This is a genomic window from Crenobacter oryzisoli (assembly GCF_030385785.1).
GTDB classification, from domain to species: domain Bacteria; phylum Pseudomonadota; class Gammaproteobacteria; order Burkholderiales; family Chromobacteriaceae; genus Crenobacter_A; species Crenobacter_A oryzisoli.
The window spans coordinates 110,790-153,196 of sequence record NZ_JAUEDK010000007.1 but is presented as its reverse complement, the minus strand read 5'-3'; the positions used below and the strand labels follow the sequence as shown (position 1 = coordinate 153,196).

46 protein-coding genes (1 of these 46 only partly in view) are annotated in these 42,407 nt (G+C 66.0%); 24 read left to right on the top strand and 22 right to left on the bottom strand.

What is annotated here, in order from left to right; translation table 11 throughout:
• Positions 1-583, bottom strand: a 583-nt coding sequence (locus QU481_RS06235; RefSeq protein ID WP_289829065.1) for a transposase domain-containing protein, incomplete at its 3' end; no start/stop codon positions are given.
• A 172-nt stretch (positions 584-755) separates the two neighbouring features.
• On the opposite strand from QU481_RS06235, the gene QU481_RS06230 reads away from it, so the two are divergent.
• Positions 756-1,421 (top strand): glutathione S-transferase family protein, encoded by a 666-nt coding sequence (locus tag QU481_RS06230; protein ID WP_289829064.1) that lies wholly within the window; start codon positions 756-758, stop codon positions 1,419-1,421.
• 64 nt (positions 1,422-1,485) lie between these two features.
• Here the strand turns inward: QU481_RS06230 and ppc are convergent, their stop codons facing one another.
• Positions 1,486-4,197 (bottom strand): phosphoenolpyruvate carboxylase, encoded by a 2,712-nt coding sequence (gene ppc, locus QU481_RS06225; protein WP_289829063.1) that lies wholly within the window; start codon positions 4,195-4,197, stop codon positions 1,486-1,488.
• Between the two features lie 270 nt (positions 4,198-4,467).
• On the opposite strand from ppc, the gene hemC reads away from it, so the two are divergent.
• From hemC to QU481_RS06205, 4 genes are read left to right on the top strand one after another with little or no spacing between them, the layout of a single operon-like run.
• The gene (gene hemC, locus QU481_RS06220; protein ID WP_289829062.1) at positions 4,468-5,400 is read left to right on the top strand and encodes a hydroxymethylbilane synthase; all 933 of its coding nucleotides are present in this window, start codon (positions 4,468-4,470) and stop codon (positions 5,398-5,400) included.
• A 2-nt stretch (positions 5,401-5,402) separates the two neighbouring features.
• Entirely contained in the window at positions 5,403-6,155 is a 753-nt protein-coding gene (locus QU481_RS06215; protein ID WP_289829061.1) for a uroporphyrinogen-III synthase, read from the top strand.
• Positions 6,152-7,189, top strand: coding sequence for a uroporphyrinogen-III C-methyltransferase (locus QU481_RS06210; RefSeq protein ID WP_289829060.1), 1,038 nt, complete (start codon positions 6,152-6,154; stop codon positions 7,187-7,189). The genes QU481_RS06215 and QU481_RS06210 overlap by 4 nt, the downstream gene beginning before the upstream one ends.
• The gene (locus QU481_RS06205) at positions 7,186-8,394 is read left to right on the top strand and encodes a heme biosynthesis HemY N-terminal domain-containing protein (RefSeq protein WP_289829059.1); all 1,209 of its coding nucleotides are present in this window, start codon (positions 7,186-7,188) and stop codon (positions 8,392-8,394) included. The genes QU481_RS06210 and QU481_RS06205 overlap by 4 nt, the downstream gene beginning before the upstream one ends.
• Before the next feature lie 60 nt (positions 8,395-8,454).
• On the opposite strand, the gene QU481_RS06200 is transcribed toward QU481_RS06205, so the two are convergent.
• Entirely contained in the window at positions 8,455-9,162 is a 708-nt protein-coding gene (locus QU481_RS06200; RefSeq protein WP_289829058.1) for a pseudouridine synthase, read from the bottom strand.
• A 29-nt stretch (positions 9,163-9,191) separates the two neighbouring features.
• A complete protein-coding gene (locus tag QU481_RS06195) occupies positions 9,192-11,153 on the bottom strand; it encodes a sensor domain-containing diguanylate cyclase (RefSeq protein WP_289829057.1) in 1,962 nt (653 codons plus the stop codon).
• 661 nt (positions 11,154-11,814) lie between these two features.
• Here QU481_RS06195 and QU481_RS06190 point away from each other — a divergent pair.
• Positions 11,815-12,309, top strand: a complete 495-nt coding sequence (locus QU481_RS06190; protein ID WP_289829056.1) for a GNAT family N-acetyltransferase — start codon at positions 11,815-11,817, stop codon at positions 12,307-12,309.
• 140 nt (positions 12,310-12,449) lie between these two features.
• Positions 12,450-13,883 (top strand): glycosyltransferase family A protein, encoded by a 1,434-nt coding sequence (locus QU481_RS06185; protein ID WP_289829055.1) that lies wholly within the window; start codon positions 12,450-12,452, stop codon positions 13,881-13,883.
• Here QU481_RS06185 and QU481_RS06180 read toward each other — a convergent pair.
• Both QU481_RS06180 and thpR read right to left on the bottom strand, forming a co-directional pair.
• On the bottom strand, positions 13,873-14,709 hold the full coding sequence (locus QU481_RS06180) for a DUF429 domain-containing protein (RefSeq protein ID WP_289829054.1): 837 nt from the start codon (positions 14,707-14,709) through the stop codon (positions 13,873-13,875). The two genes, QU481_RS06185 and QU481_RS06180, sit on opposite strands and share 11 nt — an antisense overlap.
• Positions 14,706-15,230 carry an RNA 2',3'-cyclic phosphodiesterase gene (gene thpR, locus QU481_RS06175; protein ID WP_289829053.1) on the bottom strand — a complete coding sequence of 175 codons (525 nt, stop codon included), beginning with the start codon at positions 15,228-15,230 and terminating at the stop codon, positions 14,706-14,708. The genes QU481_RS06180 and thpR overlap by 4 nt, the downstream gene beginning before the upstream one ends.
• Positions 15,231-15,511: 281 nt before the next feature.
• Between thpR and QU481_RS06170 the strand changes: the two genes are divergently transcribed.
• On the top strand, positions 15,512-16,141 hold the full coding sequence (locus QU481_RS06170; RefSeq protein WP_289829052.1) for a LysE family translocator: 630 nt from the start codon (positions 15,512-15,514) through the stop codon (positions 16,139-16,141).
• A 73-nt stretch (positions 16,142-16,214) separates the two neighbouring features.
• Here QU481_RS06170 and arsC read toward each other — a convergent pair whose 3' ends face one another.
• Positions 16,215-16,565, bottom strand: coding sequence for an arsenate reductase (glutaredoxin) (arsC, locus tag QU481_RS06165; RefSeq protein ID WP_289829051.1), 351 nt, complete (start codon positions 16,563-16,565; stop codon positions 16,215-16,217).
• 139 nt (positions 16,566-16,704) lie between these two features.
• Between arsC and QU481_RS06160 the strand changes: the two genes are divergently transcribed.
• Positions 16,705-17,037: a DMT family transporter gene (locus tag QU481_RS06160; RefSeq protein WP_289829050.1), complete on the top strand. Its 333-nt coding sequence runs from the start codon at positions 16,705-16,707 to the stop codon at positions 17,035-17,037.
• Positions 17,038-17,343: 306 nt separating this feature from the next.
• Here QU481_RS06160 and QU481_RS06155 read toward each other — a convergent pair whose 3' ends face one another.
• Together QU481_RS06155 and QU481_RS06150 are read right to left on the bottom strand one after the other, a co-directional pair.
• Positions 17,344-17,589, bottom strand: coding sequence for a DUF2164 domain-containing protein (locus QU481_RS06155; RefSeq protein ID WP_289829049.1), 246 nt, complete (start codon positions 17,587-17,589; stop codon positions 17,344-17,346).
• 75 nt (positions 17,590-17,664) lie between these two features.
• Positions 17,665-19,329, bottom strand: coding sequence for a DEAD/DEAH box helicase (locus tag QU481_RS06150; RefSeq protein WP_289829048.1), 1,665 nt, complete (start codon positions 19,327-19,329; stop codon positions 17,665-17,667).
• Positions 19,330-19,846: 517 nt separating this feature from the next.
• On the opposite strand from QU481_RS06150, the gene QU481_RS06145 reads away from it, so the two are divergent.
• Complete coding sequence (locus QU481_RS06145; protein WP_289829047.1) at positions 19,847-20,395, top strand: YaeQ family protein; 549 nt, start codon at positions 19,847-19,849, stop codon at positions 20,393-20,395.
• Positions 20,396-20,577: 182 nt separating this feature from the next.
• On the opposite strand, the gene QU481_RS06140 is transcribed toward QU481_RS06145, so the two are convergent.
• The 4 genes from QU481_RS06140 to QU481_RS06125 all read right to left on the bottom strand — a co-directional run bounded on the left by QU481_RS06140 (position 20,578) and on the right by QU481_RS06125 (position 22,744).
• A complete protein-coding gene (locus QU481_RS06140) occupies positions 20,578-21,069 on the bottom strand; it encodes a hypothetical protein (protein ID WP_289829046.1) in 492 nt (163 codons plus the stop codon).
• A complete protein-coding gene (locus QU481_RS06135; RefSeq protein WP_289829045.1) occupies positions 21,066-21,275 on the bottom strand; it encodes a hypothetical protein in 210 nt (69 codons plus the stop codon). Before QU481_RS06135 ends, QU481_RS06140 begins: the two co-directional genes overlap by 4 nt.
• A 204-nt stretch (positions 21,276-21,479) precedes the next feature.
• A complete protein-coding gene (locus tag QU481_RS06130; RefSeq protein ID WP_289829044.1) occupies positions 21,480-22,253 on the bottom strand; it encodes a DODA-type extradiol aromatic ring-opening family dioxygenase in 774 nt (257 codons plus the stop codon).
• Positions 22,254-22,333: 80 nt separating this feature from the next.
• Positions 22,334-22,744 (bottom strand): DoxX family protein, encoded by a 411-nt coding sequence (locus QU481_RS06125; RefSeq protein WP_289829043.1) that lies wholly within the window; start codon positions 22,742-22,744, stop codon positions 22,334-22,336.
• 129 nt (positions 22,745-22,873) lie between these two features.
• Between QU481_RS06125 and QU481_RS06120 the strand changes: the two genes are divergently transcribed.
• Both QU481_RS06120 and ccoG read left to right on the top strand, forming a co-directional pair.
• On the top strand, positions 22,874-23,761 hold the full coding sequence (locus tag QU481_RS06120; protein ID WP_289829042.1) for a LysR family transcriptional regulator: 888 nt from the start codon (positions 22,874-22,876) through the stop codon (positions 23,759-23,761).
• A 155-nt stretch (positions 23,762-23,916) separates the two neighbouring features.
• Positions 23,917-25,278 carry a cytochrome c oxidase accessory protein CcoG gene (gene ccoG / locus QU481_RS06115; RefSeq protein ID WP_289829041.1) on the top strand — a complete coding sequence of 454 codons (1,362 nt, stop codon included), beginning with the start codon at positions 23,917-23,919 and terminating at the stop codon, positions 25,276-25,278.
• Here the strand turns inward: ccoG and QU481_RS06110 are convergent.
• The gene (locus QU481_RS06110; RefSeq protein WP_289829040.1) at positions 25,245-26,612 is read right to left on the bottom strand and encodes an aminotransferase-like domain-containing protein; all 1,368 of its coding nucleotides are present in this window, start codon (positions 26,610-26,612) and stop codon (positions 25,245-25,247) included. The two genes, ccoG and QU481_RS06110, sit on opposite strands and share 34 nt — an antisense overlap.
• A 116-nt stretch (positions 26,613-26,728) precedes the next feature.
• Between QU481_RS06110 and QU481_RS06105 the strand changes: the two genes are divergently transcribed.
• Positions 26,729-27,202 (top strand): hypothetical protein, encoded by a 474-nt coding sequence (locus QU481_RS06105; RefSeq protein ID WP_289829039.1) that lies wholly within the window; start codon positions 26,729-26,731, stop codon positions 27,200-27,202.
• Here the strand turns inward: QU481_RS06105 and QU481_RS06100 are convergent.
• Together QU481_RS06100 and QU481_RS06095 are read right to left on the bottom strand one after the other, a co-directional pair.
• Entirely contained in the window at positions 27,194-28,372 is a 1,179-nt protein-coding gene (locus tag QU481_RS06100) for a GGDEF domain-containing protein (RefSeq protein WP_289829038.1), read from the bottom strand. The two genes, QU481_RS06105 and QU481_RS06100, sit on opposite strands and share 9 nt — an antisense overlap.
• An 81-nt stretch (positions 28,373-28,453) precedes the next feature.
• Positions 28,454-29,692, bottom strand: a complete 1,239-nt coding sequence (locus QU481_RS06095) for an MFS transporter (protein ID WP_289829037.1) — start codon at positions 29,690-29,692, stop codon at positions 28,454-28,456.
• A 121-nt stretch (positions 29,693-29,813) separates the two neighbouring features.
• On the opposite strand from QU481_RS06095, the gene QU481_RS06090 reads away from it, so the two are divergent.
• The gene (locus QU481_RS06090; protein ID WP_289829035.1) at positions 29,814-30,803 is read left to right on the top strand and encodes a serine/threonine protein kinase; all 990 of its coding nucleotides are present in this window, start codon (positions 29,814-29,816) and stop codon (positions 30,801-30,803) included.
• 64 nt (positions 30,804-30,867) lie between these two features.
• Positions 30,868-31,263 carry a LysR substrate-binding domain-containing protein gene (locus tag QU481_RS06085; protein ID WP_289829034.1) on the top strand — a complete coding sequence of 132 codons (396 nt, stop codon included), beginning with the start codon at positions 30,868-30,870 and terminating at the stop codon, positions 31,261-31,263.
• Positions 31,264-31,269: 6 nt separating this feature from the next.
• Here the strand turns inward: QU481_RS06085 and QU481_RS06080 are convergent, their stop codons facing one another.
• The 3 genes from QU481_RS06080 to QU481_RS06070 all read right to left on the bottom strand — a co-directional run bounded on the left by QU481_RS06080 (position 31,270) and on the right by QU481_RS06070 (position 33,109).
• Positions 31,270-31,806 carry an acyloxyacyl hydrolase gene (locus QU481_RS06080; RefSeq protein WP_289829033.1) on the bottom strand — a complete coding sequence of 179 codons (537 nt, stop codon included), beginning with the start codon at positions 31,804-31,806 and terminating at the stop codon, positions 31,270-31,272.
• A gap of 177 nt (positions 31,807-31,983) precedes the next feature.
• Positions 31,984-32,361: an oxidoreductase gene (locus tag QU481_RS06075; protein WP_289829032.1), complete on the bottom strand. Its 378-nt coding sequence runs from the start codon at positions 32,359-32,361 to the stop codon at positions 31,984-31,986.
• Positions 32,362-32,488: 127 nt separating this feature from the next.
• Positions 32,489-33,109, bottom strand: coding sequence for a LysE family transporter (locus tag QU481_RS06070; RefSeq protein WP_289829031.1), 621 nt, complete (start codon positions 33,107-33,109; stop codon positions 32,489-32,491).
• 127 nt (positions 33,110-33,236) lie between these two features.
• Between QU481_RS06070 and QU481_RS06065 the strand changes: the two genes are divergently transcribed.
• The 3 genes from QU481_RS06065 (at position 33,237) to QU481_RS06055 (ending at position 36,186) form a co-directional block, all read left to right on the top strand.
• Complete coding sequence (locus QU481_RS06065; RefSeq protein ID WP_289829030.1) at positions 33,237-33,692, top strand: Lrp/AsnC family transcriptional regulator; 456 nt, start codon at positions 33,237-33,239, stop codon at positions 33,690-33,692.
• A gap of 233 nt (positions 33,693-33,925) precedes the next feature.
• Positions 33,926-35,227 (top strand): MFS transporter, encoded by a 1,302-nt coding sequence (locus QU481_RS06060; protein WP_289829029.1) that lies wholly within the window; start codon positions 33,926-33,928, stop codon positions 35,225-35,227.
• 182 nt (positions 35,228-35,409) lie between these two features.
• A complete protein-coding gene (locus tag QU481_RS06055) occupies positions 35,410-36,186 on the top strand; it encodes a lysozyme inhibitor LprI family protein (protein WP_289829028.1) in 777 nt (258 codons plus the stop codon).
• 135 nt (positions 36,187-36,321) lie between these two features.
• Here QU481_RS06055 and QU481_RS06050 read toward each other — a convergent pair whose 3' ends face one another.
• Positions 36,322-36,813, bottom strand: coding sequence for a glycine zipper 2TM domain-containing protein (locus tag QU481_RS06050; protein WP_289829027.1), 492 nt, complete (start codon positions 36,811-36,813; stop codon positions 36,322-36,324).
• Positions 36,814-37,291: 478 nt separating this feature from the next.
• On the opposite strand from QU481_RS06050, the gene QU481_RS06045 reads away from it, so the two are divergent.
• Together QU481_RS06045 and QU481_RS06040 are read left to right on the top strand one after the other, a co-directional pair.
• Positions 37,292-37,645 carry a hypothetical protein gene (locus QU481_RS06045; RefSeq protein ID WP_289829026.1) on the top strand — a complete coding sequence of 118 codons (354 nt, stop codon included), beginning with the start codon at positions 37,292-37,294 and terminating at the stop codon, positions 37,643-37,645.
• An 82-nt stretch (positions 37,646-37,727) separates the two neighbouring features.
• Complete coding sequence (locus QU481_RS06040; RefSeq protein WP_289829025.1) at positions 37,728-38,225, top strand: M48 family metallopeptidase; 498 nt, start codon at positions 37,728-37,730, stop codon at positions 38,223-38,225.
• Between the two features lie 60 nt (positions 38,226-38,285).
• On the opposite strand, the gene QU481_RS06035 is transcribed toward QU481_RS06040, so the two are convergent.
• Positions 38,286-39,185, bottom strand: a complete 900-nt coding sequence (locus tag QU481_RS06035) for a DMT family transporter (protein ID WP_289829024.1) — start codon at positions 39,183-39,185, stop codon at positions 38,286-38,288.
• A gap of 75 nt (positions 39,186-39,260) precedes the next feature.
• On the opposite strand from QU481_RS06035, the gene QU481_RS06030 reads away from it, so the two are divergent.
• Entirely contained in the window at positions 39,261-39,830 is a 570-nt protein-coding gene (locus QU481_RS06030; protein WP_289829023.1) for a helix-turn-helix domain-containing protein, read from the top strand.
• A gap of 71 nt (positions 39,831-39,901) precedes the next feature.
• Here the strand turns inward: QU481_RS06030 and QU481_RS06025 are convergent, their stop codons facing one another.
• The gene (locus QU481_RS06025; protein WP_289829022.1) at positions 39,902-40,837 is read right to left on the bottom strand and encodes an alpha/beta hydrolase; all 936 of its coding nucleotides are present in this window, start codon (positions 40,835-40,837) and stop codon (positions 39,902-39,904) included.
• Positions 40,838-41,087: 250 nt separating this feature from the next.
• Between QU481_RS06025 and QU481_RS06020 the strand changes: the two genes are divergently transcribed.
• From QU481_RS06020 to alr, 3 genes are all read left to right on the top strand, one after another.
• Positions 41,088-41,303 carry a Lar family restriction alleviation protein gene (locus QU481_RS06020; protein WP_289829021.1) on the top strand — a complete coding sequence of 72 codons (216 nt, stop codon included), beginning with the start codon at positions 41,088-41,090 and terminating at the stop codon, positions 41,301-41,303.
• 248 nt (positions 41,304-41,551) lie between these two features.
• Complete coding sequence (locus QU481_RS06015; protein WP_289829020.1) at positions 41,552-42,127, top strand: hypothetical protein; 576 nt, start codon at positions 41,552-41,554, stop codon at positions 42,125-42,127.
• 265 nt (positions 42,128-42,392) lie between these two features.
• A protein-coding gene (alr, locus tag QU481_RS06010) for an alanine racemase (RefSeq protein ID WP_289829019.1) crosses the window boundary here: on the top strand, positions 42,393-42,407 show its start. It continues 1,212 nt past the right edge of the window; only the first 15 of its 1,227 coding nucleotides appear in the window; its start codon is at positions 42,393-42,395; the stop codon falls past the right edge of the window.

Sequence of the window (42,407 nt, the reverse complement as noted above, 5' to 3'; positions counted from 1 at the left end):
GGATCGCCTGGAGCAGGTCACGGGCATAGCGCATTTCATTCTTGGCGTATTCGCCAAAGACAGCCTCTCGCACCAGATGCGTCGCCAGCGAAGTCAACGTCAGCAGCCGCAACTGCGGATAGCTGGCGGCTACGCCGGAGGCATAAGCCTGTGCTCCGAAGTGCTGACGATTCTCTGGGGTATCCGAGGTGCGCAAGGTACTGCCATCAATCGCGTAGCGGGCCAATCCGCGCCAGCTCCTTCCCCGCTGATGCCGCTCATCCCAAGCCAGCGCGCTGAGCCCGAAGAGTTGGGCCAACGGTTCCTCGCCGAGGCGCTGCCGCGCCTGGGTCAAGGCGCTCTTGGCAATCTCTGGATTGACCTCGTCAGGCAGCACCAGATCGAGATGAGCGACGACCTCCGGGATGGACTGATGCCGGTACATCGCCAACGCAATGACCAGCCAGACGGCCTGTTCGGCCGGCAATTTACGCCGCCGCACGCTGGCTTTGCCGGTCACTGCAAGCGCGTGGGCGATCCATGCCGGGTCAATTTGCTGAGAAAGTGCAGAGAAATCAGGGTGTTTATGAGCCTTGCTTACCATCTTGACCAACGTGAGGGAGTCAACCTGGCCGGAATATGAGCAAGATTCGCACCATGAAAAATGCCGTTCACTTGCTTAAGTGAACGGCATTAGCCCACCCGGGCGGCATTTTTTTGCCCGCTCTCGCGGCCACCCGTGCTACAACGGGACGTTCCCCAAACGGAGACGCTTCATGATCACGCTGTACGGCGCCGCACTGTCCCCCTACTACAACAAGGTCAAGATCGCCCTGATCGAAAAGGGCGTGAACTTCCAGGAAGTGTTCACCCCACCGTCGCAGGAAGCGGAGGTGCTCGCCAAAAGCCCGATGGGCCGGATCCCCTTCGTCGAGATCAACGGCGCGCCATTGGCGGAATCATCGGTCATCCTCGAGTGGCTGGAGGATGCCTACCCGACCACCGCGCTGTTGCCGCCGACGCCGCTTGGACGCGCACATGTGCGCGAGCTGGTCGCCCTGTTCGAGAACGACCTGTTCATGCCGGCCTTCGCCTTGAGCCACCACCTGATGTGGGGTGCTCCGCTCAGCGACGAGCAGCGCGACGATGCGCTGGTAAAGATGCGCCGCGGTCTCGCCGCGCTGCTCACGCGCGCCAGACTGTCCCCGTGGCTGGCTGGCGATGGCTTCACCCTCGCCGACGTCAGCGCCGCTGCGATGCTGCCCGGCATTGCCGAGTCGACTCGTCAACTGTTCGGTACCAGCCTGATCGACGAGTCGGCCGAGCTGACCGCGCTGCACCGGGCCCTGTCCGAGCGACCGAGCGTGACGCGCTGCTGGGCCGACCGCGCCGCCGCGTTCGAACGCTTCTGGGAGTGGCGCAAACAGCAGGCTGCCGGCTGAGTCGATGCAAAAAAACCGGACGGGATTAACCCCGGCCGGTTTTGTCTGGACCTAGACGAGCGTATCAGCCGCTGTTGCGCAGGCCGGCGGCCACGCCGTTGATGGTCAGGTGGATAGCGCACAGCGCCTCGGAGTCGTTCGCATCATCGCGCAGGCGGCGCAGCAACTCGACCTGCAGCAGGTTCAGCGTGTTCAGGTACGGCAACCGGATCGCGAGGCTGCGCGCCAGCGACGGGTTGTCCTGCAGCAGACGGGTCTGGCCGGTGATCGCGAACAGCGCGTTCTGCGTCTGATTCCATTCGGCCTCGATCGCGCCGAACAGCCGTTCGGCCAAGACCTGATCGGACACCAGCGTAGCATAGCGGCGCGCGATCGCGAGATCGGCCTTCGCCATCACCTGTTCCATGTTCGACAGCACCACCTTGAAGAACGGCGAGCTGCGGTACAGGCTCTGCAGCCGCGCGAGACCCGCGTCGCCATGACGTGCCAGGTAGGCGGTCACCGCCGCGCCGAAGCCGAACCAGCCCGGCAGCATCAGCCGCGCCTGCGACCAGGAGAACACCCACGGAATCGCGCGCAGGTCCTTGATCGAGGTGAGGCTCTTGCGCGAGGCCGGGCGACTGCCGATGTTGAGCTTGGCGATCTCGGCGATCGGGCATGCCTCCATGAAGTACTGCATGAAGCCGTCGGTCTCAACCAGCGCTCGGTACGCGGCGAACGCGTCACCGGACAACTCGGCGAACACCGGCTCGTCGGTCTCGCAGTGCGGTGCGCCGGTCAGGCTCGCCTCCAGCGTGGCGGCGACCAGCGCCTCCAGATTGCGCGCGCCGTTGAGCGTGTCGGCGTATTTCGACGCGATCACTTCGCCCTGCTCGGTGATGCGGATACGCCCGGCAACGCTGCCTGCCGGCTGCGCCATGATCGCCTCGTAAGACGGCCCACCACCGCGGCCGACCGAGCCGCCGCGACCGTGGAACAGCTGCAGCTTGACGCCGGCCTTCGCGAAGCTTTGCACCAGCCGTTTCTCGGCCTGGAACAGTTCCCACTGGCTGGTCAGGTAACCGCCGTCCTTGTTGCTGTCCGAATAACCGAGCATGACCTCCTGCAGGTCGCCACGGCTTTGCAGGAGCTGACGGTACCACGGCAGCGCGAACAGCGCGTCGATCACCACGGTGGCGTTGCGCAGGTCGCCAATGGTCTCGAACAGCGGCACCAGGTTCAGGCGCGCGCGCGGCGTGCCATTGTCGAGCCGAATCAGCCCGGTCTCCTTGCACAGCAGCGCCAATGCCAGGATGTCGCTGACCGTCGCGCAGTTGGAGATGATGCTCTGGCTGATCGCCCCTTCGCCGAACACGTCCTTGATGCGGTTGGCCTCGCGAAAGATCGCCAGCTCCTTCTCGGTGTCGGCACTGTAGTTCAGGTACGGCGAATACAAGAGGCGCGGCATGGCCAGCTCGCGGCTGAGCACGCGCACGCGGGCCGCTTCGTCGAGCGCGCTGTATTCCTCGAGGCCGGCCTGGGCGAACAGCTCGGCGACCACCGCCGCGTGCTTTTCAGCATGCTGGCGCAAGTCCACCGGCATCAGGTAGAAACCGAACACGTCGACCGCGCGGATCAGCCTGGACAGGCGGCCCTCGTTGGCCAGCAGCGCGCTGCCGTATTCGTGTAGCGAATCGGCCAAGAGCGCAAGGTCGGCGGCGAAGGCCGCCGCGTCTGGATAGGCTTCGGCGGCCGGGTAACGGCCCCGCGCGGTCAGGCCGCGTTCGGCGGCCGAGCCGGACAGGCGCGCCTCGATGCGCGCCAACGCGCGACGGTACGGCTCCTCGCGGCGTGCCTCGGCCTGGTCGGGTGATGCGTCGGACAGGGCCTGTACATCGGCGCTGACGCTGACACGGCGGTTCGACAGAGACAGCTCGCGGTACAGACCGGCCAGCTCGTAGAAGTAGTGTTCGAACGCCAGATTGGCCTGACGGGTGAAGGCGTGACGCAGCACGTCGGCGTCGACGTTGGGGTTGCCGTCGCGGTCGCCGCCGATCCAGCTGCCGACCTTGACGAAGGACGGCAGCGCCGGCGCGTCGCCCCAGCCGGCGCGGACCTGCTGTTCGAGCCGCTCGTACAGGCGCGGCAACGCCTGGAAGAAAGTCAGCGGGTGATAGGCGACGCCGTTCTCGATCTCGTCCTTCACCGTCATGCGGAAGTGGCGGATCTCCGAGGTCTGCCACAGCGTCAACAGAACGCGCTTGAGCTTGGCGGTGATCTCGTCGCGCTCGTCGTCGGTCAGATCGTCGCGATTCAGCTGGCACAGGAAAGTGCGCACCGCGCGCTGGCCGTCCAGCACGCTCTGGCGCTGCACCTCGGTCGGGTGCGCGGTCAGCACCGGCACCACGCTGGCGTCGGCCAACGTCTCGCCCAGCTGATTCAGCGTCACGCCATCCTCGCGCAGCTTCTGCAGGGCACGCTTCAGGCTGCCCTGCTGCGGCGCCGAGCCGGCCAGCTTGTGAGCACGGCGGCGGCGGGCATGGTGCAGGTCCTCGGCGATGTTGTACATCTGGGCGTAGAAACCGCAGGCGCGTACCAGCGCGGTGGTATCCGGGCCAGTCAGCGTGCCGAGCCGTTCAGCCAGAGCATCGGCGCTGGCGCCAGCGTCCGGCAGCGCCGCGAGTTCGGCGCGGATTGCCTGGCCGCTCTGTTCGGCCAGGATGTCGGCAAGCAACGCGTCTAGACGCGCCAAGTCCTGCTTGAGCGGCAGGTCCTTGTCCAGTTCTTGGTGACTCATCTATCTCTTCCCTGATGTGGCTATGGTTATGGAATGGTGTGAAAAGCAGTCAGGCAAGCCGGCGTTACCGGTTTGCCTGACGGATCTTCGTCCGATGATCGATCATACCAACTTCGTGCCACCTTCCCGTTAGCTCATTTTGCTATATAAGATTCATCAATCTGCCATACCTTGTTCTACACCGTTTGGCCCTCCGCCAAGCGGTCACGCCCCCCCGTGCTAGAATCGGCGCATCTACCATTGACTATCCCAATCCAAACGCCGCGCATCATGAAGAAACTCGTCATCGCCAGCCGCGAAAGCCGGCTCGCCCTGTGGCAGGCCGAGCACGTCAAGGCCCGCCTCGAGGCGCTCTATCCGGAACTGACCGTCGAAATCCTCGGCATGACCACCCAGGGCGATCAGATCCTGGACAAGACGCTGTCAAAGATCGGCGGCAAAGGGCTGTTCGTCAAGGAGCTGGAGACTGCGCTGGCCGACGGGCGAGCCGATTTGGCGGTACATTCGATCAAGGATGTGCCGATGACGTTGCCGGACGGTTTCGCGTTGGCGGCGATCAGCGAACGCGAAGACCCGCGCGACGCCTTCGTTTCCAACAACTATGCGAGTCTTGCCGAGCTGCCGGCAGGCAGCGTGGTCGGCACCTCCAGCCTGCGCCGCGAGGCACAGCTGCGCGCGCTCTACCCGCAACTGACCGTCAAGCCGCTGCGTGGCAATGTGCAGACCCGCCTTGCCAAGCTCGACAACGGCGACTACGACGCGATCATCCTCGCCGCCGCCGGCCTGAAGCGGCTGGAACTGTCCGAGCGGATTCGCGCCGAGCTCGACCCGGCCGAGAGCCTGCCGGCTGCGGGCCAGGGTGCGCTGGGCATCGAGATCCGCGCCGACCGCGCCGACGTCGCCGAACGTCTCGCGCCGCTGAATCACCCGGACACCGCCGCCTGCGTCGCCGCCGAGCGATCGCTGGCACGCGAGCTGGGCGGCAGCTGCCAGGTGCCGCTCGGGGCCTACGCCACGCTTGCCGACCGTGCGCTGACGCTGCGCGCGCTGGTCGCGCATCCGGACGGCTCGGTGGTGCTGCGTGCCGAGGCGATCGCGCCGATTGAGTACGCCGATGCGCTCGGGCGCGTAGTCGCGAAGAAGCTGATCGATCAGGGAGCACTGCCGCTGATTGCGGCGGTGCTCGCCGAAGGCACCCGCTGACGATGAGCCTCGCCGGTCGCACCGTGCTGGTGACCCGCCCTGCAGCGCAAGGGGCGGCACTGGCCACCCTGCTGACCGCTGCCGGCGCCCAGCCGCTGGCGTTTCCGTTGCTGGACATCGTACCGCAGCCCGACGCGCTCGCCGCACTGCCGGCGCTAGCCGGTGCCGCCGACTGGCTAGTCTTCGTCAGTCCGAGCGCGATCGACGTCGCTTGGCCGGTGCTCGCCGAGCTGCCACCCGCAGCGCGCCTCGCCTGCGTCGGCGCACCCAGCGCCCAGCGGCTCGCCGCGCTGGCGGGCCGCCCGGTGCTGCACCCGTCCAACGGCGCCGACAGCGGCGCGCTGCTGGCCGAACCGGCGCTGGCCGAGCTGGCCGGCCAACGGGTGCTGATCGTGCGCGGCATCGGCGGACGCGCCGAACTGGCCGAGGGCCTCGCCGCGCGCGGTGCTGCGGTCGAGTTCGCCGAGGTCTACCGCCGCGTCGACGCCGCGCCCGACTGGGCCGCGTTTGACAGCGCCGCCGATGCTGGCACACTGGCCGCTGCCTGCGTGACCTCGGCCGAGATTGCCGAGCGTTTATTCCAACTGGCTGGCCGCTCCCGCCAAGCGACGTTACAATCCCTGCTATACAGCGTGCCGCACGCACGCATCGCCGAACGGCTCGCGCAGCTTGGCGCGCGCTATGTCGTGACAACCCCCGCCGGCGACGCCGCACTGGTCGACGGCCTCAGCGAATGGTTCCAACGCCACCCATGAGCGAAACGCAAACCATCGAATCCCCCCCCATCAAGCCCGTTCGGCGTTCGCCGCTATCGGCTGCGCTGCTCGTCGCACTGGTCGCCCTCGGCGTGTCCGGCTGGCAGTACTATGACACTCGCCGCGAACTGGCCGACGTCAAGCTTGCGCTGGCGCAAAAATTGGCCGAGTCGGGCGGTACCGCCAAGGAGCTGCGCGGCCTGACCGAACAGGCGCTGGCGACCAGCCGCGCCACCGACGGCAAGCTGGCGGTAGTTGAAGCCCGCGTCAACGAGTCGGCCGGTCAATACGCTACGCTCAACAATATGTACCAGGAGCTAACCAAGAACCGCTCGGACTGGCTCCTGTCCGAGGTCGAGCACACGCTGGCGGTGGCCAGCCAGCAGCTACAGCTGGCCGGCAACGTGCCGGCGGCGATCACCGCGCTCGAAGGTGTCGATGCTCGGCTCGCCAAGTTCGACCGGCCGCAGCTGATCAGCGTGAAACGCGCGGTGGCAAAAGACCTGGAAACGCTGAAGGCCTTGCCCTACCTCGACACCGTCGGCCTGACGGTGAAGATTGACCGGCTGCAACTGGGCGTCGACAGCCTGCCGCTGACGGTCGACCAGCACCGACTGGCACCGAAGCAGAGCGTACTGCCGGCCCCGGTGGCTGCGTCCGAGCCGATGTGGGAGCGCCTGATCGCCGACGTCAGCCGCAGCCTGGGCGAGCTGGTGCACATCCGCCGCATGGACAAGCCCGAGGCACTGCTGTTGTCGCCAGAACAGGCGTTCTTCCTGCGCGAGAACCTGAAGCTGCGCCTCCTGGATGCGCGCCTAGCGCTGATCCAACGCGACGGCAACACCTACAACACCGACATCGCGGGCGCCCAAAGCTATGTCCAACGCTACTACGACCGCGATGCGCCAGCCACGCAGAAGTGGCTCGCCACGCTGGCTGAACTGAAGGGCGCTCCACTCAATGTCGCGCTGCCTGATCTGACCGCCAGCCTGAAAGCCGTGCGCGATGCACAAGGCACGGGAGATCAGCCGTGAAGTTTGTGATCTGGATTGTCGGCCTGTTCGCGCTGGCGGTGCTGGTGGGGCTCGCCTCCACCGTCAACACCGGCTACGCCATCCTGTTCCTGCCGCCGTATCGCATGGAGGTGTCGTTCAACGCGCTGATCATCGGCATCCTGCTCTTGATCGTGGTGGTGCACTTCGTATTGCGGCTGATCGGTATCGCCGCGCGCATGCCCGAGGAAGTGCGCCGCTTCCAGCGCCAAAAGAAACTGAAAGCCGCCCGCCACGCACTGCGCGAGGCCGGCATCGCCTTCTTCGAGGGCCGATTCCAGCGCGCCGAGCGCGAGGCAATCCGTGCTATCGACAACGAGGAAAGCGAGGACAACCGTGCACTGGCGCTGTTGATCGCCGCCCGAGCGGCCGGCTCGATGCGCGACTACGACAAGCGCAATCAGTACCTCGCCAAGCTCGATGCCCTGCCGTCGCGGCTGCAACTGGCTCACCACGTGCTGGAGGCCGAACTCAAGCTCGATGCCAAGGATGCGCCGGGCGCACTGGCAGCGGTCGAGCGCGCCCGCACGATCTCGCCCAACCTGACCAGCGCACTGAAGATCGAATTGCGCATCCGCCTGTTGCAGAAACAGCCGGAAGCAGTGCTGGCGCTGACCGAGAAACTGTTGAAATCGGATGCGATCGACGCCGAGCAAGCGCGCCGTTACCGGCTGACCGCGTACCGCCAACAGTTGGCCGCGCTGACCAGCGGCGCAGAGATCCAGGCGTGGTTCAAGCGCATCCCCGATGTAGAACGTGCCAACCCGGACCTGCTCGCCGACGTGGTGGCGCGGCTGACCGAACTTGAGGACAGCGACCAGGCTGCAACACTGATTGCACAGGCGCTCGGCGACGAAGAGCTCGCGACCCCGGAACTGGCGCAAAAACTCGGCCGCCTCGCCGCCTCGCTGTCGCCGGACAAGCGGCTGGCGCTGATGCACGAGGCCGAAGGCTGGCTGACGAGCCGCCCGAACGACCACCTGTTGCTACTGGCGCTGGGCCGCCTCGCGCTGGCGCAACAGCTGTGGGGCAAGGCGCAGAGCTATCTCGAAGCCAGCCTGTCGCTGACGCCGACGCTGACGGCACACGCCGAGCTGGCGCGCCTCTTCGAGGCTACCGGCAAGGAGGGCGAGGCACATCGGCATGAGACGCAATGCCTGCGCATGGCGCTGGAGATGGGCTACTGAGCGGATGCCGCCAACGACAACGGGAAGCCGAGGCTTCCCGTTTTTTTATGGCGCTTCCGCTCAAAAACCCAGCGCCGCCAACTCCTCGCGGCTCAATCTGCGCCATTCGCCTTCGGCCAGGTCGCCAAGCCCGACAGACCCCAGGCTCAGCCGATGCAACCCCACGACCCGGTTGCTGGCGGCGGCAACCATCCGCTTGACCTGATGGTACTTTCCCTGGGTGATCGTCATGTCGATAGTGTATGAATCGACCACCGTGACCGTCTCGGCAATGATCTTTTCGTCATCGTCCTTCAGGTACACCCCCTTGAGCAGCTGGGCAACCAGCTCGTCGACGACCGGATGCTTCAACGTCACCCGGTAGCACTTGGGCACCAGCTTCTTTGGCGAGGTCAGCGCATGGATGAACTGGCCGTCGGTGCTCATCAGCAATAGGCCGGTGGTATCGACGTCGAGCCTGCCGACCGCAGCGATGCCAAGTGCCTCGAACTGGTACGGCAACAGGTGAAATACGCTGGGGTTGTGCAGCGGCCGGTGCGAGGTCTCATAGCCGCCGGGCTTGTGCAGCATCAGGTAGAGGGGCAACTCGAGCAATGACCAGGCCTCGCCGTCCACTTCAAGTTCGCCAAGCGCCCCCGGGTCGACCTGTTGGCGATAGTCAGCGGCCGGCTCGCCGTCGATGGCGACCAGTCCGGCCTCGATCAGTTTGCGGCATTCCTTGCGGCTGCCGAAGCCCTGCTCGTGCAGGAGTCGGTAGAGTTCTTTCATCCGCGCGATGGTAGCACGGGCGGGAACCCCTAGACCTGTGCGGAGCGACGCAACGCGACTTCCCCCGGCGCCAGGCGGTCGATCGATGCACGGTAGACGCGGTTGCGCCCGTGGGACTTTGCGGCATATAGCGCCGCATCGGCCGCATCGAGCAGACGCTTTGTGTCGGTTCCATGCTGTGGGGCACAGGCGACACCGAGCGACAACGTGACCGCGAGCATGCCGTTGGCCGACGGAATCACCAGCTCAGCCACGCCTTGCCGCAGTCTCTCGGCCTTGGCGTAGCTGACCTCCATCGAGGCGCCCGGCAGCACCACGACGAACTCCTCACCACCGTAACGGCAGACAATGTCGTCGCTACGGAAGTGCGCGCGCAAATATTGGCCCAAAGTGGCGAGCACCATGTCCCCGGTCAAATGGCCATGGTTATCGTTGATCTGCTTGAAATGGTCGACGTCGAGCATGATCAGCCCAACCGGTCGCTGCTGAGCCAGCAAGTGCGACAGCGTGTTCGATAGCGAGCTGTCTAGGTAGCGACGATTGAACAGGCCAGTCAGCGGGTCGCGCACAGCCTGCTCACGCAGGCCGTGCTGCAGCTCCTCGATCTCGCTGACCTGTTGTCGCAAGGCATCGTTGGCCGCCTTCAGGCTGGACTCGAGACGCTTGCGTTCACTGATATCGTTGATGCCGGTAAGCACGCACAACACGCCGTTGCTCTTGATCACGGTACACGACAGCCAAGCCCAGAAGCGTCGACCGTAGCCATCGATCAGCTCGACCTCGCGATCGAGGATAGTGCCTTGGTTGCGCAGGATGCCGGAGATCTGGTCACGCTCGGTCTCGTCCGCATAGAACGCCTGCACATAGAGCGGTGCCCCCGGCAGCAACTGATAATGGAACAAGGCTTCAGCACGCGGATTGGCGTAGACGACCTGACCGTCGGACAGCTGGTTCATCACCATAGGAAACGGCGCGGCATCGGCCACCAGCTTGAAGCGCGCCTCGCTCTCGCTCAGCTCGCGAGTGCGCGCACGAACCTTGTCCTCCAAATGCTGATTGGCGTCGCGCAGGAACAACTCGGACTCCTCGCGCTCGGCCACCAGCGAGCCGACCACCAGCAATGCCACAGACTGCACCATCACCAGCGTGCCGGTGCACAGTAAGGCCTGACGAATCGAATCGATATAGAAGACCCCGCCGCCGTGGACAGTACCGACCAGCGCGACCAGCGCGACCAGCGTCGAGAGCAGGTGGGACTGCCACAGAGGGAAACGGGCCACCGTCCAAATCATCGGCAGCATCAGCAGGAACGACAGTACCGCCAACTGACCACCGTCACCGTGGACCACCCAGAACAGCATGGCTGCGACCCCCAGCGTGCAGCAGGTCAGGACCATGCGCTCGAGAAAGCGCCACTGCCCCCAGAAGCCAGGGCGCTCGTAGGCCTCAAGCACCAGCAGTGCCAACGGTGCGAACAGCAGAATCCCCCCAGCGTCGGACAGCCACCATCTCAGAAAGTGAGTGGCAAGCGACAAGGCATCGTCGCCCCCTGACAACGAGAGCGCTGCAGTGCCGCCGACCGCTGCGATCAGCGACGGCAGCGCCGTGCCGCACCAGAGGAACGGCCAGACATCACGCTGGCGGGACAGACGCAGCGGCGCACGGTGCAGTTGACGCAACAGGCGAGCACCGATCCAGGGACCGAGCGCCGCCATGGTGCCGACGAGCATTGCCGCCGGCCCCGGCATTCCGCCCAACTGGAAAGTGACCCAGCATGCACCGAGCCAGACCCCGGGCAAGCCCCGTCCGCTGCGCCAGATGAAAAGCACCAGCGCCAAGGCGGAAGGCGGCCAGAGCGGTGCCGGCAATAACCCCTGCGTCGGGAACAAGAGAGTCGTTGCGCCGCCCACCAGCGCATAGAGGAGCGCGGTGACGGGCACGTCGAGGTGCAGACGCGCGAAACCCTTGAGTCGAGAAACCCAAACGTTCAACAGAGCGAAATCCTTTGTAGTTTTTTTATCTGTGCGGCCCGCTTCAGCCCCTGGCCGCTGTCTGATCTGGCGGTAGTTTACTCGCCGATCATGACAAATGCCTAACACTCAAAAAGCATTGGCACTAATAGCTAATAGACGACATGGGAATAGTTTTCCACTGGGAAATGAAGAGGTTAACAAAAATTTCATTGGCATATTCTGACCTATTTCGCCGCCGCAACAATCGACAATCGCCATTGCTGCTCCGACAAGCGGCAAGAAGGCAGGGCGGTAGGCGGTAGGCGGTAGGCGGTAGGCGGTAGGCGGTAGGCGGTAGGCGGTAGGCGGTAGGCGGTAGGCGGTAATTCTGCTGCATTCCAGATCCATAACATGTTATTACACATGTTATTCGTTAATAAAATTACATATCGATTGTCCTGGCTCAAAACACCTAAAAAAACACTATTCCAGCCCCCTACAGACAAGCCCGGTAAAACAGCCTGCCATGCATCATCCGCAGGTCGATGGGAGAGCCTGGGGCATCGCTGCTCTAAGCCCCCGCTCGACCGGCACACCAGGAAGGCGGCCGCGCCGGTCAGCCGTCATGTGATGCTTAACGACGGACGTTCACTCGGCCACAATGACCCGTATTAGATTTGTTTCTTCCCCCTGCATCTTCATGGACTCGACCTTCCGCCTCGCCACCGCCGCCGACCTGCCGGCCATCGTTGCCATCTACAACAGCACTATCCCTTCGCGCCAGGTCACTGCCGACCTGGAACCGGTCAGCGTCGAAAGCCGTCAAGACTGGTTTGACGCGCACCAGACGCCGCGACGCCCCCTGTGGGTGCTCGAACAGGACGGCGAGGTGCTCGGCTGGGCCAGCCTGTCGGATTTCTACGGCCGCCCGGCCTATCAGGGTACGGCCGAATTGAGCGTCTACCTGCGCGAAGATTGCCGCGGCCGGGGTCTCGGGCGACGTCTCCTCGACGAGGCGCTCGAACGCGCGCCTGCACTGGGCATCGACACGCTGCTCGGCTTCATCTTCGGCCACAATCTGCCGAGCCTGACGCTGTTCGAACGCTACGGATTCAGCCGCTGGGGTACGCTGCCGGCGGTGGCGGAACTGGACGGGGTGAAACGCGATTTGATCATCGTCGGCCGCCGGGTGTAGGCGAGGTCGCCACGACGGGCAGCAGTCCGCTTGCCTGACGGCGATGACGCCCAAGCTCGCCGTACTGCCCGGCTCGCTTTAGAATGAGCGCCCAAGCAATCCAAGCAAATAGACAGTTTTCAATAAGGGTGACAACTCAGATGAGTGCAGGGCAAGACAAGCTGGACGCCGTGGTCGTGGTGTTGAGCCTGGAAGATCAGCCGGCCAGCGGCTTCATCGACCTGATTCAAAACCTGGTGCAATTGCCGACCCGCTACCGGGTCCGGGTAGTGGCCAAGCAGACAGCACGTTTCGATCTGCCCTCCGCGTGCTTGGCCGCGGCCGCTGGCCAAGTCGGCCAGCAGCTCTCGGCGCTGCTGTCGGAACGCGTGACCAGCATCCCGCATGTGATCGTCTGCGACGGCACCGCCGCGCTGGAGGCGGCCGTGCGCTTCAAGCAGGCCAATCCGTGGCCGACCGCCCTGGTGGTGCATCGCGACCAGAAAACCCCGTTCGAGAAGACCCGTCGCAACCGCTGGCTGCAGGACAAGATGGTGTCGGTCAACCTGATGCCGACCCTGGCGCACAATCTCTATTATTCCAAGTTCACCCAGGGTCATCCGGACGGCAACAGCCCGCTGCCACTGAACAACCCGGTGATCCTGGAGCAGCCGCGCTTCGATGGCAAAGCGGAGCGGACCCTGGACTACACGCTCGAAGCGCTGTTGACCGGCAACCGCCAGCCGCCTTGGCTCGGCAAGCCCAAGCTCGACTACTCGCACATCCGCCTGAGCTACGTCACCTATTTCTACATCAATCAGAAGAGCCCGGACACCGTCTACCAGCTGCTCGAGCACTATTCGAAATACCCGCCCGAACTGCTGGACCAGATCCAGTTCGTGCTGGTCGACGACGGCTCGCCGCTGGAATACGAACCGCGCGATTACGGTCTCAACATCACCTGGGTGAAGGTGGACGAGGACATCCCGTGGAATATGGCTGGCGCGCGTAACCTCGGCTTCCTCTATGCCAAATCCGAGAACGTCATCCTCACCGACGTCGACCATGCCTTCCCAGTCGAAGTCCTGCAGGAACTGGTGAAGAAGCGTCCGGTCGGCAAGCAGATCTACCGCTTCTGGCGCCGTGACGACAAGGGCGCCTACTACGGCGCTCATCCAAACGTGTTCCTGCTGGCGCGCTCGCGCTTCTTCCGCTTCTTCGGCTACGACGAGGAGTTTGCCGGTGCCTACGGGGCCGACGACACCCGCTTCGTCAAATTCCAGAAGGCGCAGGGCACCCGTGCGTGGCGTCTGCCGAAACGGTTCTGGTGCTACGAGCGCGAGGTGGACCGCGACAACTCCTACCACACGCTGGTACGCGACTTGTCGTTCAACACCGGCGCCGACTCGCGCAAACGACTGGAACTCGACTACTTCGGCGGCGACGAGCGTGGTCACACCCGCAACTTCCTCGACTTCAAGTGGCACGTGTCGCTGAACCACCAGCGCACGCCAACACCGCGCCCGCTGACGCCGCGTCGAGGCTGGAAGCTGCGCTGGCTGCTACGCCAGCTGCTGCCCAACCTCAACCCCTAAACGGCACCGACACGATCCAGCCTTCCAGCGGATCGGCTTCGTCCGGCAGGCCGAAGTGGCGATCGCGCCGCTGTTCGGCCCAGGCCGCCTGCAGCAGGCACAGCGCGGCGTCGAGCGCGTCGCCGCTGGCGTCGTTGAGCAGCTCGGCGCGCGATGCGGCAGGCACGGACAGGGGCGGCCAGCCGGGCAGGGCGCCGGCTTCCAGCGCGCCGACGATGCGCTCCCGCTCGATGCGGCGGGCTTCGGTCTGCCGCGCCCTGTCGTCGCTCTTGTATGAAGCGCGGGTGATCTGCCTGGCGACGTAACCGGGATAGGCCTCGAGCGCGATACGCAGCGGGTCGCCATCGACGAGACCCGGCACGCTGACACCCGCCAGGGCCAGCCGCGGCGCCCCTTCGAGCAGCATCCACGCCACCGGCGGATTTACCCATTTCATCGATGGCGACGAGCCGGCCAGCCGGTCGCAAGCACGGTGGGCGAACTTCTGTCCGGCCGGCCGCGCGTCGCACCAGGCCTGGAAGCGGCGCTTCAGGAAGGGGCGCGCCTGGTCGGCCGGTAACGCAGAGAGCCACGCCATCAGCGCCGGCCAGCAGTCCGGCCAACCTTCCTCCTCGACCAGCGCACGCGGCAGCGAAAACGGGAAGTCGAAACCGGCCAACCACGGCCCAGGCCGGGCGAGCAAGGCGTCGAAATCGGCCAGTGTGGGCAGACGTTCCAGTTCACCGAGCCGGCAGACATGACCGTCCAGATGGCCGGCGGCGACCACAATGGGCTTCCTCTGGCTCGGCCTGCTGGAAAAATCGATGCCGAACAGCTTGCCTCTCATGACTCGCCGCCCAGTGGCCAGCGCGCCAGCTCGACGTAGCTCGGCCCTTGCGGGCCCATCGTCGATTCGACCAGCGCGAGGTGGTCGAGCGGCCAGTGAAGCGACGCAACCGAATGGGAGCGCCAATGACGGCGGGCGCTGCGCAGCAAGGTCAGATGGGGACGGTAACGGCGTCGCTCGACGAGGAAGCCGGCGTCCCGCAGCGCGGTGTTCAGGCGCTCGGCCAGCTCGATCAAGCCGGGAGGCGGCGCGGACGGGGCAAGCCAGCCGATGCCGTTGTCCCAGCCACCGAGCGTATTGAAGTCAATCGACTGCGCCGTGCTCGCCGCAGCGACGCGCGCTGCGAGCGTGGTCAGCTCGACCAGGCGGGTGTCATCGACGTCGCCGAGAAAGGCCAGCGTCAGGTGCAGCCGCACTCGCGGCACCACCCGACCACCGAGGCGCGCGTGCAGCCGCTCGCTGTGGTGGTGCAGAACGGGTAGGGCACTGGCCGGCGGCCAGCTGGCGAAAAACAGGCGCATAGTGTCGGTTCGGACTACGCGTCGCGAACGAAACCCGGCGAGACTGCCGTGCTACATGACGGCACAAGCTGCCGGAGGGCCGTGGGCGGCGCAGCATACGGTTAGAGGGAAGGACAGGCCGGAGCTTGGCGCCGGCGTGCACGCGGCGTTATGGTAGCGGTCGTTAACATGCGCCACGACCCGGCGTTCTGCCCGGAGCAATGCGGCGAGGCAGAACGGTACCCGGGGACGATGTTGCTAGCTGCTTAAAGACCGTACCCCGTTATCACAGGATACACGCCATGCTGCTGAGTCTCGACCAAGCTCTGAGTTTTCTCGCCGTCGCAATGCTGATCACCGTCTCGCCCGGTCCGGACAACCTGCTAGTGCTGAGCACCGGCGCCTCGCGCGGCCGCCGCGCCGGCATGGCGTTCGGCCTCGGTTGCGCGACCGGTTGCCTGAACCATACCGCCCTGGCGGCGCTCGGGGTGTCGGCGCTGATCGCGGCGTCGCCGATGGCGTTCACCGCGCTGAAACTGGCCGGCGGACTGTACCTGGTGTATCTGGGCGTGCAGGCGATCCGCCATGCCGGCGACGGGATGGGTCAGACTCGGACGGCCGGTGCCGAGCCGCCTTGGGCGCTGTTCCGCAAGGGGCTGATCGCCAACTCGATCAACCCCAAGGTGGTGTTGTTCTTCCTCGCCTTCCTGCCCCAATTCGTCGACAGCGGCGCCGGCCACACCGGCTGGCAGATCGCCCAGCTCGGCGTGTTGTTCACGCTGCAGGCGGCGCTGCTGTTCGGCCTGCTCGGCTACTGCGCCGGCCGGATCGGCGCCTGGCTGCAGCGTCGTCCCGGCGTCGGCAGCTGGCTCGACCGCGTCGCCGGCACGGTGTTCGTCGGCCTCGGACTGAAGCTAGTGCTGGGGCGCTGAACGAATGCGGAGACGACAAGACCGGGCCAGGCCCGGTCTTTTTCATGGCCGACGTCGGCCGAAGCGCTGCCGCTCAGGGCAGGATAGCCAGCACGTTCTCGGGCGGGCGGCCCAGCGCGACCTTGTCGCCGGCCACCACGATAGGCCGCTCGATCAGGCGCGGGTGCGCCACCATCGCGGCGATCAGCGCCTCGCGACTGAGCGCCGGGTCGTCCAGGTTCAGCTCGGCGTATTCCGGCTCCTTGCGGCGCATCAGCTCGCGCGGCGCCAGGCCGAGCTTGTCGAGCAAGTCGGCCAGCGTCGCGGCGTCGGGCGGGGTGGCCAGATACTCGACCACCTCCGGCGCGATACCGCGCGACTCCAGCAACGCCAGCGCCTCGCGCGACTTGGAGCAGCGCGGGTTGTGATAGATACGGACGGTCATGGCGGGCTCCTCGATACGATCAGAATGGCTGCAGTGTAACGGCCGCCCCGCGCCGCTGCCACCATCCTCTGCCGCATGATGCTGGTCAGCACTGCCGAAACCCGGCACAGTAGCCGGGTTAGCACATCAGGATAGTCTCATGAACGGTTTCGCCTATCTCGCCATCGCCATCGTGGCCGAGGTGATCGCCACCAGCTCGCTGAAGGCCACCGACGGCTTCTCCCGGCTCGGGCCGAGCATCTTGGTCGCGCTCGGCTATGGCATTGCGTTCTGGATGCTGTCGCTAGTGCTCAAGACCGTGCCGGTCGGCATTGCCTACGCGCTGTGGTCGGGCCTGGGCATCGTACTGGTGACGGTGGCGGCGATGCTGCTGTACGGCCAGAAGCCGGACCCTGCTGCAATCGCCGGCATCACGCTGATCATCGCCGGCGTGGTGGTGCTCAACCTGTTCTCGAAAATGAGCGCGCACTGAGAGCCTGTGCAAAGTCTTTTTGCGGCGGCGGTCGTCCCCTGCCGGCGCAGCGCGAGGAGAGAGTCCCGCCGCAGAGTCGTTCACTGCCAGGGGCGAACGACAACGCGATGCGCCGGCAAGGGACGGCCCCGTAGGGCTGGCCGTAAAAAGACATCGAACAGGCTCTGAGATGGGCGTGCGTTTCTGGCACGGAGTGGGCTGAACGCTGCGCGAGGCGCACGACAGCACCTCGCTCGGCCAGGAGCGATAGCGGCATCCCGAGCGGCACGCTGCCGCTACGGATGGCCGCCGGGCACGGCCAACGTCTTACGACGTCACCTCGAGCTGCCACAGGTCGTCCTGCAACCGCTCGAAGCGCTCGGCCACCACCTTCTGCGCATCCTGGACGGCGCGGTTGTAGAGGGCCGGCCCGATCTGCTCCGCGACGAAGCAAAGCAATTGCTGCACTTCCAGGCCGCCGAGTTCGCAGTCGTGCTCGGCGGCGAGCCTGCGCTGCAGCGCGGGGGCCAGTTCGGCCAGCTGGGCCGGGCTTAGCCAGATGGGAGTCGCCATGGACTGTTCTCCAAATGATCACCGACGGACAAACAAACGCCCGGACAAGCCGGGCGTTGCGATCGGGCAGGGTGCTTAGCGCGGCTTGCGCGGTGCGCTGAACAGCGCAGCGGTCTGGCCATGGCCACGACCGCCCTGGCGGCCGCGCGGCGGGTTCGACGCGACGCGGTTGCCGTTCACGTCCTGTTTCTTCGCCGGGATCACGTTGCCGTTCACCTCGCGCGGCGGCGGCGGCATCACATTGCCGTTCGCCTCGCCGCGCTGGGTCTGCTGCTTGGGCCCGCGACGCTGGCCGGCATGGGCGGCCGGCTGCTGCTGACCCTTGCCCTGCGGTGCGCGGTCACGCTGGCCTTGGCCGTCCTGGCGCGCCTTGGCCTGGCCCTGCGGCTTGGCCTGAGCCGGTTTGCTCGGCTGGGCCGACTTGGCGGCCTGCGGCGCCTTGGCCGTTTGCTGGGCCGGTTTGGCCTTGGCCTGGCCGTTGCCGCGACCCTGCTGGTGGCTGCCGCGGCCCTGCGGCGCACGCCCGTCTGCGTGGCCGCCACGACGCTGGCCACCCTGCTGCTGACGGCCACGCACGATCGGCTCCGGCGGTACGGTCAGGTCGGCTTCGAAGCCCGGAATGGTGAACTGCGGCACCGGCTTCTTGATCAGCTTTTCGATGTCCTTGAGCAGCTTCAGCTCGTCGACGCACACCAGCGACACTGCCTCGCCGCTGGCGCCGGCCCGGCCGGTGCGGCCGATGCGGTGCACATAGTCCTCCGGCACGTTCGGCAGCTCGAAGTTGACCACATGCGGCAACTGGTCGATATCGAGGCCGCGCGCGGCGATGTCGGTGGCGACCAGCACCTGCAGGTCGTTGCTCTTGAAGTCGGCCAGCGCCTTGGTGCGGGCATTCTGGCTCTTGTTGCCGTGGATCGCCGCGGCCGGGATGCCGCTCTTGTCGAGCTTCTCGGCCAGGCGATTGGCACCGTGCTTGGTGCGGGTGAACACCAGCACCTGCTGCCAGCTGCCGTCCTTGATCAACTGGGTCAACAGCTCGGTCTTCTTGTCGCGGTCGACCAGGTGCACCTTCTGGTCCACCAGCTCGTTGGCGGTATTGCGCCGCGCCACTTCGACCAGGCCCGGATTGTCGAGCAGCTTGTCGGCCAGCGCCTTGATGTCGTCGGAGAAGGTCGCCGAGAACAGCAGGTTCTGACGCTTGGCCGGCAAGAGCGCCAGCACCTTCTTGATATCGTGGATGAAGCCCATGTCGAGCATGCGGTCGGCTTCGTCGAGCACCAGGATGTCGACGCCCGACAGGTCGATGGTCTTCTGGCCGGCGTGGTCGAGCAGGCGGCCCGGGGTGGCGACCAGGATGTCGACCGGTTTGCGCAGCGCGGCGATCTGCGGATTGATGCCAACGCCGCCGAACATCACCATCGATTTGAGCGGCAGGTACTTGCCGTAGGTGCGCACCGACTCTTCGACCTGGGCCGCGAGCTCGCGGGTCGGGGTCAGCACCAGCGCGCGCGGGCGGCCGGCGCGCTTGACCGGCTGGGCGGACAGCAGGTGCAACAGCGGCAGGGTGAAGCCGGCGGTCTTGCCGGTGCCGGTCTGAGCGGCGGCGAGCAAGTCGCCACCCTGGATCACTTGCGGGATCGCCTGCGCCTGGATCGGCGTCGGCGTGGTGTAACCGGTGTCGGCGACGGCACGCAATAGCGGTTCGGCCAATCCGAGGTCGGCAAAAGTGGTGGTGGTCATCTTGTAGCTATCCTGCGACGGCCTGCCGCATGGTGCGGCCCCCATTCAGCCATCGTGAGAGACATTGCGCTTGGGCATGGCGGGACGTAGTGGCCGCCAACCGGTCGGAATGGGAATCAAGCGGGAAAGGCCGCCAGTTTACCGGGGAATGTGCACGCCCGGCAAACCCTGCCACTCCGTGCAACCTCATTGTCAGCCATGAAATACAAGACACACCGCATAATGCTTGGGGCATTCCTCTCCGTCTGTCATGGTCAAGCGGCTGCTCGCCCTCCGGCCGAGCCTCGTCGCCCCACTCGGCCTGGGCGCGCCTACGCTGCTGCCGGCGGTGGAGGGTTAAGCCTGTTGACGCTCTCGCGGGCGAAACGGCTAATGGGGCGAAACAGACCGGCATGTTGGGGCTCATTTCAGCGCAGGATGACCCGAGTGCCGCAGATCGTGGGCTGGCTTCCGGCCACAAGCCAGCGTCCGGCAAACCCGCTACACTGTCGGGCTTTCGACCAGCGAAACCCGACTCATGGCGCTCAAAGCCACCATCTACAAAGCCGACCTCAATATCGCCGACATGGACCGCGGTTATTACGCGAGCCACAACCTGACCATCGCCCAGCATCCATCCGAGACGCTGGAGCGGATGATGCTGCGCCTGGTGGCGTTTGCGCGCCATGCCAGCGAGACGCTGACGTTCACCAAGGGCCTGTGTGCCGACGACGAGCCGGAGCTGTGGCAGAAGAACTATGCGGACGAGATCGAGCTGTGGGTGGACCTGGGCGAACCGGACGAGAAGCGGCTGAAGAAAGCCAGCGCGCGCGCCGAGCAGGCAGTGCTGTATAGCTACGGCGGCCGCGCCGCCGAGGTGTGGTGGCCGCAGATCGCCGGCAAGCTCGACCGGCTCGACAACCTCGAGGTGTGGAGCATCGCCCCGGCAACGTTGGCCGAACTGGTCGAACTCGTCGAGCGCAGCATGCAGCTGACCGTCACCGTGCAGGACGGCCAGATGTGGGTTGCCGACACCGGCCGCAATGTGCTGGTCGAGTTCGTACGCTTGAAGGAAGCGAAGCACTGAGGCCTTATCCTCGCCACACGAAAAACCGGGTCGCTAGTCCCTAATGCCGTTCACTTAAGCCGTTCAGTCCGGATTTTAGCTTCGAAGAACGCTTGGAAGTAACAAAAAAGCACCGTTTTTCCACCTTGGTGGGCGGTGCTTTTTCCTTAAGTGAACGGCATTAGTCGCTAGTCCCGGTTTTTTTACGCCCGCAGACTGATCGACGGGGCCGCGATGCCGGCACCGGCCGACACAGGAGAAGGGCAGCCCCGGCAAGGGGGCGGCGCCGTGCCACGCGGCCTCCGTGGTTCGTCGAGCAGCATGCCGATCAACAGGCTCTCCTGTCCGGCCCAAATCACCAACAGGCCGAGCAGGTGGCCGGTGGCGGCGGGGCCGCCGGACACCATAATGCGGCCATCGTTCGATTCGACGCCGGTGTCGCCCAGCTCGCGCAGGCGCTCGAGCGGGCCCGGCAGGCAGTCGCGCCATCCCCGCTCCGATCCGGTCGTCTCGCCAGCCTCGAAGGCCCTGTCACGGGTCGCGACGGCGACACGACTGTCGGCCGATCGCACCGACCCGCAGTGGCCTGGCCCGGTCATGGCCTGTGCCTTCGGCATGATTGTCAGCAACCACAACCATAAAGCCAGCAGCCCCAGCCATAAGGCCAGGCTGCCGAGCCGGCGCCATGTCTTCATACCCGGCCACCGTTCAACCAGCACCACAGGCGCCGCAGCAAGCCGAGCGGTGCCGGCCCCCTCGGCGTCGCGACAGAGTCGGTCGACAGGCGCGACAGCAGCAAGCGGCGTTCGGCCAACAGCAGCCGGTTCAGCGACAGATGCTCGTCCTGCCCAGCCGGCAGGTCGGGGCGGGATAGCAGTGGAGAATAGTGCCAGGGGCTCATCGCAACACCTCCAGAAGGTCAATGCATCGCATCGAACGGCCGGATCGCGGCCGCGTCTTGTTCTGGGGTTAATGCTAGGGAATGGCCCGTAAAAAAACGGCAAATTACTTTGCCATAGGCATAAAGAAGCCGTAAAAACCGGCCGATGGCAAAAAAGGTTGGCCGAAGCCAACCCCTTAATTTGTCGTGACGAGCCGGCCGCTGTCAGCCGAACGCCAGTGCGTCCATCGCCACCGAGCGGTGCTCGACACCGGCGTGAAACAGTGTCGAATCATGGCCGCCGGCACCGAGCGCGAAGAACAGCGGCAGCAGGTGCTCGTCGGTCGGGTGGTTCTCGTCCGCGTACGGTGCGCGCGCCTTCCAGTCGAGCAGCGCATCGATGTCGCCCTCGGCCAACCTCGCCAGCATCCAGTCGCGGAAGGTACTCACCCAGGCCGGCACCTCGGGGTCGTTCCACATCACCTCGTAGAGGTTGTGCGTGAGGCTGCCCGAGCCGATCACGAGGATGCCCTCATCGGCGAGACCCGCCAGCGCGCGACCCAGCGCGTAGTGCGCGGCGGCATCGGCGCGCGGCAGCACCGACAGCGCAACGACCGGCACGTCGTGCCCCGGGTACATGGCCAGCAGCGGCACCCACGCCCCGTGATCCAGGCCATCGCGGTGGTCCGGCTCGACGGCGATGCCGGCGGCGGCGAGCTGCTCGCGCACCCGCTCGGCTACCGCCGCGTCGCCCGGCGCTGGGTAAGACAGCTCGTACAGTTCGGCGGGAAAGCCACGGAAGTCGTAGATGGTGCGCCAGCTATCGACGCTCGTCACCGTCGGCGCCAGCGCCGGCCGGTGCGCCGACAGCATCACCACTGCACGCGGTACCGGGTGGCTCGCCGCCCAGTTGCGCCATGCGGCCGGTGCCGGCGAGCCGTCGATCAGCACAGATGGGCCGCCGTGCGACAGGAACAGGGTGGGAAAACGCGTGCTCATGGTGAACTCCTTGCAGGGGTACGGCATCCGGAAGGGGACGCCGCACGGTTATTGGTAACTCTACTCGTCATTGACGGGGCTTACTTCGCCGTGCGGGCCAGCGGTTTCAGCGCAAACGCGCCGTCGCCGAGCAGTGCCACGGTCAGCGCCGCCGCCACCAGGAACGCCGGGTATTCCCAGCCGCCACCCTGATTGGTGAACGACCAGCCGTTATGCGCATGGCCGAAGATGGTCGCGCCGAGCAGCAGCGGGACCAGCAGCGCGGCAGCCTGACGGCCGGCGATGCCGAGGATCAGCAGCACGCCGCCGCCGATTTCGGCCAGCATCGTCAGATAGGCGAGCGGAGCCGGCAGGCCCAGCGACGCGAAGTATTGCGCCGTGCCGGCCGGGGTGAATACGAACAGCTTGGTCAGGCCGTGCGCCAGAAACATCACGCCGAGCGACAGGCGCAGAACGAAGGCGGCGTAAGGGGCGGTGCGGGAATCGATCATCGGAATCTCCTTGGGGGTGGTCGGTGCCGTGTTCGGCATGTCGCTATTAAAGACCATTGCCCATCGACCAATAAACACGCAAAAATGCAGTAAATTGCTGAATATTTAGCAACAATAGGAAAGGGCCCGATGGACCTCGTCAACGCGATGCGGGTGTTCCACGCGGTAGCCGACAGCGGCAGCTTCACCGCCGCCACCGAGCGGCTGCAGCTGTCGCGCGGCATGGCGACCAAGTACGTGAACTGGCTGGAGCGCCATCTGGGCACCCGGCTATTGCAACGCACCACGCGGCGGCTGGCGCTGACCGAGGCGGGGCGCGACTATCTGGCGCGGGTCGAGGTGATCCTGGCGCAGATCGACGAGGCCGAAGCGGTCGCGAGCCAGACCAGCGTCGAGCCGACCGGCACACTGAGACTCAACGCGCCGCTGGCGTTCGGGCTGCGCCATCTGGGCAGCCTGATCGCCAAGTTCCGGCGGCGCTACCCCAAGGTCACGGTCGAACTGGAGCTGACCGATAGGCGCATCGACATGCTGGCGGAAGGCGTGGATCTGGCGCTGAGGATCAGCGACGCCCCTGCCGACAGCACGCTGGTCGCACGCCCCCTGGCGCCGATCCGAATCGTGGTGTGCGCATCGCCCGGCTATCTGGCCGAGCACGGCACACCGGCGACGCCGGAAGGGCTGGCACGCCACGAGTGCCTGCTCTACACGCTGAGCCAGCCGGCCGACCGCTGGACGTTCGGTCCGGAACGGACGGTGACGGTGAAGGGCGGCTTTTCGGCCAACAACGGCGATGTGCTGCTCGACGCGGCGCGCGTCGGTCTCGGCATCATCCGCCAGCCGACCTTCCTGGTCGGCGACGACCTCGCAAGCGGCCGGCTGGTCGAAATCCTGACCGACTATCCGCTACCGTCGCTGCAGCTCTATGCGCTGTATCCGCACCGCCAGCACCTGCCGCGCAAGGTGAGGGTGCTGCTGGAGTTCCTAGAAGCCGCGTTCGCCGCCGCGCCGCCGTAAACGGGCGGAAAAGAGCGAACCTGTTCAAAGCTTTTTTTTGCGGCGGCGGTTCCACGTGAAACCCGCTGTGTACCTGATTCGCCCCCCGTCTGTGTCTTTGCTCCGGCCGACTCGCTGCCTAGCATCGGGTCATTCCTTTGCAAGACGAGGCCGCGATGAGCACGCAAGCGATTCCGATCAAGATCTACCCGCGGCTGACCCGCGGCCGTTTCAACAACTGGCGGGTGGTCGCCGTGCTGCTCACCCAGCTGGTCTACCTCGGCCTGCCCTGGCTCTCCTGGCGCGGTCGCCAAGCGGTGTGGTTCGACCTGCCGGGCAACCAGCTGCATCTGTTCGGCCTGACGCTGTGGCCGCAGGACTTCGTCTACCTGGCGGCGCTGTTGATCTTCTGCGCGATCGCGCTGTTCTGGTGGACCGCGCTGGCCGGTCGGCTGTGGTGCGGCTTCTCCTGTCCGCAGACGGTGTACACCGAGATCATGACCTGGATAGAACGCTGGGTGGAGGGCAAGCCGCGCCAACGCCAGACGCTCGACGCGGCATCATGGTCGCTGCGCAAGCTGCGGCTGAAAGCCACCTCGCACGGGCTGATGATCGCGTTTTCGCTCGTCACCGGCTTCACCCTGGTCGGCTACTTCGTGCCGATCCGCACGGTCGCCGCGGCACTGCCTGGCGGCGCGCTGACCGGCTGGCAGTGGTTCTGGCTGCTGTTCTACGCCGGCTTCACCTACCTGCTGGCCGGCCGGCTGCGCGAGAGCGTCTGCAAACACATGTGCCCGTACGCGCGCTTCCAGGGCGTGATGTTCGACCCGGACACGCTGGTGGTGTCGTACGACGCCGTCCGCGGTGAGCCGCGCGGTGCGCTGCGCAAGCACGATGCCGACACGGCACGCGGCGACTGCGTCGACTGCGGGCTGTGCGTGCAGGTCTGTCCGACCGGCATCGACATCCGCGCCGGCCTGCAATACGAGTGCATCGGCTGTGCCGCCTGCATCGACGCCTGCGACACGGTGATGGACAAGCTAGGCGCACCGCGCGGGCTGATCCGCTTCGCCACCGAGAACAGCATGGCGGGCAGGGTCGCCGAGCGCGACATCCCGCGCCGCATGCTGCGCCCGCGGGTGATGATGTATTCGGCGCTGATGCTGCTGGTGCTCGCCGCCAGCGCGGCGATGCTGGCGCTGCGCACGCCGTTCATCGTCGACGTGCTGCGCGACCGCGCCTTCCTGGTGCGCGAAACCCCGGACGGCTGGCTGGAGAACGGCTACACGCTGCATCTGGTCAACACCCGGAGTACCGTGCAGCGCGTGGCGTTGGGCGTCACCGGGCTGCCTGGAATCCGGCTGGCGGACGCGCCGGTGCTGACCCTGCCGCCGCAGGCGGACCGCACCGTGCAGCTACGCGTTCAGGCCAGCCCCGACGCGGCCGGGGGAGGCAGCCACCCGATCCGCTTCACGGTAAGGTCGCTGAGCGAGCCCTCGCTCAGTCACAGCGAGGAATCGCGCTTCATCGGCGAATAGGCGCCGCTAGCCAGCCGAGCGATCTCGTCCGCCAGCCAGCCGAGCAGGTCGGCCTGGCTTTGCGGCTCGTAGTAGCTGGCGTTCAGGCGCAGCGCCGCGACCGGGACGCCGGGCGGGTAGCAGAGCTCGCCCGGCGCGAAGTGGATGCCGACCGCGAGCGCCGCCTGCTGCAACCGGGCGATGTCGAAACCGGTCGGCAGCGTCAGCCACAGGAAATAGCCGCCGGCGGGCCGGCTCACGCCGCAGCCGGCCGGCAAACGCTCGACGAGCAGCGCGCGCATCGCCCCGAGCCGTTTGGCCAACGCGGCGCGCAGGCCCGCCAGCGCCGCCACCTCGCCGTGGCCCGCGAGCAGCTCGGCAAGGGCCAGCTGGCTCGGCAGCGGCGAGGCGAGTGTCTGGCTTTGCTTCAGCTGCAGTGCCGCCTCGTGCCAGCGCCCGGCCGCGAGCCAGCCGACCCGGTAGCCGGGCGCCAGCGCCTTGGACGAGCCCGCGCAGTACAGCACCCGCCCCTCACGGTCGAGCGCCTTCATCGGCGGCGGCGCCAGCCCGGCCAGCGCCAGTTCGCGGTAACTGTCGTCCTCGATGATCGGCAGCTGGTGGCGCTCGGCCAGGTCGAGCAGCGCGCGCTGCTGCGCCTCGGACAGGCACTGGCCGGTCGGATGCTGGAAGGTCGGCATCACCGCGACGCCGGCGACCCTGCCTGCCGCCGCCTCGCGCTCAAGCAGAGCGAGATCAAGCTCGCCGGCAGCATCCAGCCCCAGCGGCAGCACCGCGATGCCCCACTGCGCCAACAGGCCGAGCAGCCCCGGGAACGCCGGCACCACCACCGCCAGCCGCGCCGGCCCGCCGCGCGTCGCCAGCTGCACCGCCAACGTCAGCGCCTCCATCGCACCACAAGTGACGATCAACTGATCCCAGTCGAGCGCCACGCCCTGCGCCCGGTAGCGCTGCGCCAGCTGGCGGCGCAGCGGGACGAAGCCGGCCGCGTCGAGCCCGGCGAGTGCCGCCGGGTAATCGACAAGCGCTCGCGCCGCTGCGCGCGCCAGCGCACGGCCGTCGAACAGCGCCGGATTGACGAATGGCGAGCCCCACGCTGCCAGTGGCGGCTGGGCGGCGGACGGCACCGAGCCGGCTACCACCCGGAAGCCGGCGCGTGGCAGCGCCTCGATGAAGCCGCGCCGTTCCAGCTCGTGGTAGGCGCGCTTGGCGGTGGTCATGCTGACGTGCTGCGTCGTGCAGGTGGCACGCAGCGACGGCAGCGCGTCGCCCGGCCGGTAGCTGCCGCGCTCAATCGCCGCCACAAAAAACTCCACCAGCGTGGCAAACTTGGCCATTCCTACGGGTTCGGATCTCATGCCGGGTGAGTGTAACGGAGAAGCGCCGAACCCGCCGCGTCGAGACCTGGCCCTCATCGTCATTGTGCGGCCCGGTACCACATCAGGAGTCCTGCATGTTCCGACCCATCCTGCCTATTGCCCTGTCGGCGCTCTTGCTCGCCCTGCCGGCGCTGGCCGCCGGCGGCCCGGAACCGAGCTACCGGCTCGATTGCGTGCCCGATGTCGGCCGCAGCGAGAGCCTGGCCGACTGGCTGCGCCTGCGGCTATTGCTGCGCGGTTTCGACGAGGAGACCGACCACCCGACGTTGCGGCTGTGCTTCCGCATCGACGCTCAGCAACGCCTCATCCCCAGCCCGGGCATGGGGGTCGGCTACGGCGGTTGGGGTGGAAGAGGATGGGGCGGTGGCTACTGGGGCTACGGGGCTTGGTGGGCCTACGACGTCGAGATGGTGCCGGTGGCCTCGCTTGTGGCGCAGCGCCCGGACGGCAGCGTCTACTGGCAGGGCAGCCAGGACATCGCTGATGGCAGCGCGGCGGCGCTGCAGGACGCGCTGCGCCGCTTGGTCGAGCGACTGCCGCTAGACTGATGCCATCTCCCGCGGCGCTACCCCGACCCGTTGCCCGGCCAGCTCGACCCGGTTTCGCCCGCCCCGCTTGGCCTGGTAGAGCGCAGCGTCGGCAGCCGCCAGCAGCGGCTCTAGCCGGTCAAGGTCGGGACGCAGGCAGGCCAGCCCGATGCTGACCGTCAATGCGATGCGGTGTTCACCGAACGCCACCGGTTCGGCAGCCATCGCCGTGCGCAAGCGTTCCGCCACCCGCTGTGCCTCGCTCACGGAGGTACCCGGCAGCACCACGCAAAACTCCTCGCCACCATAGCGGCCGATCAGGTCGCCGCGCCGACAGCACTGGCTCAGCCGCTCGGCGAACTGGCGCAGCGCCGCATCGCCGCCAGCATGGCCGTAGCGATCGTTGATGGTCTTGAAATGGTCCAGGTCGATCATCAGCACCGCGAGCAGCGCCTGCTGCCCGACCTGCCGTTCGGCCAAGCCGAGCAGGGCACGCCGGTTGTAGAGTCCGGTCAGCGCATCGCGCTCGGCCAGGCTGGCGATCCGAGACAGCAGCTTTTCATTGGAGATCAACAGCCCGCCAAGCACCAGCGCGAAGAACAGCAGGTTGGCCGCGAACTGCAGTGCGTGCTGGCTGGCGTTGGCACGCAGATCGAAGTCGGCCGGTGCGGCCACGATCATGGCGAAACGCACGATAAACACGGCCATCAGGAGACCAAGCACCAGCGCACTCAAGGTATGACCGGGCGACTTGAGCAGGCGGCGCGTCGAACGGACCTCCCAAGCCATCGCAGCGCATAGCAGCAGCATCGTCATGGTCGCCACCAGCAAGCGGACGCGCAGTAGATCGTCGAGCGTGGCGGCAAGCAACGCTGCGAGTGCCACCGCCAGCCCTGCCGCGGAGCCACGCCACGGCAGCGTCTTGCCGTGCGACTGGCGCAGCCCGAACCACAATGCGGCCACGAAGCCGAACGACAGACTGTTGAGCACGGGCACACTGAACAGCAGCGGCAGGTGGTCGCGATACGTCACCAGCAGCGAAAACAGCGTGTTGGCCAGGCCGCCGAGCGTCCAGGTCAGCAACTCCTTTTCCCCGCGGTTGCTGCGCCACAGCAACAGCATGGTCAGCGTTACCACCACGCTGTAGCAGGTCTGTATCAAATAACTGGTCGGGCTGTCGATCCAGAACATGAAGCCTCCCCGGCGGCATCATCATCTTGTGATTAAGACATGATGCACGACTAGGATATTTTAATGCCAAATTATTTTTGCTTACCTCGTCCGCTGTAGCGTGTCGCGTTGCGCCAGCGCCGGAAACCAGCGCATCCACAGCCCCACCACCACCAGGGTGCCGACGCCGCCGAGCACCACCGCCGGCACGGTGCCGAACGCCGCGGCGGTGATGCCGGACTCGAATTCGCCCAGCTGATTGGACGCACCAATGAACAGCGAGTTGACTGCGCTGACCCGGCCACGCATTTCATCCGGGGTCTCCAGCTGGATGAAGGTGCTGCGGATCACCACGCTGATCATGTCCGAGGCACCGAGCACCACCAGCGCACACAGCGACAGCGCAAAGTGCTCGGACAGACCGAACACGATGGTCGCAAGGCCGAACACCGCCACCGCCGCGAACATCACGTAGCCGACCCGGTGCCTCACCGGGTAGCGCATCAGCCAGGCTGACATCGCCAGCGCGCCCACCGCCGGTGCCGAGCGCAGCAGCCCCAGTCCCCACGGCCCGGTGTGCAGGATCTCGCCGGCGTAGATCGGCAACAGCGCGGTGGCGCCGCCGAGCAGCACCGCGAACAAATCGAGCGAGATCGCGCCGAGCACGTCCGGCCGACTCCAGATGAAGCGCACCCCGACCAGCAGCGAATCGAACGAGGGCTTCTCGCGCACGGACTCACTGCGCCGTGCATTGAGGGTGGCGACCAGCACCATGCCGATCAGGTAGATGGCCAGATCCAGCCCATAGGTGAAGGCGGCGCCGATCGCGTACAGGAAACCGCCCAGCGCCGGCGCAAGTATCGTTGCCGCCTCGTTGGCCGAAGCGGCCGCGGCGATCGCCGGCGCCAGCAGCTGTGGCGGCACCACGTTCGGCAGCAGTGCCTGCATCGTCGGCATGTCGAACGCGCGGCACACGCCGATCAGCACCGACAGCGCGAAGATCAGCTCGCGGCTGGTCGCGAAGCCCCAGTGACGACTGCCCATCAGCAGCAGCGCGGCGACCAGTGCCTGCACCGCCATGCTGACGGCGACGATGCGGCGCCGGTCGTAGCGGTCGGCCACGGTGCCGGTCACCAGCACCAGGAGCACGCGCGGCACGAACTGCAACAGGCCGACCAGGCCGAGGTCGAGCGCGGAATGCGTCAGCGAGTAGACTTGCCAGCCGATCGCAACGGTGAGGACCTGGAAACCGCTGGTCAGGCAGACCCGGGCAAACCAGAAGCGCCAGAACAGCGGAAAGTGGCGTAGTGAGGAAGATTCGGGAGGCGGGGGATTACTCATGATGGCTGATAGTCACGTCAGGGAACAATCCAACAAAGCCTACTCCGCCGCCGCGGCCGACGCCACGGGATTGTGGTAACGGTTTGCAATCGCATCACGGCGGCGGCCGTATAATGACACCATGACCGCCCACCTCGCCCCCCCGTTCGCCGCGCTGACGCCGGACACGCTGCTCTCCGCCCTGGAAGGCCTCGGCCTGCCGGTCAGCGGCAGCCTGCTCGCGCTCAACAGTTATGAAAACCGCGTCTACCAGGTCGGCCTGGACGATGCCCCCCCGCTGATCGCCAAGTTCTACCGCCCCGAGCGCTGGAGCGACGCGCAGATCCGCGAGGAGCACGCCTTCGTCGCCGAGCTGGCCGAACGCGAGATTCCGGTCGTCGCACCGCTGGCGTTCGGCGGCGAGACGCTGCATAGCCATGCCGGCTTTCGCTTCGCGGTCTACCCGCGCCGCGGCGGGCGTGCCCCGGAGCTCGACCGCGCCGACGTGCTCGAATGGCTGGGCCGCTTCCTCGGCCGCATCCACGCGGTCGGCGAGATCAAGCCGTTCACCGAGCGGCCGACGCTCGATGCGGACAGCTTCGGCGAGGAGCCGCTCGCCTTCCTCACCGGCAGTGACTTCCTGCCGCCGGACCTGCGCGAAGTGTATCTGGGCGTCGCGCGCCAGGCGCTCGACGGTGTGGCGCGCTGCTACGAGCGCGCCGGCAACGTCGCGATGCTGCGGCTGCACGGCGACTGCCACGCCAGCAACGTGCTGTGGACCGATGCCGGCCCGCACTTCGTCGACTTCGACGACTGCCGCACGGGCCCGGCGGTGCAGGACTTGTGGATGCTGCTGTCCGGCGAGCGCGCCGAGCAGAGCCGCCAGCTCGCCGACCTGTTGGCCGGCTACGAGGACTTCCGCGAGTTCGATGGCCGCGAGCTCTACCTGATCGAAGCGCTGCGCACGCTGCGGCTGATCCACTACAGCGCGTGGCTGGCGCGGCGCTGGCACGACCCGGCGTTTCCGGCCGCCTTCCCCTGGTTCGACAGCCCGCGCTACTGGCAAGACCGCATCCTGGAATTGCGCGAGCAGATCGCGCTGATGGACGAGCCGCCGCTGTGGCCGGTGTGAGCCCCTCCTGACAGACAACAGCCTGGTCGACGACCAAGCTGTTTTTGCATGCGCCGGCTAACAGGTGGCGTGTGCCGCCTGGCCGGCGATCCGGCTGGAATTGACGCTAAGCAATCAGAACGAGGACCTGTGGCGGCACGGCGCCGACCTGGCGATTCGCGTCGGCAAGGAACAGATCGAACTGTCCCCCGCAGGGCGCTGCCGGCTCAACGAGCTGGCGTTGGCGGTAAGCCTCGCCGAAGCGGGGCAGGGACTCTTGTACTGCCCGCTGCCGTTTTGTCACGAGGCGATCGAGAGCGGCCGGCTGGTGCGGCTCTTGCCCGGCTGGCGCACGCCGCAACGTCCGATCTACGCGGTATGGCCGCAGCAGCAGTTGCCGCGCAAGGTGAGGGTGCTGCTCGAGCACCTGTCCGATTTCGCCCTGGCAATACCGCTGCTGCAGGGCGAGACGCCGGGCTGAACCGCATCAGAAGCGGTAGCTGTAGCGCAGCATCCCGAGATCGCCCCCCGGGTTCGGCCTGCTGATGTCGGCGTTGGAGAGGTGAAGGTAGTTGGCGCTCAGCTCATGGTGGCCCAAGGCGTAGCCGATGCCGAACCGGTCGGCGAACTGCCAGTGGGTATTCAGGTCGCGAGAGTCGGACCATTTGGGGTTGTTCATCACTGCGACGCCGACGCTCAGTTCGATAAACGGCCCCGAGTCGGGGCGCGAGGTCTTGAACTGGTAGTGCAGCACGGGAGCGGCGATCAGAGTCCACACCGGATCGAGTGTGGTCCGGGTGTAGCCGCCGACCAGCTCGGCGCGGGTTTGCAGCACACCGATGCTGTTGTCCCACCACTGCCATGGCAGCACCCAGCCCAGCCCGACGCGATAGTCGTCGACGCCCCCCGGCCCATTCGGCAGGGTCATCACGCCAACCGAACCGCTGATCAAATCGACGGCCTGCGCTGGCGACAGCAGGCCGCCGAGCAACAAGCCCATGAGCACGCACCCAGAACGAGACATGGCCGATCCCTCCTGAGTATGTGATAGCTCCTTTAAGCAGGCGTTACACGGCACCTCGCACCGTCCGTCGCCGCCACACGGCACGACTCGTCCGAACGGTCATTACAGGGCGAAGAAAGGCAGCGGGGGGCCCGACGATAAACCCTTATGCCCGGCATCACACGCCGCCGACCCGGCTCAGGCGTAACCGACCAACTCGTGCCGGGAGTCCGCCAGTCGGCCGCAGCCCAGCGACATCAACAGCAAGGCGATACGCTCGTGCATGATCAAGGTGTGGTCATTGCCGGTTTCCCGCATCAGCCGGCGCAGCGTCTCGCGCACGCTGGGGACGCCGGTGACATCGATCAGGATGTCGATGTCGTCACCACGCCGGGCCAGCTCGGTGAAGTCGCGGGTGACATAGACGCCGTGGGCCAGCGCCATCTGGACGCCGGCAGTTGCATGGTCGAGTTCGGCAACGCCGACCAGCTCGACGTAGGGGGCGCTCAGCAAGGCAGCCAGCAGCGGAGTGCCGGTTTCGCCTGCGCCTATCACTGCAATGCGAAATGGTTTCATAACGGCAAACATCATGTCGTAAATATGCGTATCACAATACGATATTTGCAACGTCGGATTCTTGACCCGTGTCAAACCCTGTACCCCATGGGTCGTTTCACGTGGAACCCGCCGACCGGGCCGCCACTCAGCCGAGCAGCGCCCGCACGCCAAGCGCCGCCCCGAAGCCCAGCAGCAGCAAACCGCACAGGGTGTCGATCCGTCGCCGCCAGCACGTCGACAGCTTGCCGCCCAACCAGCCGACCGTGCCGGCCAACATCAGCCACCACAGCACCGACCCGCAAAACACTCCGGTGATCATCACCACACCGGCCACCGCGCCGGGCGCCTGTCGCCCGGCCAGCCCGGCAAACACCGCGACGAACGACAGCACGGTCAGCGGGTTGCTTAGCGTCAGCGCGAACGCGCTGACGGCATAGCCGGCGAGACCCGCTCCGGCCCCGGCCGCCGCCCGTTCGGCCGGCGCGCGCCGCAGCGTGGCCACTCCTAGCCAGATCAGGAAGCCGCTGCCGAACAGCGCTAGCGGTAGGGCCAGCCGGGTCAGCCAGGCGGTCAGCATGCCGAGGCCAGCCACGCCGACGGTGGCGTACAGCGCGTCGGCCGACGCGGCGCCGAGCCCGGTCACCAGGCCCGCCGCGCGGCCGTACCGCAACGTACGCTCGATCACCAACAGCCCGATCGGCCCGACCGGTGCCGCAATCGCCCAACCGACCAATAGTGCCTGACTGAACAATGCCACCCCGCTCATGAGTCTATCCTCGCGTGATTTGTCGTGATCAGTGTGAGCGCCGCCCGCCCGCTTGCCCATGCCGGATTTAAGGCAAGATGGCATTTTCGGCTGCTATTTTTTCGTTAACAACCAAGGAGACAGAAAAATGGAAATCGACGGCAAGGCCTGGAAGATGCTCGCCGCGCTGCAGGCCAATGCACGGCTGTCGTTGACCGAGTTGGCCCAGGTCGCCGGCCTGTCGGTGCCGGCGGTGTCGGAGCGGCTGCGCCGGCTGGAGGAAGCCGGGGTGATTCGCGGTTACCGTGCCGAGGTGGCGGCCGACAAGCTTGGCTATCCGCTGCAGGCGCTGATCGGCATCACCGTACCGCAGCCTTACAAGGCGACGCTGCTGGCGCTGCTCGACGAGATGCCCGAGGTGCTGGAGTGCCACCACGTCACCGGACAGGACTCCTACGTGTTCCGCCTGGCCTGCCGCGACGTCGCCCACCTGGAGGCGACGCTGGCGCGCGTCAACCACTTGGGCGAGACTCGCACCGCGCTGATCCTGTCGACGCCGATCCCGATCCGGCCGCTGCAGCCGTTCGCGCTGCGCGCCGACTGAACGGCCGTTGCCCCTAATAAACCCTGGTTTCTGCAGGGTTTATTATTGCGCCGCAGCATCGTCACGCCAGCGCATGACATCCGGCCCAGCTAGGGAATTCCCTAAGGTGTCGACATGCCGGCCCAGCGCTACAGTTCAACTCGCAAGGATAGGTGTCCGGCGACCGCGCCCCGAAGAACAACACGCGGCGCCCCCCCATAACTCGGGCCCCGGCCCCCAGAGCGAGAAACCCCATGTCCAGTTCCACCCCAACCCGCCAGTCGCAGGCGCGCACGGTGTTCCGTGTCGTCAGCGGCAACTTCCTCGAGATGTATGACTTCATGGTGTATGGCTTCTACGCCACCGCCATCGCCCACACCTTCTTCCCCGCCGGCAGCGAATTCGCCTCGCTGATGCTGTCGCTGGTCACCTTCGGCGCCGGCTTCCTGATGCGACCGCTGGGCGCGATCGTGCTCGGCGCCTTCATCGACCGCCACGGCCGCCGCGTCGGCCTGCTGGTGACGCTGGGCCTGATGGCCGCCGGCACGCTGTTGATCGCCTGTGTGCCCGGCTACGCCAGCATCGGCATCGCCGCGCCGCTGTTGGTGCTGGTCGGCCGGCTGCTGCAGGGCTTCTCGGCCGGCGTGGAGCTGGGCGGCGTATCGGTGTACCTCGCCGAAATCGCCACCAAGGGCAACAAGGGCTTCTATGTGAGCTGGCAGTCGGCCAGCCAGCAGGTGGCGGTGATCTTCGCCGCGCTGTTGGGCGTGCTGCTGCACAGCCTGCTGCCGAAGGAGGTGATGATCGAGTGGGGCTGGCGCGTACCGTTCCTGGTCGGCTGCCTGATCGTGCCGTTCCTGTTCATCATCCGCCGTTCGCTGCAGGAGACCGAGGCGTTCAAGCAGCGCAAGCAGCATCCGACCCTCGGCCAGATCTTCGCCTCGATCCGCCAGAACTGGGGCCTGGTGCTCAACGGCGCCTTCCTGGTGATGATGACCACCGTGTCGTTCTACATGATCACCGCCTACACCCCGACCTTCGGCAAGGAAGTGCTGAAGCTCGGCGAGGTCGACAACCTGATCGTCACCGTCTGCGTCGGTATCTCCAACTTCTTCTGGCTGCCGGTGATGGGCATGTTCTCCGACCGGGTCGGCCGCAAGCCGCTGTTGATCGCCTTCACCGTGCTGATGCTGGTGACCGCCTACCCGACCATGCTGTGGCTGACCAGCGACCCGTCGTTCGGCCGCCTGCTGCTGGTCGAACTGTGGCTGTCGTTCATCTACGCCAGCTACAACGGCGCGATGGTGGTGGCGCTGACCGAAGTGATGCCGCCGGCGGTGCGCACCACCGGTTTCTCGCTGGCCTACAGCCTGGCCACCGCGATCTTCGGCGGCTTCACCCCGGCGATCTCCACCTACCTGATCCACGCCACCGGCAACAAGGCGATGCCGGGCGTGTGGCTGAGCGTGGCGGCGGTGTGCGCGCTGTTCGCTACGCTGCGCCTGATGCGCGCCGGCCGCTCCCACGTGCACGGCGAGGCGAACGCCACGGTCTGAGCGAAGTCCCTGCTCCAAAATAAAGGTTGGCTGAAGCCAACCTTTTTTGTTGCACGCCTTCCTGTCCGCTCTGGCAGCAGACATGGCGTGAGGGTCAAGGCTCCTAATCATCCAGCCTCCTTTACAAGCACTCTGGCCACGCCCAAAATAATGCCATTTGGATATTTAGGATCGGCCAGTACATGCACAAAATCGTCCTTACCCTCGCCAACCTAACCGTAGCACCGATGGCACTGGCTGCCAGTTTCAATTGCGTGCAGGACACCTCCCCAATTGAAAAACTGATCTGCACCTCACCGCCCGTCTCGAAGTTGGATGAGCAGTTAGCCGTGGCGTATGAAAACGCGCTCGAAACCGTGAACAACCCAACAGTAGTGCAAAAGAGCCAGATCGCTTGGCTGAAAAGCGTGCGCAAAACCTGCCACGATGCGGCCTGCCTCGCGGCCTCCTATCAACAACGGCTGGACGAGCTGAAGGCACTGAAGCCGGCTCCGTGGAAGACCTTCCGCAACGAGGCCCTGGGCGTCCAGTTCCGCTATCCCGCCAACCACACCGTGACGGTTGACCTGAAACGAAAAACCGTCACCACGAGCGGCCCACGATTCGAGCTGGGCGAACACAAGATAACTTACGGAGAAATCTTGCTATTTAGCCTGGGAGAAGGTGATTTGAAACGCGCCCTGGAATCCAGTGAACTCTTCAAGAAGCAAAAGGGCCAGTGGGTAACGGCTAGCGAAACAGAGCTTGGTGGATCCATCAACTATGTTCCGACCACCAAGCTCTCTGGCATAGGCTGGCAGGGGGTCAAGGGCACTTATAGCTGCGGCGTCTCACGTCAGTGGGACTGCTCGATAGCCGTGATCAGCAACGGTAGGCGCTACCTTATGGTCAGTCCCAACTACATCGATGACTTCGAAGACCGCGAACAAAAGACCCTCGCCTCTATCCGCTTCAACTGACCAGAAATCCAACCCGCTCTTGTCGGCATGCCAGCACTTGTCTCCGAGACGCCTGCACGCTCGGATGGTTGAAACAAAAAAGGTTGGCCAAAGCCAACCTTTTTTGTCGTTATGTCGATTATGCAAAATCGGGGTTCAGCGCACCACCGGCTGCGCGCTGACCGTCAGTTCCAGTTTCTTGCCCGGATTGTACGGCATGGTGACCGTCTCGCGCTGGCCGCGGTATTCGTAGGTGACCGCGTAGCCGGTCACCGCCTGGTGGCTGGTGCAGGCTTGTGCCACCGGTTGCGGCTGGACACCGGTGCGGTTTTGGGCGATCTGGCGACCAGCCATCGCACCGCCGAGCGCGCCGACGATGGTGGCGGCGGTGCGGCCACGGCCACCGCCGACCTGGTTGCCGAGCACACCGCCGACGATGCCGCCGAGCAGCGCGCCGCCGTTCTCGCCGGTCATCAGCCCGCCGACGGCGCTGGTGACGTCGCCGCTGTTCTGCACCGGTGCCGGGCAGTTGTCCGTGACGGTGCTGTATTGGGGGTCGCTGCGCACGACGGTGGCGTAATCGGTAAAGGTAGCGGCCTCGGCGCCGGCGGCAGCCAGCAGCAGGGCGGTGAGCAGAATTCTTTTCATGTTGGGCGAATCTCCGAGAGAAGCAGCAGGCACTGCTGGCGAGGGAGGAGTATAGGCGGGTCGGTAGGTATGTCCTGTGAATCTGTGTTAGCAAATATTAAGCGCCGCTAACAACGCCCTGCTGACTTTGTCGCTCGGCCTTGCCAGCGGCTTGTGCCGTTTGATCCACTACACGCGAGGGCACGGCACCGGGGGTTGTTAGCGATGTCGTTAAGCGTCGCTGGCCCGCCATGCCGTGTTGCGATGCTGCCTTGCCATATGACGCGCCCCGCCAGGCTCGCCCCGCACCGCGCCACCACGCGTTGAGCGCATTGCTGCGGCGCATGATGCCGCGGCATGACACGGCCGTCAGGCGACCGCCCGGCAGGGAGGAGGCATGTCAGCCTTGGCCACCCGCCGCCACCTTGCCATACTGCCAACGCTGTCGGCCGTTCGGCCGACCTCGTCCCTCGTCCCCTGCGTTTGCCCGGAGCCTGCCATGCCGACCCCGACTTTTCGCCCCCTGTTTGCCTTTGCCGACGAGCACGCCGCGCTGGTCGAAATCAAGCGCCTCGACCTGCCCCCCGACAGCCCGAAGAACCGGGTCTACCACTGGCTGTGGCTGGACGGTGCATCGCCGCTTGCATTGACCTTTCGCGCGATGGAGCGTGAGCCGCTGCAGTACCGCCGCTTCGCCGAAGGCGAGCTGTGGTTCGATGCGGATGGCGCCGATCTGCAATTGAAGGAGCAACCGCGCCGTAAGCTGCCGGCCTGCGGGGAGGCGGGGCTCGCGCCGCGCTGGCAGGCGGCGATCGCCGCGTACCTGGTCGAACAGGACGCCGCCCTGCGCTGACCGCAACCCCGCCCGGCGGCGTTCCGCACCCGGCCGCCGGACGACGCGCTACAATGGCGGCCTGTTTTTCTTTTCGACCGCCATGGCGTCCTTACCCTATCTCGCCGGCTATTCGGCCGAGCTGCAGCAGCGCGTGCAGGCGCTGCTGGACACCGGCCGGCTCGGCGACTGGCTGGCGCAGCGCTACCCCGAATCGGCGCACCCGGTCCAGACCGACCGCGCGCTGTACGACTACGTCGAGGCGCTGCGCCAGCGCTATCTGCGCAACACGTCGCCGCTTTCCAAGGTGCTGTACGACAACCGCCTCGACCCGGTGCAGCACACGCTCGGCACCAACACCTTCGTCGCGCGGGTGCAGGGCGGCAAGCTCAAGAGCAAGAATGAGATTCGCGTCGCCAGCCTGTTCCGCGATGCGCCGGAGGACTTCCTGCGCATGCTGGTGGTGCACGAGCTGGCTCACCTGAAGGAGAAGGACCACAACAAGGCCTTCTACCAGCTGTGCTGCCACATGGAGCCGGACTACCACCAGCGCGAGTTCGACCTGCGCGTCTGGCTGACCTGGCAGCGCCAGGGCGGCTGAGTCCCAATGCAAACAGCCCGGCGATGCCGGGCTGTTTGCTTGTCGGGATTGGTCGAACGCTCAGGCTGTGGCCGTATCCTTCACCCCCAGCTGACTGACCAGCACACTCGCCACGATCAGCGCTGCGCCACTGATCGCCAGCACCGTCAGCGTCTCGCCGGCCAGCCAGCCGACCAGCCCCGCCCACACCGGCTCCATCGCGAAGATGATCGTCGCGCGGGTGGCCGGCACGGTCTTCTGCGCCCAGTTCATCGCCACCTGGATCGCCGCGGTGGAGAGGCCCAGCGCCAGCACGCAGCCGATCAGGCCCGGCGTCGGCTGCGGCAGCGACTCGCCGCTGACCAGCATCGCCGCCGTCGCCAGCAGCGACACCACCGCCAGTTGCACCACCGTCACCCGGCGCGGCTCGCAACGCCCGGCGTAGCGGCCGACCAGACAGATCTCCAGCGCGATCGCCGCCGCCCCCGCGATCGTCAGCCATTCGCCGATGCCGAAATGGAAGTCCAGCCCGCGCGGGTCGGACAGCAACAGCAGCCCGACAAACGCGATCAGCACGCCGCCCCAGGCGGCCAGTGCCGGGCGGTGACGGAACAGCAGCCAGCTGAACAGCGGCACCAACGGTACGTACAGCGCGGTCAGGAACGCCGACTTGCTGCTGGCGATGTGGGCGAGACCGAGCGTCTGCAGTGAGTAGCTGAAAAACAGCACGCTGCCCACCACGGCACCGGCGCGCAGCTCGGCGCGGGTCAGACCGCTCAGCGTTCGGCGCGCCAGCACCATCGCGATCAGCGCGCCGGCGCCGAAGCGCAGCGCGACGAAGCCGTACGGCCCGGCCCACTGCAGCGCGGTCTGTACCCCCAGGAAGGTGCCGCCCCAGATCATCGTGATGACGACCAGCACGGCATCGGGCAATAGGGAACGACGCGGCGGCAGCGCGTCCAGGCAGGTGGTGGCACTCATGGGAAGTCTCGACAATGTAAGACGGATTGGTGCACTATACTGCACATATTCATCAATGTGCAATATAGTGCTCAAATGACCGATTCCGCCACCTTGCCCGTGATCCTCACCGTGTCGGCCAACCTGCGCGCCGCCCGCCAGCGCAAGGGACTGAGCCAGGAAAAGCTCGCCGCCGCCGCCGGCGTCAGCCGACGCATGCTGGTCAATATCGAAGCGGGGGAGAGCAATGTCAGCCTCGCCACGCTCGATCGCCTCGCCAGCGCGCTGGGGCTAAGTTTCGCCGAGCTCGTGCACGAGGCCGGCACCGACCCGGCCAGCCCGGTGCGGGTCTGGCAGCGCAGCGACAGCCACGGCACGCTGTTGCAGAGCGTGCGCCAGGGCCGCCAGACGGTGGAGTTGTGGCAGTGGCAGCTGGGGGCCGGCGAACGCTACGACGCCGATGCCGACCCGGCCGGCAGCCACGAGATCGTCTACGTGGTGGCCGGCACGCTGCGGCTGGAACTGCCCGAAGAGGTGCGCCAGCTCAGCGCCGGCGACTCCATCGCCTATGCTTCCGACTGCCGCTACACCTACCTTAACCCCGGCAGCACGCCGCTCGTATTCACCAAGAACGTACTATTGGCGGGGGCTGGCACAGCCGAATAGCACAGCCAGCCCGGAAGCCCGCACGCTGGGCTCGACCCGGCGAGCCACAAGCAAGGAAGAGCTATCGGTAGTCAGCCATTGACGAAGCGGGCGATCGCCGCATAAGTCGCCGCGCATTCCTCAGCGATCATCGCCTCCAGGTTCAGGAAGGCGTGCAGCAGGTCGTTGAACGGCAGGTGCTCGGCGGGCACGCCGATCTCGCGCAGTTTTTCGACATAGGCGACACCCTCGTCGCGCAGCGGGTCGAAGCCGGCGGTGATCACCAGCGTCTTCGGCAGCCGGCTGGTGAACTCGCCATACAGCGGCGACGGCGCCAGGCGGTTCTCGGCATGCTGGAAGTAGTGATCGAAATACCAGGCCACCCGGCTCTCGGTCAGGAAGTAGCCCTCGCCGTTCTCGGCCACCGACGGCATCCGCAGCGTGTAGTCGAGGCTGGGGTAGATCAGTACCTGGCGGGTGATGGCGAGCGACGGGTCGAACTGCGCCAGCCGGCTGACGCTGGCGGCGAACGCGCCGCCGCCCGAATCGCCGGCCAGCGTCAGCTCGCGGCGGAACGGCAACTGGCGCTTCCGCAGTGCGCCCCACACCCCGCGCGCTGCGGTGTAGGCGTCGGTCAGCCCGGCCGGGTAGGGGTTCTCCGGCGAGCGACGGTAATCGACCGACACCACGATCTGGCCGGTCGCTGCGGCAAGGCGCCGGCAGATCGGGTCGTACACCGCCACGCTGCCAGCCATATGGCCGCCACCGTGATAGAACACGATCACCGCGCGCGCCTCGGTCGGCGCCGGGTGGTAGATGCGCACCGGCACGGTGTACTCATGGCCAGCGATCAGTTCGTCGTTGACCCAGGCGATCACCGGGCCGGGCGGCACAAAGGCTGCGGTCAGCCTGGCCAGCGCCTCACGCGCGCTGATCACGGTGGCGAGGTAGCCGTTCCTGATCGCCTCTTCGTTCAGGCGATTCAGTTCGGCCAACCAGGCGGCCAGTTTGGGGCTGACTTGTCGCATCGGAACACTCCTTGATAAGTGGTGCGGCACCTGACGCAGCGCACAAATATTCCTGAAGCATAGCCGAGTCCGACATGCCCGCAACGACAGGACGGCGCCATCGGGCAGCCGGCCGTGCGTTTTCAAGCCAGCACCCGTTCAGCCCACGGCGAACCCGGCTCCTCGCCGCGGCGCCGGTAACTGCGCCCCCGGTCGTACTGGTCGCGATAGGCTAGGAGCGGCGCGTCCCGCGCCGTATCATGAACACATGATGACCAAAGACTTCAAACCCGCCATGAACAACCCGACGCCGCTCACCCCGAAACCCTGCCCGAAGTGCGGCGCTCCCGCGGAACTGGGCCGCTCCGGCTCGCACCGCTTCTGGGTGCAGTGCAGCGGCTACCTGGGCTACGGCAACTGCACCGCGATCGGCCCGCAGACCGACAACAAGAAGGAAGCGATCCTGAAGTGGAACGCGATGAAATGAACCGAGTAACCCTACAGTAGCCGTCGCCAAGACAACCTGTGACCCCGCCGCCGACGCGGGGTACAGCTGGCCCATTCCACACCAGTCACACCAACCCAGTCCGCTCCCCGGCTTCCGCACCGCCCCCGCCTTATCAATTGTTAACACTCCTTAACAGTCCTTGCCGCCAACTTTACATATGCTAACCGTGCATTTACATGCGGTGCACAAGGCATCAGCAATCCGGCAACGATAACGGGAGAACAAACATGTCGAGCAAGACTCTGGCCGTAGTGGCGGCAGTGGCCCTCTTTGGGGCGGGCAGCCTCGCCTTCGCCGGCGGCAATGGTCATGGTAGCGGTGGCGGCCATGGCGGCGGACATGATGGCAGCGCGCATAGCGCGAACCATGCCAGCGGCAACGCCGCTGCACCTGTCAGCAGCAAAAGCGTGCGGAACTCGAACGGGCTGAATGCGACGGACCGCGACAAGGGACGCGAGCGGGCCGCTGATCGGCACAGCTCGAAGAGCGGCAAAACCCATCACCACAGCAAGACGCACATCGGCAGCAAGAAGACGCTGAACTCGAATGGGCTGAAGGCGGCGGATCGCGACGAAGGGCAAGAGCGTGCCGCTGACCGGCACGACTTGAAGAGCGACAAAGCGCATAACCTGGCGCACGTCAGCAACAAGGGCGCGCTGAACTCGAATGGGCTGAGGGCGGCGGATCACGACAAGGGGCAAGAGCGTGCCGCCGACCGGCACAGCCTGAACGCCACGAAGAATGACGTAGCGGGCCAGTCACCCAGCACTAACCCAGCGCCGAAACAGCCCACGCAGAACTGATCTGCGTCCCGGCCAGAAGAAAGGCAGCCATCAGGCTGCCTTTCTCATTGCCAGCTCCCTTATCTATCCCAATAGCGTTTTTTTGCGAAGCAAAAAGTTGAAAATTGAATATTTTTGTCGCGATAACAAATGACGCGCCGCAACCATGGCCATAGCATCTCCTAGCAGCAAAACCGATTTGTATGGCATGACTTTCCATACATCGGCCCGCTGCCGTTCATAACAAGCAGGGGCCGGCCACGGCCCCGTGGAGAGAGCAACGACCATGAAAATGACCCGT

Bases quoted from the DNA above. Each gene is read 5' to 3' on its own strand.
- QU481_RS06025 (WP_289829022.1), bottom strand. From the start codon at position 40,837: ATGCGACAAGTCAGCCCCAAACTGGCCGCCTGGTTGGCCGAACTGAAT.
- QU481_RS06160 (WP_289829050.1), top strand. From the start codon at position 16,705: ATGAACGGTTTCGCCTATCTCGCCATCGCCATCGTGGCCGAGGTGATC.
- QU481_RS06110 (WP_289829040.1), bottom strand. From the start codon at position 26,612: ATGGCCAAGTTTGCCACGCTGGTGGAGTTTTTTGTGGCGGCGATTGAG.
- QU481_RS06020 (WP_289829021.1), top strand. From the start codon at position 41,088: ATGACCAAAGACTTCAAACCCGCCATGAACAACCCGACGCCGCTCACC.
- QU481_RS06215 (WP_289829061.1), top strand. From the start codon at position 5,403: ATGAGCCTCGCCGGTCGCACCGTGCTGGTGACCCGCCCTGCAGCGCAA.
- QU481_RS06190 (WP_289829056.1), top strand. From the start codon at position 11,815: ATGGACTCGACCTTCCGCCTCGCCACCGCCGCCGACCTGCCGGCCATC.
- QU481_RS06055 (WP_289829028.1), top strand. From the start codon at position 35,410: ATGCACAAAATCGTCCTTACCCTCGCCAACCTAACCGTAGCACCGATG.
- QU481_RS06145 (WP_289829047.1), top strand. From the start codon at position 19,847: ATGGCGCTCAAAGCCACCATCTACAAAGCCGACCTCAATATCGCCGAC.
- QU481_RS06065 (WP_289829030.1), top strand. From the start codon at position 33,237: ATGGAAATCGACGGCAAGGCCTGGAAGATGCTCGCCGCGCTGCAGGCC.
- QU481_RS06150 (WP_289829048.1), bottom strand. From the start codon at position 19,329: ATGACCACCACCACTTTTGCCGACCTCGGATTGGCCGAACCGCTATTG.
- QU481_RS06080 (WP_289829033.1), bottom strand. From the start codon at position 31,806: ATGTCTCGTTCTGGGTGCGTGCTCATGGGCTTGTTGCTCGGCGGCCTG.
- QU481_RS06140 (WP_289829046.1), bottom strand. From the start codon at position 21,069: ATGAAGACATGGCGCCGGCTCGGCAGCCTGGCCTTATGGCTGGGGCTG.
- QU481_RS06015 (WP_289829020.1), top strand. From the start codon at position 41,552: ATGTCGAGCAAGACTCTGGCCGTAGTGGCGGCAGTGGCCCTCTTTGGG.
- QU481_RS06135 (WP_289829045.1), bottom strand. From the start codon at position 21,275: ATGAGCCCCTGGCACTATTCTCCACTGCTATCCCGCCCCGACCTGCCG.
- QU481_RS06120 (WP_289829042.1), top strand. From the start codon at position 22,874: ATGGACCTCGTCAACGCGATGCGGGTGTTCCACGCGGTAGCCGACAGC.
- arsC (WP_289829051.1), bottom strand. From the start codon at position 16,565: ATGACCGTCCGTATCTATCACAACCCGCGCTGCTCCAAGTCGCGCGAG.
- QU481_RS06100 (WP_289829038.1), bottom strand. From the start codon at position 28,372: ATGTTCTGGATCGACAGCCCGACCAGTTATTTGATACAGACCTGCTAC.
- QU481_RS06035 (WP_289829024.1), bottom strand. From the start codon at position 39,185: ATGAGTGCCACCACCTGCCTGGACGCGCTGCCGCCGCGTCGTTCCCTA.
- QU481_RS06105 (WP_289829039.1), top strand. From the start codon at position 26,729: ATGTTCCGACCCATCCTGCCTATTGCCCTGTCGGCGCTCTTGCTCGCC.
- QU481_RS06130 (WP_289829044.1), bottom strand. From the start codon at position 22,253: ATGAGCACGCGTTTTCCCACCCTGTTCCTGTCGCACGGCGGCCCATCT.
- QU481_RS06030 (WP_289829023.1), top strand. From the start codon at position 39,261: ATGACCGATTCCGCCACCTTGCCCGTGATCCTCACCGTGTCGGCCAAC.
- QU481_RS06125 (WP_289829043.1), bottom strand. From the start codon at position 22,744: ATGATCGATTCCCGCACCGCCCCTTACGCCGCCTTCGTTCTGCGCCTG.
- QU481_RS06045 (WP_289829026.1), top strand. From the start codon at position 37,292: ATGCCGACCCCGACTTTTCGCCCCCTGTTTGCCTTTGCCGACGAGCAC.
- QU481_RS06170 (WP_289829052.1), top strand. From the start codon at position 15,512: ATGCTGCTGAGTCTCGACCAAGCTCTGAGTTTTCTCGCCGTCGCAATG.
- QU481_RS06060 (WP_289829029.1), top strand. From the start codon at position 33,926: ATGTCCAGTTCCACCCCAACCCGCCAGTCGCAGGCGCGCACGGTGTTC.
- QU481_RS06210 (WP_289829060.1), top strand. From the start codon at position 6,152: ATGAGCGAAACGCAAACCATCGAATCCCCCCCCATCAAGCCCGTTCGG.
- QU481_RS06200 (WP_289829058.1), bottom strand. From the start codon at position 9,162: ATGAAAGAACTCTACCGACTCCTGCACGAGCAGGGCTTCGGCAGCCGC.
- QU481_RS06185 (WP_289829055.1), top strand. From the start codon at position 12,450: ATGAGTGCAGGGCAAGACAAGCTGGACGCCGTGGTCGTGGTGTTGAGC.
- QU481_RS06180 (WP_289829054.1), bottom strand. From the start codon at position 14,709: ATGAGAGGCAAGCTGTTCGGCATCGATTTTTCCAGCAGGCCGAGCCAG.
- QU481_RS06155 (WP_289829049.1), bottom strand. From the start codon at position 17,589: ATGGCGACTCCCATCTGGCTAAGCCCGGCCCAGCTGGCCGAACTGGCC.
- ppc (WP_289829063.1), bottom strand. From the start codon at position 4,197: ATGAGTCACCAAGAACTGGACAAGGACCTGCCGCTCAAGCAGGACTTG.
- QU481_RS06075 (WP_289829032.1), bottom strand. From the start codon at position 32,361: ATGAAACCATTTCGCATTGCAGTGATAGGCGCAGGCGAAACCGGCACT.
- hemC (WP_289829062.1), top strand. From the start codon at position 4,468: ATGAAGAAACTCGTCATCGCCAGCCGCGAAAGCCGGCTCGCCCTGTGG.
- QU481_RS06230 (WP_289829064.1), top strand. From the start codon at position 756: ATGATCACGCTGTACGGCGCCGCACTGTCCCCCTACTACAACAAGGTC.
- thpR (WP_289829053.1), bottom strand. From the start codon at position 15,230: ATGCGCCTGTTTTTCGCCAGCTGGCCGCCGGCCAGTGCCCTACCCGTT.
- QU481_RS06040 (WP_289829025.1), top strand. From the start codon at position 37,728: ATGGCGTCCTTACCCTATCTCGCCGGCTATTCGGCCGAGCTGCAGCAG.
- QU481_RS06095 (WP_289829037.1), bottom strand. From the start codon at position 29,692: ATGAGTAATCCCCCGCCTCCCGAATCTTCCTCACTACGCCACTTTCCG.
- ccoG (WP_289829041.1), top strand. From the start codon at position 23,917: ATGAGCACGCAAGCGATTCCGATCAAGATCTACCCGCGGCTGACCCGC.
- QU481_RS06070 (WP_289829031.1), bottom strand. From the start codon at position 33,109: ATGAGCGGGGTGGCATTGTTCAGTCAGGCACTATTGGTCGGTTGGGCG.
- QU481_RS06090 (WP_289829035.1), top strand. From the start codon at position 29,814: ATGACCGCCCACCTCGCCCCCCCGTTCGCCGCGCTGACGCCGGACACG.
- QU481_RS06050 (WP_289829027.1), bottom strand. From the start codon at position 36,813: ATGAAAAGAATTCTGCTCACCGCCCTGCTGCTGGCTGCCGCCGGCGCC.